Origin of the sequence: Pseudemcibacter sp., from assembly GCF_965661635.1 — a bacterium.
Classification (GTDB): Bacteria; Pseudomonadota; Alphaproteobacteria; order Sphingomonadales; family Emcibacteraceae; genus Pseudemcibacter.
The window spans coordinates 1-57,671 of record NZ_CBFIEP010000030.1 but is presented as its reverse complement, the minus strand read 5'-3'; the positions used below and the strand labels follow the sequence as shown (position 1 = coordinate 57,671).

Annotated in this window: 58 protein-coding genes (1 of these 58 running past the window's edge); 27 read left to right on the top strand and 31 right to left on the bottom strand. The window is 39.9% G+C overall.

Going from position 1 to position 57,671, the window contains the following annotated elements:
• Window positions 1–1,269, top strand: partial view of a F0F1 ATP synthase subunit beta gene (atpD, locus tag ACTF6W_RS02210; protein ID WP_438992903.1) — the 3' portion only. 156 nt of this gene lie to the left of the window's left edge; only the last 1,269 of its 1,425 coding nucleotides appear in the window; its start codon lies beyond the left edge, outside the window; it ends in the stop codon at window positions 1,267–1,269.
• Between the two features lie 21 nt (window positions 1,270–1,290).
• Complete coding sequence (locus tag ACTF6W_RS02205; RefSeq protein WP_438992902.1) at window positions 1,291–1,701, top strand: F0F1 ATP synthase subunit epsilon; 411 nt, start codon at window positions 1,291–1,293, stop codon at window positions 1,699–1,701.
• A 75-nt stretch (window positions 1,702–1,776) separates the two neighbouring features.
• On the opposite strand, the gene ACTF6W_RS02200 is transcribed toward ACTF6W_RS02205, so the two are convergent.
• From ACTF6W_RS02200 to ACTF6W_RS02125, 16 genes are all read right to left on the bottom strand, one after another.
• Window positions 1,777–2,643, bottom strand: coding sequence for a hypothetical protein (locus ACTF6W_RS02200; protein ID WP_438992901.1), 867 nt, complete (start codon window positions 2,641–2,643; stop codon window positions 1,777–1,779).
• 1 nt (window position 2,644) lies between these two features.
• On the bottom strand, window positions 2,645–3,472 hold the full coding sequence (locus ACTF6W_RS02195) for a hypothetical protein (protein ID WP_438992900.1): 828 nt from the start codon (window positions 3,470–3,472) through the stop codon (window positions 2,645–2,647).
• A gap of 3 nt (window positions 3,473–3,475) precedes the next feature.
• Window positions 3,476–3,946 (bottom strand): RNA pyrophosphohydrolase, encoded by a 471-nt coding sequence (locus ACTF6W_RS02190; RefSeq protein ID WP_438992899.1) that lies wholly within the window; start codon window positions 3,944–3,946, stop codon window positions 3,476–3,478.
• Window positions 3,946–5,064, bottom strand: coding sequence for a divergent polysaccharide deacetylase family protein (locus tag ACTF6W_RS02185; protein ID WP_438992898.1), 1,119 nt, complete (start codon window positions 5,062–5,064; stop codon window positions 3,946–3,948). Before ACTF6W_RS02185 ends, ACTF6W_RS02190 begins: the two co-directional genes overlap by 1 nt.
• Window positions 5,065–5,109: 45 nt before the next feature.
• Window positions 5,110–6,477 (bottom strand): S41 family peptidase, encoded by a 1,368-nt coding sequence (locus ACTF6W_RS02180; RefSeq protein WP_438992897.1) that lies wholly within the window; start codon window positions 6,475–6,477, stop codon window positions 5,110–5,112.
• Window positions 6,478–6,496: 19 nt separating this feature from the next.
• The gene (locus tag ACTF6W_RS02175; protein ID WP_438992896.1) at window positions 6,497–7,780 is read right to left on the bottom strand and encodes a murein hydrolase activator EnvC family protein; all 1,284 of its coding nucleotides are present in this window, start codon (window positions 7,778–7,780) and stop codon (window positions 6,497–6,499) included.
• Window positions 7,781–7,801: 21 nt separating this feature from the next.
• A complete protein-coding gene (gene gpmI, locus ACTF6W_RS02170; protein WP_438992895.1) occupies window positions 7,802–9,355 on the bottom strand; it encodes a 2,3-bisphosphoglycerate-independent phosphoglycerate mutase in 1,554 nt (517 codons plus the stop codon).
• A gap of 70 nt (window positions 9,356–9,425) precedes the next feature.
• Window positions 9,426–9,884 (bottom strand): 23S rRNA (pseudouridine(1915)-N(3))-methyltransferase RlmH, encoded by a 459-nt coding sequence (gene rlmH / locus ACTF6W_RS02165; protein ID WP_438992894.1) that lies wholly within the window; start codon window positions 9,882–9,884, stop codon window positions 9,426–9,428.
• A complete protein-coding gene (gene rsfS / locus ACTF6W_RS02160) occupies window positions 9,881–10,318 on the bottom strand; it encodes a ribosome silencing factor (RefSeq protein ID WP_438992893.1) in 438 nt (145 codons plus the stop codon). The genes rlmH and rsfS overlap by 4 nt, the downstream gene beginning before the upstream one ends.
• Before the next feature lie 2 nt (window positions 10,319–10,320).
• Entirely contained in the window at window positions 10,321–10,938 is a 618-nt protein-coding gene (locus ACTF6W_RS02155) for a nicotinate-nucleotide adenylyltransferase (protein WP_438992892.1), read from the bottom strand.
• Window positions 10,919–12,187: a glutamate-5-semialdehyde dehydrogenase gene (locus ACTF6W_RS02150; protein ID WP_438992891.1), complete on the bottom strand. Its 1,269-nt coding sequence runs from the start codon at window positions 12,185–12,187 to the stop codon at window positions 10,919–10,921. The genes ACTF6W_RS02155 and ACTF6W_RS02150 overlap by 20 nt, the downstream gene beginning before the upstream one ends.
• 4 nt (window positions 12,188–12,191) lie before the next feature.
• On the bottom strand, window positions 12,192–13,322 hold the full coding sequence (gene proB, locus ACTF6W_RS02145; protein WP_438992890.1) for a glutamate 5-kinase: 1,131 nt from the start codon (window positions 13,320–13,322) through the stop codon (window positions 12,192–12,194).
• A 2-nt stretch (window positions 13,323–13,324) separates the two neighbouring features.
• Window positions 13,325–14,395 carry a GTPase ObgE gene (obgE, locus tag ACTF6W_RS02140; protein ID WP_438992889.1) on the bottom strand — a complete coding sequence of 357 codons (1,071 nt, stop codon included), beginning with the start codon at window positions 14,393–14,395 and terminating at the stop codon, window positions 13,325–13,327.
• 133 nt (window positions 14,396–14,528) lie between these two features.
• Window positions 14,529–14,777, bottom strand: a complete 249-nt coding sequence (gene rpmA, locus ACTF6W_RS02135; protein ID WP_438992888.1) for a 50S ribosomal protein L27 — start codon at window positions 14,775–14,777, stop codon at window positions 14,529–14,531.
• A gap of 2 nt (window positions 14,778–14,779) precedes the next feature.
• Complete coding sequence (gene rplU, locus ACTF6W_RS02130; protein ID WP_438992887.1) at window positions 14,780–15,292, bottom strand: 50S ribosomal protein L21; 513 nt, start codon at window positions 15,290–15,292, stop codon at window positions 14,780–14,782.
• A 297-nt stretch (window positions 15,293–15,589) separates the two neighbouring features.
• Window positions 15,590–17,704, bottom strand: a complete 2,115-nt coding sequence (locus tag ACTF6W_RS02125; protein WP_438992886.1) for a TonB-dependent receptor — start codon at window positions 17,702–17,704, stop codon at window positions 15,590–15,592.
• Between the two features lie 607 nt (window positions 17,705–18,311).
• On the opposite strand from ACTF6W_RS02125, the gene ACTF6W_RS02120 reads away from it, so the two are divergent.
• Entirely contained in the window at window positions 18,312–18,767 is a 456-nt protein-coding gene (locus tag ACTF6W_RS02120) for a Fur family transcriptional regulator (protein WP_438992885.1), read from the top strand.
• On the opposite strand, the gene ACTF6W_RS02115 is transcribed toward ACTF6W_RS02120, so the two are convergent.
• Window positions 18,764–19,348, bottom strand: coding sequence for a TlpA family protein disulfide reductase (locus ACTF6W_RS02115; RefSeq protein WP_438992884.1), 585 nt, complete (start codon window positions 19,346–19,348; stop codon window positions 18,764–18,766). The genes ACTF6W_RS02120 and ACTF6W_RS02115 overlap by 4 nt on opposite strands.
• A 33-nt stretch (window positions 19,349–19,381) precedes the next feature.
• Between ACTF6W_RS02115 and argH the strand changes: the two genes are divergently transcribed.
• The 3 genes from argH to ACTF6W_RS02100 all read left to right on the top strand — a co-directional run bounded on the left by argH (window position 19,382) and on the right by ACTF6W_RS02100 (window position 24,214).
• Window positions 19,382–20,785 (top strand): argininosuccinate lyase, encoded by a 1,404-nt coding sequence (argH, locus tag ACTF6W_RS02110; protein ID WP_438992883.1) that lies wholly within the window; start codon window positions 19,382–19,384, stop codon window positions 20,783–20,785.
• Between the two features lie 135 nt (window positions 20,786–20,920).
• A complete protein-coding gene (lysA, locus tag ACTF6W_RS02105) occupies window positions 20,921–22,183 on the top strand; it encodes a diaminopimelate decarboxylase (RefSeq protein WP_438992882.1) in 1,263 nt (420 codons plus the stop codon).
• 291 nt (window positions 22,184–22,474) lie between these two features.
• On the top strand, window positions 22,475–24,214 hold the full coding sequence (locus ACTF6W_RS02100) for a DUF4175 family protein (protein ID WP_438992881.1): 1,740 nt from the start codon (window positions 22,475–22,477) through the stop codon (window positions 24,212–24,214).
• Here ACTF6W_RS02100 and ACTF6W_RS02095 read toward each other — a convergent pair whose 3' ends face one another.
• Entirely contained in the window at window positions 24,215–24,589 is a 375-nt protein-coding gene (locus ACTF6W_RS02095) for a response regulator (RefSeq protein ID WP_438992880.1), read from the bottom strand.
• 71 nt (window positions 24,590–24,660) lie between these two features.
• Window positions 24,661–25,452 carry an MJ0042-type zinc finger domain-containing protein gene (locus tag ACTF6W_RS02090; RefSeq protein ID WP_438992879.1) on the bottom strand — a complete coding sequence of 264 codons (792 nt, stop codon included), beginning with the start codon at window positions 25,450–25,452 and terminating at the stop codon, window positions 24,661–24,663.
• A 257-nt stretch (window positions 25,453–25,709) separates the two neighbouring features.
• On the opposite strand from ACTF6W_RS02090, the gene ftsE reads away from it, so the two are divergent.
• From ftsE to ACTF6W_RS02060, 6 genes are all read left to right on the top strand, one after another.
• The gene (gene ftsE, locus ACTF6W_RS02085) at window positions 25,710–26,447 is read left to right on the top strand and encodes a cell division ATP-binding protein FtsE (RefSeq protein ID WP_438992878.1); all 738 of its coding nucleotides are present in this window, start codon (window positions 25,710–25,712) and stop codon (window positions 26,445–26,447) included.
• Window positions 26,444–27,325 carry a cell division protein FtsX gene (locus tag ACTF6W_RS02080; RefSeq protein ID WP_438992877.1) on the top strand — a complete coding sequence of 294 codons (882 nt, stop codon included), beginning with the start codon at window positions 26,444–26,446 and terminating at the stop codon, window positions 27,323–27,325. Before ftsE ends, ACTF6W_RS02080 begins: the two co-directional genes overlap by 4 nt.
• A gap of 6 nt (window positions 27,326–27,331) precedes the next feature.
• Entirely contained in the window at window positions 27,332–27,904 is a 573-nt protein-coding gene (locus ACTF6W_RS02075; RefSeq protein WP_438992876.1) for a YdcF family protein, read from the top strand.
• Window positions 27,905–28,083: 179 nt separating this feature from the next.
• A complete protein-coding gene (locus tag ACTF6W_RS02070) occupies window positions 28,084–28,635 on the top strand; it encodes a lysophospholipid acyltransferase family protein (RefSeq protein WP_438992875.1) in 552 nt (183 codons plus the stop codon).
• A gap of 51 nt (window positions 28,636–28,686) precedes the next feature.
• Window positions 28,687–29,361 (top strand): hypothetical protein, encoded by a 675-nt coding sequence (locus tag ACTF6W_RS02065; protein ID WP_438992874.1) that lies wholly within the window; start codon window positions 28,687–28,689, stop codon window positions 29,359–29,361.
• A 69-nt stretch (window positions 29,362–29,430) separates the two neighbouring features.
• The gene (locus tag ACTF6W_RS02060) at window positions 29,431–30,474 is read left to right on the top strand and encodes a DUF2125 domain-containing protein (RefSeq protein ID WP_438992873.1); all 1,044 of its coding nucleotides are present in this window, start codon (window positions 29,431–29,433) and stop codon (window positions 30,472–30,474) included.
• A gap of 16 nt (window positions 30,475–30,490) precedes the next feature.
• Here the strand turns inward: ACTF6W_RS02060 and ACTF6W_RS02055 are convergent, their stop codons facing one another.
• On the bottom strand, window positions 30,491–31,405 hold the full coding sequence (locus ACTF6W_RS02055; protein ID WP_438992872.1) for a prephenate/arogenate dehydrogenase family protein: 915 nt from the start codon (window positions 31,403–31,405) through the stop codon (window positions 30,491–30,493).
• A complete protein-coding gene (hisC, locus tag ACTF6W_RS02050) occupies window positions 31,406–32,494 on the bottom strand; it encodes a histidinol-phosphate transaminase (protein ID WP_438992871.1) in 1,089 nt (362 codons plus the stop codon). It abuts the gene before it with no gap.
• A 192-nt stretch (window positions 32,495–32,686) separates the two neighbouring features.
• On the opposite strand from hisC, the gene metX reads away from it, so the two are divergent.
• Together metX and metW are read left to right on the top strand one after the other, a co-directional pair.
• Complete coding sequence (gene metX / locus ACTF6W_RS02045) at window positions 32,687–33,853, top strand: homoserine O-acetyltransferase MetX (protein ID WP_438992870.1); 1,167 nt, start codon at window positions 32,687–32,689, stop codon at window positions 33,851–33,853.
• Complete coding sequence (gene metW, locus ACTF6W_RS02040) at window positions 33,846–34,475, top strand: methionine biosynthesis protein MetW (RefSeq protein WP_438992869.1); 630 nt, start codon at window positions 33,846–33,848, stop codon at window positions 34,473–34,475. The genes metX and metW overlap by 8 nt, the downstream gene beginning before the upstream one ends.
• 2 nt (window positions 34,476–34,477) lie before the next feature.
• On the opposite strand, the gene ACTF6W_RS02035 is transcribed toward metW, so the two are convergent.
• Window positions 34,478–35,239, bottom strand: coding sequence for a class I SAM-dependent methyltransferase (locus tag ACTF6W_RS02035; RefSeq protein ID WP_438992868.1), 762 nt, complete (start codon window positions 35,237–35,239; stop codon window positions 34,478–34,480).
• A gap of 292 nt (window positions 35,240–35,531) precedes the next feature.
• On the opposite strand from ACTF6W_RS02035, the gene ACTF6W_RS02030 reads away from it, so the two are divergent.
• On the top strand, window positions 35,532–37,604 hold the full coding sequence (locus ACTF6W_RS02030; protein ID WP_438992867.1) for a M13 family metallopeptidase: 2,073 nt from the start codon (window positions 35,532–35,534) through the stop codon (window positions 37,602–37,604).
• Window positions 37,605–37,608: 4 nt separating this feature from the next.
• Here the strand turns inward: ACTF6W_RS02030 and ACTF6W_RS02025 are convergent, their stop codons facing one another.
• The 4 genes from ACTF6W_RS02025 to ACTF6W_RS02010 are packed head-to-tail and all read right to left on the bottom strand — an operon-like array spanning window position 37,609 to window position 40,677.
• Window positions 37,609–38,115 carry a YHS domain-containing (seleno)protein gene (locus tag ACTF6W_RS02025; protein WP_438992866.1) on the bottom strand — a complete coding sequence of 169 codons (507 nt, stop codon included), beginning with the start codon at window positions 38,113–38,115 and terminating at the stop codon, window positions 37,609–37,611.
• 8 nt (window positions 38,116–38,123) lie between these two features.
• The gene (locus ACTF6W_RS02020; protein WP_438992865.1) at window positions 38,124–38,996 is read right to left on the bottom strand and encodes a 3-hydroxybutyryl-CoA dehydrogenase; all 873 of its coding nucleotides are present in this window, start codon (window positions 38,994–38,996) and stop codon (window positions 38,124–38,126) included.
• Entirely contained in the window at window positions 38,996–39,928 is a 933-nt protein-coding gene (locus ACTF6W_RS02015; RefSeq protein WP_438992864.1) for an electron transfer flavoprotein subunit alpha/FixB family protein, read from the bottom strand. The genes ACTF6W_RS02020 and ACTF6W_RS02015 overlap by 1 nt, the downstream gene beginning before the upstream one ends.
• Window positions 39,928–40,677 carry an electron transfer flavoprotein subunit beta/FixA family protein gene (locus ACTF6W_RS02010; RefSeq protein ID WP_438992863.1) on the bottom strand — a complete coding sequence of 250 codons (750 nt, stop codon included), beginning with the start codon at window positions 40,675–40,677 and terminating at the stop codon, window positions 39,928–39,930. The genes ACTF6W_RS02015 and ACTF6W_RS02010 overlap by 1 nt, the downstream gene beginning before the upstream one ends.
• Before the next feature lie 168 nt (window positions 40,678–40,845).
• Between ACTF6W_RS02010 and ACTF6W_RS02005 the strand changes: the two genes are divergently transcribed.
• Both ACTF6W_RS02005 and ACTF6W_RS02000 read left to right on the top strand, forming a co-directional pair.
• Window positions 40,846–41,676: a fumarylacetoacetate hydrolase family protein gene (locus ACTF6W_RS02005; protein WP_438992862.1), complete on the top strand. Its 831-nt coding sequence runs from the start codon at window positions 40,846–40,848 to the stop codon at window positions 41,674–41,676.
• A gap of 20 nt (window positions 41,677–41,696) precedes the next feature.
• A complete protein-coding gene (locus tag ACTF6W_RS02000) occupies window positions 41,697–42,527 on the top strand; it encodes a fumarylacetoacetate hydrolase family protein (protein ID WP_438992861.1) in 831 nt (276 codons plus the stop codon).
• 361 nt (window positions 42,528–42,888) lie between these two features.
• On the opposite strand, the gene ACTF6W_RS01995 is transcribed toward ACTF6W_RS02000, so the two are convergent.
• The 5 genes from ACTF6W_RS01995 to ACTF6W_RS01975 form a co-directional block, all read right to left on the bottom strand.
• Window positions 42,889–43,260, bottom strand: a complete 372-nt coding sequence (locus ACTF6W_RS01995; RefSeq protein ID WP_438992860.1) for a hypothetical protein — start codon at window positions 43,258–43,260, stop codon at window positions 42,889–42,891.
• A gap of 313 nt (window positions 43,261–43,573) precedes the next feature.
• Complete coding sequence (feoB, locus tag ACTF6W_RS01990; RefSeq protein WP_438992859.1) at window positions 43,574–45,418, bottom strand: ferrous iron transport protein B; 1,845 nt, start codon at window positions 45,416–45,418, stop codon at window positions 43,574–43,576.
• Window positions 45,415–45,675: a FeoA family protein gene (locus ACTF6W_RS01985; RefSeq protein WP_438992858.1), complete on the bottom strand. Its 261-nt coding sequence runs from the start codon at window positions 45,673–45,675 to the stop codon at window positions 45,415–45,417. Before ACTF6W_RS01985 ends, feoB begins: the two co-directional genes overlap by 4 nt.
• Window positions 45,676–45,806: 131 nt before the next feature.
• On the bottom strand, window positions 45,807–47,312 hold the full coding sequence (gene amaB, locus ACTF6W_RS01980) for an L-piperidine-6-carboxylate dehydrogenase (protein ID WP_438992931.1): 1,506 nt from the start codon (window positions 47,310–47,312) through the stop codon (window positions 45,807–45,809).
• Between the two features lie 262 nt (window positions 47,313–47,574).
• Window positions 47,575–48,012 carry an Lrp/AsnC family transcriptional regulator gene (locus ACTF6W_RS01975; protein WP_438992857.1) on the bottom strand — a complete coding sequence of 146 codons (438 nt, stop codon included), beginning with the start codon at window positions 48,010–48,012 and terminating at the stop codon, window positions 47,575–47,577.
• Window positions 48,013–48,194: 182 nt separating this feature from the next.
• On the opposite strand from ACTF6W_RS01975, the gene ACTF6W_RS01970 reads away from it, so the two are divergent.
• The 10 genes from ACTF6W_RS01970 to ACTF6W_RS01925 all read left to right on the top strand — a co-directional run.
• Window positions 48,195–49,343 (top strand): P1 family peptidase, encoded by a 1,149-nt coding sequence (locus tag ACTF6W_RS01970; protein WP_438992856.1) that lies wholly within the window; start codon window positions 48,195–48,197, stop codon window positions 49,341–49,343.
• 40 nt (window positions 49,344–49,383) lie between these two features.
• Window positions 49,384–52,251: a helicase-related protein gene (locus ACTF6W_RS01965; protein ID WP_438992855.1), complete on the top strand. Its 2,868-nt coding sequence runs from the start codon at window positions 49,384–49,386 to the stop codon at window positions 52,249–52,251.
• Between the two features lie 16 nt (window positions 52,252–52,267).
• Window positions 52,268–52,657, top strand: a complete 390-nt coding sequence (locus ACTF6W_RS01960; RefSeq protein ID WP_438992854.1) for an RNA-binding S4 domain-containing protein — start codon at window positions 52,268–52,270, stop codon at window positions 52,655–52,657.
• Window positions 52,658–52,731: 74 nt separating this feature from the next.
• A complete protein-coding gene (locus tag ACTF6W_RS01955; protein ID WP_438992853.1) occupies window positions 52,732–53,241 on the top strand; it encodes a retropepsin-like aspartic protease family protein in 510 nt (169 codons plus the stop codon).
• A gap of 78 nt (window positions 53,242–53,319) precedes the next feature.
• Complete coding sequence (locus tag ACTF6W_RS01950; RefSeq protein ID WP_438992852.1) at window positions 53,320–53,934, top strand: TetR/AcrR family transcriptional regulator; 615 nt, start codon at window positions 53,320–53,322, stop codon at window positions 53,932–53,934.
• A 12-nt stretch (window positions 53,935–53,946) separates the two neighbouring features.
• Window positions 53,947–54,411, top strand: coding sequence for a TerB family tellurite resistance protein (locus ACTF6W_RS01945; protein WP_438992851.1), 465 nt, complete (start codon window positions 53,947–53,949; stop codon window positions 54,409–54,411).
• An 89-nt stretch (window positions 54,412–54,500) separates the two neighbouring features.
• Window positions 54,501–54,839: a ferredoxin FdxA gene (gene fdxA / locus ACTF6W_RS01940; RefSeq protein ID WP_438992850.1), complete on the top strand. Its 339-nt coding sequence runs from the start codon at window positions 54,501–54,503 to the stop codon at window positions 54,837–54,839.
• Window positions 54,840–55,210: 371 nt separating this feature from the next.
• Window positions 55,211–55,714, top strand: a complete 504-nt coding sequence (locus tag ACTF6W_RS01935; protein WP_438992849.1) for a CarD family transcriptional regulator — start codon at window positions 55,211–55,213, stop codon at window positions 55,712–55,714.
• Window positions 55,715–55,829: 115 nt separating this feature from the next.
• Window positions 55,830–56,657, top strand: coding sequence for a hypothetical protein (locus ACTF6W_RS01930; RefSeq protein WP_438992848.1), 828 nt, complete (start codon window positions 55,830–55,832; stop codon window positions 56,655–56,657).
• A 186-nt stretch (window positions 56,658–56,843) separates the two neighbouring features.
• Window positions 56,844–57,671, top strand: an 828-nt coding sequence (locus ACTF6W_RS01925; RefSeq protein WP_438992847.1) for a TolC family protein, incomplete at its 3' end; no start/stop codon positions are given.

Genomic DNA, 57,671 nt, shown 5'->3' with positions numbered 1-57,671 from the left:
ACAGTTCGTACAATTGCGATGGACAGCACGGACGGTCTTGTTCGTGGTATGCCAGTTGCTGATACGGGTGCTCAAATCTCTGTTCCTGTTGGACCAAAAACATTAGGCCGTATTATGAACGTTGTCGGTGAGCCGATTGATGAGCGTGGCCCAATTGGAAATAAAGACGTTGCCCCAATTCATGCTGATGCGCCTGAGTTCTCAGAGCAATCAACTGAATCAGAAATTCTTGTTACCGGTATTAAGGTTGTTGACCTTCTTGCTCCATATGCGAAGGGTGGTAAAATTGGCCTCTTCGGTGGTGCGGGTGTTGGTAAAACAGTGCTTATTATGGAATTGATTAACAACATCGCGATTGGTGCTGGTGGTTATTCTGTTTTCGCCGGAGTTGGTGAGCGTACTCGTGAGGGTAACGATCTTTACCATGAAATGATTGAAAGTAAAGTTATCGATCTTGAGGGTGACGACAGTAAAGTGGCGCTTGTTTATGGTCAAATGAATGAGCCTCCTGGGGCGCGTGCTCGTGTTGCTCTTACGGGTCTAACGGTTGCTGAATATTTCCGTGACGTAGAAAACCAAGACGTTCTATTCTTTGTGGATAATATTTTCCGCTTTACACAAGCTGGTGCTGAGGTGTCCGCGCTTCTTGGTCGTATTCCTTCTGCCGTGGGTTATCAACCAACTCTTGCAACAGACATGGGTACACTTCAAGAACGTATTACATCAACAAGCAAGGGTTCAATTACATCTGTGCAAGCCATTTACGTGCCTGCTGATGACTTGACTGACCCTGCGCCTGCTGCTTCATTTGCCCATTTGGACGCGACAACCGTTCTTAATCGTGCAATCTCTGAAAAAGGTATTTACCCTGCGGTGGATCCACTTGATTCAACATCACGTATTCTTACGGCTGAAGTTGTTGGTGAAGAGCATTATAATGTTGCCCGTGAAGTTCAAGAAATTCTGCAAAAATATAAATCACTTCAAGACATCATTGCTATTCTTGGTATGGATGAACTATCTGAAGATGATAAACTTGTGGTATCTCGCGCACGTAAAGTTGAACGCTTTATGTCACAACCATTCCATGTTGCTGAAGTATTTACTAACATGCCTGGTAAGTTTGTTGAGCTTGAAGAAACAATTCGTAGCTTTAAAGCAATCATCAGCGGTGATCACGACGATCTTCCAGAAGCAGCTTTCCTTATGGTTGGCGGTATTGATGAAGTTATTGAAAAAGCGAAGAAAATGGCAGCCGCTGCTGCTTAATAAATAAAGGATTTAACGGTTATGGCCGATAAACTTCATTTTGAACTGGTATCACCAGCGAAGCTTTTAAAATCTGCGGATGTGGATATGGTTGTTGTGCCGGGCACAGAAGGTGACTTTGGTGTTCTTCCTGCCCATGCGCCAGTGGTATCGACATTACGTACTGGTGTTATTGAAGTTCATGATGGCGGCGAGCCGGAAAAGCTTCTTGTGGTTGGTGGTTTTGCTGAAGTGAATTCTGCGGGCCTTACGATCCTTGCTGAACTGGCGACGCCTATCAATGAAGTGGATAAAGCTGGCTATGAAGCTGAGCTTAAAAACTTAACTGAAGATGTTCAAGATGCAAAAGATGATGAAGCAAAGGCCCGTGCTGAAAAGGCGCGTGACAAAGTTGCTTCTATCTTAGAAGTTTTGGAACGCGAAGCCGCTTAAGTTGAATATATTATTTTATGAAAACCCCATTGATGAATATCGGTGGGGTTTTTTTTATGACTTTCTTTATATTCACTATAGGCCTTGAGGGCATTCTTCGCCGCCGCAATGAAGGTAAAATGACGCACACTGCGAACACATGGCAGAAAGAGGAATTGTGATTACTGGGGCAAGAATGAATATATGCAAATAATCAAGTTTAGAAAGTATTTCACCAGAGTAAAATAAGTTTAATCCCAAGCTTTTTTGATATAAATACACAAAGCTATATGTGAATAGGGTTGACGGGAGAACAATTGACAAAAAGCTTAAGAACATGCGCATCGTGTTTTTCTCAGTAAGACGCCAGGATGTTAATAGCCCGATCCGTTTACCGATGGTTCTTGCACAAATAGCCAAACTAAACCTTAAGAATACAAGATAAGTGATAAGTCCCGTAACGGTTATGATAACGGCAAATCGCATGAATTCATTATCGCTCAATCCGATAAAGTTTGAAACACTGTCATTTAAATTCATTTCAGTGATGAGGTATAAAAGCAGTGCGACGCAAGTAATTGTAATCAGTGAAGCGATACCAATTAAAAATAATACTTTTGATATAATGACCATGCTCCGAGTTAGTATCGGCCAAATTTTCTTCTTTAATAAATGTTCTGGCCCAAGTAAATAAAGCCTATGCCATAAGATCACGCAGGGAATAGCCCAAATATATGTTGTGAAAATATAAAGCATGAAAGAGATGTTATAGCCATCTGGTACCAGTTCCGTTGAAGCCCGCGGCATAAAAAACGGATCAAATAAGCCTGATAGCCCGATAAGGGTGAAAGGAAGAAACGCTAAGACAGAGATAAAAGTATGGTTCCATTTGTAGTACCATAAGAAACTATAAGCTTCTTTAAGACTGGTATTAATACAAATAGGGGAACATTCAAAACGCATACTATACTTTCACATCCAATGTTTGTTTTGGAGAATTATGTTCTATGGGAACTAATTCTTTATAAATTTCCACACCAGCAGATAACTGCAATGCATAAGGTAAAATACTGATTGGCAACAAAATAAATGCAATAATTGAATTTATCGTATTCGATTCAACACCAGTATTAGAGACCATATACGCTAAAAGTGCCGAAATCATGGTCATGGGTAAAAAACAGGCAAGCGCAATAATTACAAGATTTTTATTATTATTACGGGTGTAATAATACGCACTTTTCATTGGGATTAGATGATTGCCATTAGCGATACTTGTAAATGTTGGTAATGTACGAAAGACGACTAATGATAAAAACAGTGCCATTAAAACCCAAACGACGGAAGAAATAATTTCAGAACCTAACGTTTTGGCGCCGATGGAAGAATTGATGACGGTTAATATGAGTGCAATAAGCAAACCGATGCTTAAGAGTGCAAGTAATAAGACGATAGAAAGGGCAATTGTATAAAGCAAATATTTGCTAAAAATTTCCAATAAACTTTTGGTGGTCAGTTTAAAAAGGTGTTCTTTACCAAGCATGAAAAGTCTATTTAAAAAAATTCCTAAGATAATCAATATTAAAAGCGTGAATATTAGACGGGGTAACACTTCGATAAACTGTGTTGTTTTAGGATCAATTTTAAGTGGCGATATATATTGATAAATAAATGTCGGAAGTAATATTACGTAGCAAAGCACCAAGTATGATTTGAAGTGATCTAAAATATTTGTATAAGATCTTTTTATGATTTCTAGTGGGTCTAGAATTTTATTTTTTTCTTCAAGCATTGATTATTCCGCGAGATAGGAAAACTTATCAGCAAGCTTCTGATAAAGGTTTTTTTTGAAAGGCACAATCATATCAGGCAACTTATTCATGTCTGTCCATTTCCATTCTGAAAATTCAGGATGTTCTGTTTCAATATTTATATCTTTATCTTGGCCACTGTATCGCATAACGAACCATTTCATGGTTTGACCGCCGTATTTCCCTTTCCATACTTTACCATAAAGTTCTTCAGGTAAATCATAAGAAAGCCATCCTTCATATTCTGCAATTATTGAAGCATTTGTAATGCCGGTTTCTTCCTCAAGTTCTCGTATGGCGGCTTCTTTAGGGTCTTCACCTTCGTCTATGCCTCCTTGCGGCATTTGCCAAGCTTCGACAAGGGTATCAATACGTTTTGCGACAAAGACCTGATTATCACTATTTAATAACATTATGCCGGCACAGGGGCGGTGAGGTAATTTCTGCTTCATCATTATTTTATCGGTTGGCGATTGGCTATGGCTGTTACGGGAACCAAATCAATTCCTTTTTCTTCTAGAGACATTGACCATGTTGCAATCTCATTAATTGTTAGCGGCAATGCACGTGCAATACCTAGCGCTGCGCCAAATGTATTGGCGTTTTTTTCCAGTTCGCCTAACTGCTTTTGAATTTCTTCAGCGGTCATTACATTGTCTATGTAACGATCATTTATCGCTCTAGGCATGCTCGCCCGTCTTGCAAGGCGGGCGGCCATGCTAAAGCGGGTGGATCTAGCATCGACAAACATTAAACCACGATCCTTTAAATCATTAATGATCGGTGTAAGGGCTTCTTCTGATGCTGTAAATTTTGACCCCATATGATTAACCACGCCTACATACCCGCCAACGCGTGAGATGATCCAATCAAGCCGTGATAGGTTCTCACGTTCATTTAAATCGGTAATGAGTGTATGGGGCCCTGGATCACTATCAGGATAATTAAGAGGTTCCGTTGGCAGCATTAGAAATCCTTCGTGACCTTTTTCGCGAGCTTTATTCATCCAGTCCTGTAAGTTTCGCCCATATGGTGAAAATGCCAGGTTAACTTGTCCTGGTAAATTTTCAATCGCCATTGTGCTGCTTTTAGAATTCAAACCGATATCAGTAACGAGAATAGCAATGCGGGGCTTATCTTCTGGACCCTCATAAGGGCGGGCATATTCTTTCCACGCAATTAGCCCATCTGGTCCGAGCGTTGGTTTTAAGCCATTCTGTCCTTCAATCAATAGATTTTGGTTAGGCGCGGCCTTCAAAGGCATTTGAGTAGCCAAAATATCTTTCGTCATTTCGTTGACGGAGGGTTCTTCAGCTGGGATTGCCATATCATTTATAGATTTAGGGGCAGAATTTGGAACATTTACATCTGGAATTGTAATAGTTGTTTGAGGTAAATCTTCATTGATTGTGACGGGTTGATCTTTGTTAGCATCATTTTGAACAGGTTCTTCCGAAAACATCACCCACGCCACAGTTAAGGATAAACCAATTAAGACAAACCCCCAGGCAAGCACCAGAGGGTTCATCACTTTTTGTTTGGTTGAGGTTTTAAGTTCAGGTTCGTCTGCCATGCGTCTTAAAATTCCAATAAATTATTGATTATAAAACAGGATATTTTACTGGTTATTCCTTGCAATAGCCATTCCACGAATAAGATTGAGCGCAAAATTCAATTGATAATCATCTTGTGCCGTTGTTAGTCGAGGCGCCTCTTCCTCTTCGTTTTCCTCTTCTTCATCGTTATCTGCATCGGCATTTTCGTCATCTGTCTCGTTTTCTTCGTTATCATTATCGTCATCTTCTTCGCCCTCATCATCGCCTTCATCAGTGGCATTTGGATTGGCTAAGCTTCCACGAAGGCTTGCTTCGCTACGCCTTGCTCTTATGGCTTCGCTATCGTTTAACCTTAACTGTTCAACAACAACATCTGGCACTATACCTTCATTTTGAATTGAATTTCCTGATGGCGTAAAATAGTAAGCAGTGGTTAAGCTCATAGCACCATTAGTCGAAAGTGGCATTACTGTTTGTACGGATCCTTTCCCAAAGGATTGAGTGCCCACAACGACGGCGCGCTCATGGTCTTGCAGGGCACCCGCAACAATCTCAGACGCTGAAGCAGAACCACCATTAATCAAAACCACAAGGGATTTTTTATCAATGTTGTCACCGGGTTTCGCATTATAACGCTGAATATTTTTATCGTTGCGTGTACGTGTTGAAACAATTTCACCGCGATCCAAAAAAGTACTTGATACGTCAACAGCTTGATCGAGAAGGCCACCTGGATTATTTCTTAAGTCAAGAACGATTCCTTGCAAATTATCACCTAATTCTTCATCGATCTCTTTAAGGGCATCACGTAAACCGGAGGTTGTTTTTTCAGTGAAAGAAGAGATACGAACATATCCTATTTCATCTTCGATGCGGTGTCGAACGGACTGGACTTCAATAATTGCGCGTGTGATCGTTAATTCGATAACGTCACTTTCGCCTTCTCTGACTATGGTAATATCAATATCTGTATCAACTTTACCACGCATTTTATCCACGGCTTCGTTTAATGTAAGCCCGTTAATTTGTTCGCCGTCAATTTTGGTAATATAGTCACCGGCTTTTACACCAGCGTGAAACGCAGGAGTATCATCCATAGGCGCTACGACCAGAATAACACCTTTGTCCATTGTCACTTCAATACCAAGACCACCAAATTCACCACTGGTTTGAACGCGCATATTTTCATAGCGTTTCGTATTTAGATAAGTTGAATGAGGATCAAGTGAAGTCAACATACCATTGATCGCTGCTTCTATTAATTCTTCGTCATCAACATCTTTTACATAATTGGCGCGAATACGTTCAAACACATCAGCAAATAAGTTTAACTGATTATATGTTTCTGTTTTTGCCGCAAATGATGGATTAGACAAAGTTATGCTCATAAAGCCAATGGCATAAAGTGTCGTTTTGAAGAAGTGTCTCATAAAATTACCTTTCTATTACTTACCGGCTATTATTCATGGCAACCATCCATGGCAGCGGATTAACTGGCTTTCCCTTTTGTCTTAATTCTACATATAATTTCTGTTTAGAATTTGACAAGCCTGTCTCATTGGACATTTGTCCTACAGGCTCTCCTTTTAATACCCATTGTCCTACAATACTATTAATATTTTCCATCCCTGCAAGTAACGTATGATATCCGTCACCATGTGATATAATTAATAATTGACCATAGGTCCGAAATTTTCCAGCAAATTCTATGCGACCATCATGGGGAGCAATCACAGTTGCTCCTTGCCTTGTATCAATTGTAATGCCTTTGGCTCTGCTGCCAGTTGCAAGTAATTGATTGAATGATTGGCCTATAGTACCCCTAGCCGGAAGTGGTAAATTACCTTTTGCATTTGCAAATGATGTTCCGTCTCTTGGGATTGGGGCGGTTGCTGTGTTAACGCTATTACGAGATGATGTTGGCCTGTCGCGAAGTAATGTTTCTGCTTTCTTGGCGGCTTCATCACGTAAAGCTATCTCTGTTTCAATTTGATCGATAAGGTCTTGTAAATCCTTGGCATTTTCCGCAAATTGTTTTAATTTTTGACGTTCTTGTGCCGTTGAAAAATCAAGTAAATTTTGACGTTCTATACGTTTTTTTAATAAGACATCGATATCATTATTTGCAATCACTAATACGGTTAATTGCTGCTTTAGTATTGTATTCTGTTCCGTGATTTCATATCGAACTTCATTAAGTTCATCTAAATCATTTTCAATCAAAGACGCGCGGTTCTTCAAATCTGGTAAAATCACTTTCAATAGGGATGTCGTTCTTAATGTGTCAATTGCTTCGCCGGGTTTAAAAGCGACAACATTGGTTTGCTGAAGACTTAGACGCTGCATTGCACCAAGCGTAGATGCCATTTCAAATTTTTTATCATTTAGACGGTCTTCAAGATTTTTTTCGCGAATCAATAAGTCAGCTATATTATTTTCGCCATTGGTGATTTGATCTTCAGTTTTTTGAATGTCTGCTGCAGAGTTAATTAATTGTTGCTGTATTTCTGCGATTTCTTCACGAACTTCGATGGCCTGTTTTTCTAGTGTCTCTGCTTTTTCTGCTGTTTCTTCAATTTGTTTGCGAAGTTCATTAAGGCGTTCAGAATTTTCTTGTTCATTCTCTCTAATTTGAGCGTGAGAAAAAGAAATAGACAGTAATATCCCAAGACAGCATACGGTGAAATACCGTGAACTATTTTTGATCGCCTTGAGTATATTAAAAATGATCATTTTATGATGCTATTCCCAGAATTATGTAATTAAGTTACGACCAGTCATCGTATCGGGTTTATCAATATTCATTAAAGCGAGAATGGTTGGAGCTACATCACATAAGGCTCCATCCTGTAATGAAATTTGATCGTTGTTTGCTGCTTCTTCATTTAAAAGAATGAAGGGCACCAAATTGGTTGTATGCGCCGTATGGGGGGCACCCGTGTCTGGGTTTTTCATCAATTCTATATTTCCATGGTCTGCCGTGATCAGTATACTACCACCTACCTTATTTAAAGCCTCTTTTAAACGGCCAAGTGATGTGTCTATCGTTTCGACGGCTATAAGCGCTGCTTCAAGGACACCGGTATGCCCGACCATGTCCGGATTGGCGAAATTCACAACAATCAAGTCAAACTTATTAGATAATATTGCTTTAACAAGTTTATCCGTTACGTCGGGGGCGGACATTTCCGGCTTCAAATTATACGTAGGTACATCTGGTGACGGGATCAAAATACGTTCTTCGCCCTTATAAAGGTCTTCGTTCCCACCATTAAAGAAAAAGGTTACATGCGCGAACTTTTCCGTTTCGGCAATACGTAATTGTTTAAGATTATGGTCAGATACAATTTCACCTAATGTTTCTTTGAGTGGATCGGTTGGGAATAAACAATCCATATACTGTATTAATTCATCAGAGTATTTTGTTAATCCTAATGCCGATGATAATTGAACATTTCGGCTTTTTTCAAAACCTGAAAAATTTGGGTCAACAAATGTTGCCATAATTTCACGCGCCCGATCTGCGCGAAAATTGGCCATTAATAATGCATCACCATTATTCATACCAGCATATGATCCGATTATTGTTGGTTCGATAAACTCATCAGTTAATTCCGCATTATAAGCGTTGTCGATAGCGGTTAAGGCATTTTCTGATCTTAAACCCTTAGAATCACTAATAGCGACATGTGCTTTAATCACTCTATCCCATCGATTGTCCCTATCCATAGCATAATATCGACCACTAATGGTTGCGAGTGACACATTTTCAAGCTTGGCAATATCGGCTTCAAATTTTTTAACAAATTCTTTTGCGCTTTTTGGCGGTACGTCGCGGCCATCGGTAAAGCCATGTATAAGAACTGGAATACCTGCTTTTGCATATTCTTTAGCAACCCCAACCATATGGTCTTGATGACTATGAACGCCACCCGGGGATAATAATCCCATGATATGGCAGCTTCCGCCTGTTTCTTTTAATTTCGTTATTGATTCTTGAACGCATTCAATATTTTTAATGTCATCATTTGCGATGGCATCATCGATGCGCGGTAATTCTTGTTTTACAACTCGACCACCACCAATATTCATATGACCGACTTCTGAATTGCCCATTTGACCTTCCGGAAGGCCTACTGACATGCCGGAAGTTTTAAGAAATGCGGAAGGATATTTGTCGCAGATCGCATCATAATTTGGCGTGTTTGCCATTAAGATAGCATTATTGTCGCTTTCTTCTCGGGCACCCCATCCATCCAAGATACATAAGACGACGGGCTTGGTCTTTTTTAATGTTCGATTTGTCATGGTTTCACTATACAATCATTTAATTTTAAAGGAAAATATAAAGATGCAATCTTAAGGCACTCTTAATGAATTAATCTTTGTGATAGGGATGTCCCTGTAATATTGTCGATGCTCGATAAAGTTGCTCCCCGAGCATGGCGCGAACCATCATATGGGGCCAAGTCATATGGCCTAAAGAAATTTTGAGCTGCGCACGCTCTTTTACTATTAGATCATAACCATCGGCACCACCAATAAGAAAAACAAGGTTAGAAATGCCCTGATCTTGATAATTTCTGATTTTTTCAGCAAAAGCAGTACTTCGCATTTCTTTGCCTCGTTCATCAAGAGCAATGACTATTGCACCATTTGGAATGGCGTTTAATATCAAATCACCCTCCCGTGCCATGCGCTCGACCCCTTTTATAGGGCGACGCTCTTCCACTTCAGTTATTTTAACGGACCACGGACAACGCTTGAGGTAAGTGTTTAAAATTTCACCTTCCGGGCTTTTTTTCATTCGCCCTACGGCAATAATTTCGATATTCATTCTTCTGCTAAATCACCCTGATCTTGGGCGTCTATACTTTGCTGTTTCATTTTTTCAGGCGTAAAGTCAGCGGCCCACATTTTTTCTAAATTATAAAAACTGCGAACTTCAGGGCGGAAGATATGGATGATGATATCGCCCGCATCTAATAATACCCAATCAGCTTTTTCCATGCCTTCTAATTTGCAGCCATTTTCGGTTGCATGTTTTAGTTTTCGATATAGATGATCCGCTATTGCAGAAACCTGTCTTGTGGAGCGACCAGAAGCGATCACCATCGAATCGGCGATGCTTGTTTTTCCTGCTAAATCTATTTGAACTATGTCTTCAGCTTTGTCGTCTTCTAGTGAATCGATAACCAATTTTAGAAGATCCGCCTTTGAGAGTGGCGTATTAAGGCTTTTTTCACCTTTTAACTCAGTTGTGTTTGACACTTTTAAGTCTGTAACCTCTTGTTATTACTTAATTTATTTCTTATATTTGTTGATGACTCGGGGTTGCTAGTTGCTTCATAAAAACTCCAAGCCGGTGGTTCTAATTTATATAAATTGCGAATATCAGCTTGATCAATTCGGTATTTCTCTAGGGCCTTTGCCGCAACACTTTTAATATTGGCATTAGAATAACTCGGACGGTTAAAAATCGCAATGGGAACTGTGTTTGCTATTTTTTCCCAATCTTTCCATTTGTTGAACTGCTCAAGATTGTCGGCACCCATCAGCCACAAGAATGAGAATTTTGGGTATTCATTTTTTATACAGTTCAGCGTATCAATCGTATAGCGCGTATTAAATTTTTCTTCAAAATCACTGACTAAGATGCGGTCATCATTTACGATATCCAAGGCTGACTGAAATCTTTGGTTATAGGTAATTTTATCTTCGTCGCTTTTTAATGGATTTCCTGGTGAAATCAACCACCAAATCTCATCCAGATCAATTTTATCGAGCGCGGCTAAGCTAATTTCCAGATGCCCGTCATGGGCGGGATTAAATGATCCGCCCAGTAAACCGATTTTTTTTTGAACTGATTTATTATGGTCTGGTTTGTCCATTCCCTCTAACCTGATATTTATAACTTGTAAGTTCTTGTAATCCGACAGGGCCACGTGCATGCATTTTGCCTGTCGAGATACCGATCTCAGCGCCCATTCCAAATTCACCACCATCAGCATATTGTGTTGATGCGTTATGGATGACAATAGCACTATCGACTTCATTCAAGAATTTTTCTGCAGTAGACGCATTTTCAGTAATAATAGAATCTGTATGTTGTGAGCCATATTTTGCGATGTGGTTTATTGCACCTTGGACGCCGTCGACGATTTTAACAGATATGATTGCATCTAAGTATTCTGTTAACCAATCTTCCTCTGATGCCTCAACGGTTTTTTCAAAATTTTCCATAACTGTCTTATCACCGCGAATTTCACAACCATTTTGCTGTAGCTCGCTAAGAACGGGCAATAAATGGCTGTCGATAACTTTCTGATCAATCAATAAAGTTTCTGCTGATCCGCAAATTCCTGTACGGCGCATTTTAGCGTTTAATGTAATAGCGACTGATTTTTCTAGGTCAGCTTCACCATCAATGTAAATATGGCATATACCGTCAAGATGTGCCATGACAGGAACGCGGCTATCATTCTGCACACGCTCGATTAACCCTTTTCCGCCTCTTGGAACTATAATGTCCACGTATTCGGCTAGCCCTAATAACTCCCCAACGGCTGAACGGTCTTGTGTCGGTATCAGTTGAATTGCCGTTTCCGGTAAATTCGCAGATTTCAACCCTTCTTTTAAACACGAATGGATCGCGCGACTTGAATGCGCACTTTCACTGCCACACCTAAGGATAGAGGCATTACCGGATTTTAAACATAACACACCTGCATCAGCGGCGACATTAGGACGTGATTCAAAAATAACACCAATAACACCAAGCGGGACTCGGACACGAGATATTTTTAAGCCATTAGGGCGTTCAACTGTTTCAAGCACATCCCCAATTGGATCTTTTAGGGCCACAATATCTTCAATGCTTTTTGCAATTGCCTCGATGCGATCGTCATCAAGTAATAGTCGGTCAAGCATCGCACCGGTTAAGCCGCGTCCTTTCGCAATTTCCATGTCTTTGTTATTTGCGATTAAAATTTCGTCTTTTGCGATACGAACGGCTGCAGCCGCTCCTAATAAGGCATTATTTTTTTGCTCAGAACTCGCCAATGAGAGAATACTACTCGCCTTTTGCGCGTCTTTACCGATTTCTTGCATTAATTCTTTAATATCTTTTTCATTATTCATTTTATTAACTCATTACCATATCACTTCGATGGATTAATTCTTCACGCCCACCGTATCCTAAAATATTTTCAATTTCACTGCTTTTTGACCCTAAGATTTTTTCAGCATCCTCTGATGTATATGCCATTAGACCCCGTGCAATTTCCTGTCCTGATTGGTTCAAAATTTTTACAGTATCACCTCTTACGAATTCACCTTCTACTTTAACAACCCCTGCGGGAAGGAGGCTTTTTCCATTGCGTAAAGCCTTTTCAGCGCCATCATCAATGATTAAGTTTCCAACAGGTGATAAGGCACCTGCTATCCATTTTTTCTTTGCGACCATCGGCGTCGTTGATGCGTTAAACCAAGTCCCTTTTTTGGTCGAAAGATATTCTGTGATAGGGTTCATTAAAGTACCGTTTGAGATAACCATATGACATCCACCTGTCATAGCAATTTGAGCTGCCGCAATTTTAGTAATCATACCGCCACTACCAAATCCTGTGGAAATAGGCTCACCGGCCATATCTTCTATTTCAGGGGTAATTTTTTCAACGACAGGGATAAATTTCGCATCTTTATTTGCTCTGGGGTCTTTGCTGAATAGTCCATCGATATCTGATAATAAAAATAATAGATCTGCAGAACACATGCTTGAAACTCGTGCGGCTAATCTATCATTGTCGCCGAAACGAACTTCATCAGTTGCGACCGTATCATTCTCATTAATTACGGGAACAACGCCTAATTTTAATAGCCTATTGATTGTACCGCGCGCATTTAAATACTGATCTCGGTTTTCCGTATTGCTATATGTTAAAAGCACTTGAGCGACGGCAATATCATGTTTTGCGAGCTTTTCCCTGAATGTTGATGCCAGTTCAATCTGACCAATTGCGGCAGCTGCTTGATTTTCGACAAGCTTTTTCGCCATGTTTAATCCGAGTATTTTGCGTCCTAAAGCAATAGAGCCGGAAGAGACTAATATGACGTCTTTCCCTTCTTTTTTTAATTTGGCCACATCTTCGGCAACGGAGGAAAGCCAATCGGAACGAATTTTTCCACTTTTCTCATCCACGAGTAGTGCCGATCCGATTTTTATTACGACACGATTAATTTCTTCCATGATATTTTTTGAAGCGGTTTCATTCATGATTATACCGGTGACCATTTTTCTTCAGAGACCTTTTCTACTGAAGAAAGGGCATCCTTATCTTTTTGAGCCTTTTCAAGTTGACGAACATCTTCAACATTAGAAAGAAGTGCTCTAAGTAATTGATCAACGCCCTGTCCTGAAACGCCGGAAATTGGCATGATAGGTGACTTTGTTACTTGCTTTAATTCATGAGAAAGCATCTCAACTAATTCTTCATCAAGAGCATCAATCTTATTAAGGGCTATAATTTCTTTTTTATCGGCAAGTCCTTCGCCATATTGCTCTAATTCTTTTCGTATTGTTGTATAGGCTTCTGCAATATCCTCACCCGTTGCGTCAATGACATGTAGTATTGTAGCGCAGCGTTCAACATGACCTAAGAAACGATCACCAAGACCATGACCTTCATGTGCTCCTTTAATAAGACCAGGAATGTCAGCGACAACAAATTCTTTTTTATCGACATAAACGACACCAAGTTGTGGCTTCAAAGTCGTGAAAGGATAATCAGCTATTTTTGGTTTTGCACGGCTTGCTGCGGATAGAAAAGTTGATTTTCCTGCATTTGGAAGACCAACTAAACCAGTGTCAGCCATCAATTTTAACTGCATCCAAACCCACATTTCTTCTGCGGGTCCGCCTTCTGTAATTTGGCGAGGAGCTTGATTGACGGACGTCTTAAAGCTTGCATTTCCGCGCCCAGGGTGACCACCTTCAAGCATTAGAACAGTTTGGCCGACTTCAGTAAGATCAGCCAGCATAATATCATTATTTTCATCGAATATTTGTGTGCCAACAGGAACGGATAATATGATATCGTCGCCTTTTGCTCCGGTGCGATTACCACCCATTCCGTGCATCCCTCTTGATGCCTTGAAATGCTGCTTATATCGATAATCAATTAGGGTATTTAAGCCTTCAACGGCTTCGATCATCACGTGACCGCCTGCACCACCATTTCCGCCATCAGGGCCGCCAAATTCGACACATTTTTCGCGACGAAAACTCATACAGCCAACACCGCCTGCGCCCGATTTAATATATATTTTACATTGGTCTAGAAACTTCATAATGCTTCCACGGTTAATAATAATTCAGAACTATACCTTAGTTCTATAGAAATTAGACGTAAAAAAAGGAGAGTGAATGATCAATCTCCTTTTTCAAATCTAATATGACTTTTTAAAATCTAATTTTAGGCTTTTATTCTACAGTAACGAAGTTACGCTTTAGTTTGCCTTTGTAAAATTTGATCTTTCCTTCAGTCAAAGCGAAAAGAGTGTGATCTTTACCCATGCCTACATTGTCTCCCGGGTAGAACTTTGTACCACGTTGGCGAACAATGATGTTTCCAGGGATCACGGCTTCACCACCGAACTTTTTAACACCAAGGCGGCGACCTGCTGAATCGCGACCGTTCCTTGAACTACCACCAGCTTTCTTATGTGCCATTATTATTTCTCCTTAGTTTTAGTTGCGGTTTTCTTAGCTGCAGGTTTTTTAGCAGCGGCTTTTTTTGGGGCTGCTTTCTTAGCGGCCGGCTTTTTAGCAGCAGCTTTTTTCGCTGGAGCTTTTTTTGCAGGCGCTTTTTTCTCTTCAGCCTTTGTATCTTCTTTTTTAGCAGCTGCCTTCTTAGGAGCAGCTTTCTTAGCAGCGCCTTTACCGATTTCGGTAACACGAAGAACTGTTTGTTCTTGTCTGTGGCCTGCTTTACGGCGATAATTGTGACGACGTTTTTTCTTGAAAACGATAATTTTAGCTGCACGAGCTTGTTCAAGAATTTCAGCTGTTACAACTGTACCTGAGATGGTAGGTGTTCCAACCTTAACGCCTTTGTCGTCGCCGAACATTAATACGTTTTCCAGAGAAACTGTATCGCCGGCTTCGCCGTCTAATTTCTCAACTTTAATTACATCGCCAACTGCAACTTTATATTGTTTGGCGCCTGTTTTGATGACTGCAAACATAATTTGTTTCCTGTTTTTTCTTCTGGTCATAGCCGGTAATGAACTTTGTTCATATTTTCTGACCGGTTTATGACGAATGTCATCTTTAAAAAATGCGAGACTCAAACTCGCTTTTCAAAGTGGGCGAAATATAGCGTTCAGACCGCTTCTGTCAAGGGTTTTCTCTCTTTTTTTCGTAATGCATAATCATGAAATATCAAAAGACATTAATCACGGATTAGAAATCAAATAAAAAATGGCTCATAAGATTAAGACGAATAAAAATCTTAAGAGCCAGAAAAAAGCTAAGTTATTATATTAAAAGCCGTAATTTACGGATAATCTGAAGTTTCTTCCAGGAAGTGGCACCAGATCTTTTAAGAATGATGCATGTTGACGTCTTTCGGCATTTGTTAAATTTAGCGCTTGGAAGCGAACATTCAAATCTCTCTCTGTACCAAATGGACGCCATGTAACGGAAGCGTCGACAGTCGTAAAACCATCAGTCGGTAAAACACCAGGTGCTGTTGTGGTTCTGCCTGCAACATACCGAACATTTGTACCGACATCAAAATTATTACTTTGGTATTCAATTCCAGCACTTCCGCTGGCGGCTGGAATTCTTGGAATTACACCACCATTATTAGCAAAACGTGCATGAATAACATCGCCACTCGCAGACAAAATCACTGCATAGCTTTCATTGTCGATTAAAGTGTACGCCATTTCAGCTTCTGCACCATAAAAAGTTGCATCTTGTGCACGGAACTGCAGTAAATTTAAGCCGTCCACTTCTGTACCACTTTCATCTTGAAAGATAAAATCCTTATACCATGTGTGATAAACGTTCACACTACCACTAAAGCGACCTAAATTACGTTTAAGCGTTAATTCAGCACTTATCGCTTTTTCAGTGTCTAAGTTAATGTCACCGACTTCAAATGCATTTGTTGCAAGATGGGGTCCGTTAGAAAATAATTCTTCCGGTGTTGGTGCGCGTTCAGAACGGCTCAAGCTTATACCAATAAGGTCATTTTCAGTAGGGTGAATAGCAGCACCTCCTGAGAAACTTAAACTATTATATGACCTTTTAATATTTAGGGCTTTATTTTCCGTGGTTTGACGATCAAATCGGCCACCAAATTCAAAAGTTATTGGTTCAATTTCAATTTCTTCTAGGGCAAATACACCCCATTGAAATGTATCATTCGGCGCAACGAATGCTTCTTCACCGATTGCGGAGAAATCACGGTCACGTATTTGAACGCCGACAGTTCCATGTAATTTTCCAACTTGTTGTTGAACAAACTCTAGTCGTCCTTCCCAACCTTTATTGGTAAAAGTTGTGCCGACTTCGTCGCCTTCGAGTTCAATATGTTTATAGTCCGCATAACCGAATCTCAATCGAGCTTCTTCGAAAACAAGGAAATCTTGTTGGATATCACCTTTTAAATCAAAACGTTTTTGATCAAGATTGATGCGCACGATTTCTTCTTCTTCATCATGCTCTTCACCTTCTTCCTCTTCTTCTTCCTCACCATGTTCATGGCCATGGGCTGGAACACCGTAATCGCTGTCATTAATGTTGAAAGACATACCAAAGTTGAAGTTTTCACCAATCCAGCCAGCGCCGAAAGTGCCGCCCTTATTATCGACATCAGAATTTTCTACACTTCCGAATTGCTCTTCTTCTTCGTGCTCTTCGCCTTCCTCTTCTTCATGTTCTGCTTCTTCGAGTGCGCGTTGTCTGGCGCTTTCAGCGTATCCCGGGATGCTAAAATCATCAGTACGTCGGAAATACCCATCGACATGAACGACAAAATTATCCGTAACTGCGAAATCTACTGCACCGCCACCAGAGCGATCATTACTAACAGAATCAACCGAAAGACGAGCTCTACCGGAAACGCCATTTTCAGGGACGTAAAACGGGATGCGATTGTCAATAATGTTAACTACACCACCAACGGCATTGTTTCCGTATAATAACGTGCTTGCCCCGCGCAGAATTTCAATGCGTTCTGCTGTTAAAGGATCACCCGCAACGGCATGGTCTGGGCTTGTGCTTGAAGCATCAATGCTACCAATACCATTAATTAGTACGCGGATACGGTCACCACCAAGTCCACGAATTATCGGGCGACTTGCCCCTTGGCCAAAAGCAGTAGAAGAGACGCCGGGAAGATTAGAAAGAGTTTCACCTATAGTGGCTTCAAGACTTTCCTGTAATTTATCATCAGAAAGAATGTTGCTACCTTGAAGAATATCAAAACGGCTTTTCTTGTGAGGAGAAGTCGTAGCAAAAACCACATCAACATCATGGCCATGATCATGCAAGGGTTGTTCATTTGTTTCTTGCGCAAAAGTAGACGTACCCGCCGTCATACCAATAGTTAAAGCTATTATACTGCTTCTTAAATATAATTTATTCATTTTTTATGTCCTATTGAAATTTGCCTCAAACTAGTGCGTTATATTGTAACATTCAAGTATTATTTTTTGAAGAAATTTCAAGGAATGTTAATGGGCCAAATCGGCATATTTGTTGACAAGACTGGGATGCTTGCGTAACAATATTACATTGTGAACTTATTCAATGCGGAAAAGTTTATGCAGAAACCATATAAATATCTAATGGTATTTCTTTCTATTGTGCTTGTATGGGCACAAAGTACTGTGGCTATGCATAACCATTATCAGCGTAACTACAACCCAAACCATCTGCTGAATTTTTACCATAGTCAATTACCTCAACATGATCATCAACATCAACATTCCGATGACTGCGTTGTTTGTAAAGTTGCGGAGGTTGGTAAAGACAAAATAAATGATGCTAAAATTTATAATGCGACACACATTAGCAAGATTAATACTGTATTTGTGTGTGTTAAACAAAATTTACTGCAGATAACCTGGGTAAAACCATCCTCACGCGCACCGCCCTTATTCTAATTTTCTGAAATAATTTTATATTAATCATGAAAAGATAACAGCCATTTTTAGAGCCGTTTTCCTTTTCTCAGGATATTAGGAATAAGCTATGAGCAGGACAGCCTTAGTAAATAAAAATCACATTACTGGTCTTAAACAAGACCAAAGAAAAATCGTAAACACATATCGTCTGACATCTAATCAAAAGATGGTTTATGAAACCTTATTAAACCTTGGACGGTCAGCCGGTGCATATGAACTTCTCGACCTATTAAGAAAGAAAGGTGTTAATGCCGCGGCAACTGTTTACCGTGCGTTAAATGAACTTTCTAGCAAAGGTTTGGTCAAACGCATTGTAAGCACAAGAACTTTTATTGCCCACGAACACCCGAAATCAGCGAATCAAGAATCACTAATGCTTATTTGTAAGCATTGTGGGGAAGTTTCATCAATTGATGATGAGAATTTGATAAAATTGTTTGATAAGAGCATTTCTCAAAGTGGTTATCGAGTTGATAGCTATCATTTGGAACTAATTGTCTCTTGTGATAGATGCAATAATTAAGTTTGTTTTCCTTTTGAGATTACGAAATTGATTAATGCTTTTGCATCACCTGAATTCCATTCAGCCGGGCCAATAAGGCGACCCACTTCAAACCCATCGGCATCTATTAGTATGCTGGTGGGTAATGCTTTTGTCTTTAAAGTTCTGGCAACATTTCTATTGTCATCGATATGAGTAGTTAAATTAGAAATATTGTTGTCTTTAATAAATTTTAGCGAGCTTTCAATGCCATCTTGATTTTCAGATACAAGAACAACTTCGAAATTTTCTCCGCCTAAATCATTTTGAAGATTATTGAGATCAGGCATTTCTCTTATGCACGGAGCACACCACGTCGCCCAGAAATTAACAAGAATGACTTTACCTTTATAATCTGAGAAAGAAACCTCATTACCACTTTCATCTTGAAATTTTGTGGTTGTCGCGGGTACAGCACGGTCATGAAATACAAATCTTTTCATCGCACCTGCCGTAAGGCCTTGCGGTACGTTCGTATTTGGCGTATTCCCTAAATCATAGAAAGAAAAAACACCGCCCATAAGGACGATGAAAGAGAGAATATATATTGTTTTATTTTTCATTTGATCCTCAAGATTAAAATAAAGATTTGTAAAATGACTGAAAATACTCAAAAACCAAAAGCCAATACATTATGGGGTGGCCGTTTTGAAGGCGGCGTCTCCGATATCATGGAAAAAATCAACGCCTCCATTGATTTTGATAAAATCTTATACAGGCAAGATATCCAAGGATCAATCGAACATTGTAAAATGTTGGTCGAAACAGGTATTATTACGAACGAAGACGGCCAATCCATTCAAGATGGGCTTACGCAGATTGAGCAAGAAATTACTGAAGGGAATTTTGAATTTTCTGCAGAACTTGAAGATATTCATATGAATGTTGAGGCGCGGTTGACTGAAATAATTGGTGCAACAGCGGGAAGACTTCACACGGCAAGATCACGAAATGATCAGGTTGCAACAGATTTTAAGCTTTATGTTCGTGACGCATGCGATCAAGCGGATGAAGCACTAAAAGCTTTACAAATAGCGCTTATTAATATCGCTGAAGAAAACGCTGATGTTATCCTGCCGGGCTTTACACATTTACAAAGTGCTCAGCCGGTTACCTTCGGTCACCATATGATGGCGTATTTTGAGATGTTTACCCGTGATAGAGGTCGTTTTCAAGATGCAAGAAAACGCTTAAATGAATGCCCGCTTGGTGCGGCTGCTTTGGCAGGGACATCATTTCCGATTGACCGTCATCAAACTGCAAAAGCACTTGGGTTTGATGGACCAACGGCAAATTCAATGGATTCGGTTTCAGACAGAGATCACGCCCTGGAATTTATGTCGGCGGCGGCTATTAGTGCAGTGCATGTTTCGCGCTTAGCTGAAGAGATGGTGACGTGGTCTTGTGCGCAATTTAATTTTATTCAAATGTCAGATAGCTTCACGACCGGCTCATCGATAATGCCGCAAAAAAGAAACCCGGACGCTGCAGAATTATGCCGTGGTAAATCTGGCCGAATAATTGGATCGCTAAATAGTTTATTGATAACAATGAAGGGCCTTGCACTAACTTTTTCTAAGGATATGCAAGAAGATAAAGAAGCAACCTTTGATGCAGTGGAAACATATTCGCTGATTATTGCGGCAATGACAGGCATGGTTGAGGATATGAAAGTGAATCCTGAGCAAATGCGTAAAGCTACGGATTTAGGATTTATTACTGCAACAGATCTTGCCGATTGGGTTGTTCGAGTATTAGGGCTTCCCTTCAGACAAGCGCACCATATTACTGGGTCCTTGGTCGCGATGGCTGAAAAGAAAGGTTGTGATCTTGATGGATTAACACTTGAAGAAATGCAAACTATAGAGCCATTAATCACAGATGACGTTTTTAATGTATTAAGTGTTGATAAATCAGTTGCAAGCAGAGTAAGTTTTGGTGGTACGGCACCGTCTGAAGTTTTAAAACAGGTTGAAAGTGCTAAGAAAAGAATAGGATAATTATGAAAGATTATTTCACCATTATTTTAATGATAGCCTTGTCATCAGCATTATTTTCCTGTGGCAAACGCGGTGATTTATTACCGCCAGAAGGCTATGAAGCACCAAAAGAATAGCATTAGTCGAGTATAGAAGATGAATTTTTATGAATACCGTAATGGTGAAATGGTCGTTGAGAATGTAAAAATTTCAACGATCGCAGAAGAAGTAGGGACGCCTTTTTATTTATATTCCAGTGCCTCACTTGCTTATCAATATAATCAATTTATAGATGCATTTGGTGATATAGACCTGTTAATTTGTTATGCCGTCAAGGCAAATACAAATCAGGCGGTTATTAAAACATTTGCTGAGCTTGGTGCTGGTGCTGATGTCGTCTCAGAAGGTGAAATGCGCCGAGCGCTTAAAGCTGGTGTACCTGCTTCTAAAATTGTTTATTCTGGTGTAGCGAAAACAGTTGATGAAATGAAATTTGCTTTAGAACAGGGCATTTACCAATTTAATGTCGAAAGTGAACCTGAGCTTTTTCGATTAAGTGCTGTCGCTGATGAAATGAAAAAAACGGCTGATATCACTTTCCGGGTTAATCCCGACGTTGATGCAAAAACACATGCAAAAATTTCCACAGGGAAATCAGAAAATAAATTTGGTGTTCCTTGGAAAAACATACGTAGTCTTTGTGCAGATGGGGCTAAACGTCCTGGTATTAATGTGGTTGGATTAGATTTGCATATAGGCTCACAAATAACGGAACTTGACCCGTTTGAAGAAGCGTTTATCCGTATTAGTGAACTTGTAGAAACATTACGTGAAGATGGACATGATATTACGCGACTTGATTTAGGCGGTGGCCTTGGTATTCCTTATGAGGGTGACGATTTTCCCCCGCTTCCAAAAGAATATGCAGAAATGGTCAAGCGCGTTACAAATCATTTAGGGTGTCGTATTATCATTGAACCGGGCCGTTTTTTGGTTGGAAATTCAGGCGTGCTCGTTTCGAAGGTGGTCTATGTGAAAAAAGGCGAAGAGAGAAAGTTTCTCATCATTGATGCCGCCATGAACGATTTAGTGCGCCCCAGTATGTATGATGCATACCATGGTATTGATCCCATTAAAGAAACAAACGAGCCCAGCACATTATATGATGTGGTCGGGCCAGTTTGTGAAACAGGGGACACATTTGCGACCAATAGATTGGTTAGCCCAATGGAAAAAGGTGATTTATTAGCGATTCGCTCAGTGGGAGCTTATGGGGCCGTTATGGCGAGCACTTATAATACAAGAAAGCTAGTCCCGGAAGTTATTGTAAATAATGAACAATTCGCTGTTGTGAGGCCTAGACCAAGCTATGATGAAATTATTGGACTTGATCAACTTCCCCCTTGGCTGTCAGAATAGGTTCTTATAAGATATAAAGGGTGTGCTCTGTTAGAAGATCGTAACGCAAAATCTGCTGAAACATTTAAGTCATTCTCACTGAAGAGAATGGTTGATGTTGTTATACCACCAATAACATTACTACTTTTATATTACACACTGTCGCTATTTGATATTTGGGAAAGTTTTTCTCCCGTATTACAAGCTGTATTTTATGTTTCTCTAATTGTTGTTTGCGCGTTACTGCTAATTTTTACTTTTTTTGGAAAAATAAAATTTAATCACAGCTATACAAGAAGAAGGTTTTTTGTTGTGCTAGGCGCCGTGCTTGTTGGTGCCTTAGTAAGTGGCGATGAATTTGGCCGTTTGACAACATTAACTCTTAAGCCGCGTGCGTTATTTGATTATGAAAAACCCGAAATTACGGCAACGTTAACGCCGCCACTTTACCTTGATCAAGATACGACGCAAAAACAACTTGTTTTGTCTGATGAAGGATATGAGGATATTAATCCAATCTATGAAGGTAGCGTCATTGATTTAAAGGTTACGGGTACAAAGTGGGCCCCTAAAGTTCTTTTATCTGATGGTTCAAAAGTTGCATTTGAACAAGTAGGCGATAATGAATTCATCGCATCGACCCAGATTAATACACAAACATCATGGGCATTAATGCAGGGATCATACAAAATTGGGGAATGGCCAATTATCGTTATCGATGATAGAGAACCCGAGATAGATCATTTTACCATAGAAGAATATGAAAATGACAAGGGGTATTTGGCCTTTAAGGTTGATGTGGATGATGACCGGAAATTAATGAATGCTTCTATTGCTATTCAAGATCAAAACGGTAATCAAGAAGAAATCAAGCCATTAGCGATTAGAAATGTCAGATCGATTAATAGTATTTATTATGCGGATTTTTCAGGTTCATTGTTATCAGGTGAAACCGCCGATATTGTATTATCTATAGAGGATGAAGCCGGACAAAAAACCACGTCTATTTTAAAAGATATTTTAATACCTGAAAAAGTCTATGAACATCCGGTGGCTGGTAATCTAATTGATCTTAGATTAGAACTGATGGAACCGTCATATGACAAGAAAAGAATATTACGTCATTTGAAGGCTCTCGGTCTACTTGGTGAAAAAGAAGGCTTGCCGGCTGTATATTATATGGCGTTAAGATCTGCTTATTGGCGTTTGGCAAACCCGACTGAGGAAAATGATGTTGTAACGGCGAGAGATTTACTTTGGGATACTGCCCAGACCCTTGAAAATAATGGAATTGGTGTCATTGAAAGCGATCTTCTAGCGGCTCTTGATGAGTTAAGACTGGCCATAAGACAAAAGCAAGAAGTGCTTGAAATTAGAGAAAAGTTAAGAACGGCTGATCAATTATTTAAAGATTATTCCTTTATAGCCTCGCAAGATATATCAAACAGATATGATCTTGAAATTGATATAAAAGCATTACGTAGATTATACAGTTATATTCTTGCCTTTAGCGATCAAAAGAAATTTTATAATTCGTCCCTTATTGTTGATTTTATGGAAAAAGGATTGGTTCAGAATGATGACCTCATTTTTAGCCGCGATGGGCTTGGAAATTATTTCGCGCTAACCGAAAGCCGTCAAATTATTGATAATCTTATCAAAATTCAAAAAACACTTCTTGCAAGTTCCTATAATGAACAAATGACAAGTAAAATCACTAGTAAACGCTCCAATTTGAATGAAGATAAGAAAGAAGATAATAAAAAAAATCAGATCGCTCTTCAGGAAAAAGTTGGGGCCGCCGTTAAAATGCTTGGTGACAAAATATCTTTCTCGGGTTCCACATCCGGGTTTTTAATAAATAATGCATCTGATCTCATAGAAGAAATTTTATCGAGTATGAAAAAAAGCGATACAGCAGAAGTTACACAGTCACAATCTGAATTAATTGCTGTGATGAGTAATCTTAAGAGAGTTCTTAATAAGCCAGTATCTCGTTCGCCTGAACTTCAAAATATTTTAAAAGAAATTAATTCTAAGCCGGTTTCATAATTAATGAATGCTATTTTTGACACTTAGCACTTCTTCTACGGCATGACAAATTTCGTCGAGTGAGAATGGTTTGCTAATAACATCATGGATCAAATTTCCAATGTCATTTGCGCGTTGTTTCTCGTGTACAAAGCCAGTCATCATTAGAATGGGAAGTTCGGGATGCTCCGCTGTGACTTTTAAAGCCAGTGATATGCCATCCATCACAGGCATGATTATATCAGTGAGAAGGAGATCATATTCACCCTTTTCAAGCTCGACGACAGCCTCTCCGCCATCGGCCACTCCAAGGGTTTCATGACCGCGCAGCTTTAGGGCTCGACAAATAAATGTTCGAACTGCTACTTCATCTTCTGCAATTAAAATGCGTGCCATATATCTTCCAATTTTTATAAATCATGATATGTCTACACGTAGAATCTTTATATTTTCTTTATATAAGCAAATTAATTTGTTGCAAATGTGACGCTAATGTCTCGAGCGTCATTAGGCGAGTTGGGTAGGGAGGTTTCAAAAGCAACCTTTTCACCTGTATTAACGAACGTTTGATTTGCCTGGAAACTCCATTCTCTTAGTACCGTATTGCGTTCATCGAGTAATCTTATTCTTAAATCTGGAATATCTTGTTGGCTGTCTGAAATATTTTCTACATGTCCTGCTATAACAAGATTAGCTACGCCATTTATATTTTCTCGTCTTGGCGCTAAACCACCAATTACCAGTCGTTCTTCTATGGGGTCAACATAAGGAGCCTCTGGTTTAACTTCTATTTCTGCACCATCAAGTCCAATTGCAGCATATAATTTTTTAGAAGCAGGCCAACTTGATGAAATACTCTCTTGAAAGATCAGGAATAGGCTTATGATCGCTGTCAAGAAAATGACAAGCGATATCCACCCCATTTTTCCTGAGCCGTATTTTTGATTTTGTAAGGCGGGAAGGTTTGATCCTTTCGGGATTGGACGCTTTCTTTTTCGAGGCTGACTGATTGGAAAGTCAAAGTCTTCTTCTATTTCAGTATTGTCTGAATTGTTATTGTTAATATTTTTTTCTGGGTTTTGGATATTATCAGATTTTACATTTTCATCATCTGATGGAATGATTTCTACGTCTTCTTTAGGTTTTTTTTCAAACCATGTATTTTTGCATTTCGCACAACGAACCGTTCGACCATTGGGAAGTAACACGGTCGAATTTACTACATATCTTGATTTACATTCTGGACATGTAAGGATCATTGGATTTTTTACTTCCCCTTCTTAATTTTATAACATTGAAAAATCACGTTATAGTATGGGTTTATATGATTTTCAATAGGATTACGAAATATTAAATTTATTAACGACTGCATATTATGATAGTTTCATTAACAAATTATTGTCGAAGGTCTGTGTAATCATAAAATTATTGGTGCTATTTCATCGTCTTATTATTTTATTGCCATAAAATGAACCAATTGGAATTGCATTCTTAAACTGACTATGATCTAAACGAAATGATAAGATCATTAAAGGGGCTTTCCTTGCTTGAATTCAAAAATGTCAGTATGGGATATAATAAAGGACATGATGTTTTAAAAGACGTGTCTTTTAAATTAGAGCCTGGCTCGATGCATTTTCTGACCGGTCCTAGCGGTGCTGGTAAGACATCATTATTGAAATTACTATATTTAGCACATCGTCCAGGGCGTGGCGAAATTATAATGTTCGGACGAGATGTTGCAAAATCACCGCGCGAAGAATTGCCGAAATTAAGGCGTAGAATTGGAGTTGTATTTCAAGACTTTAGGTTGTTAGATCATATGTCCGCTGTAGAGAATGTGGCACTTCCTTTGCGCATTGCTGGCGGTAGTGGCGCGCAAATAAATGAACATGTTGAAGAGCTTTTAAGCTGGGTGGGTCTAAAGCAACGTATGCAGGCTTTTCCTTCAGAATTATCTGGAGGCGAAAAACAGCGGGTAGCAATTGCAAGGGCTGTGATTAGAAGGCCCGATATACTTCTTGCCGATGAACCTACAGGAAACGTGGACCCTGAAATGGCGGAACGGTTAATGTATCTCTTTGTTGAGCTGAATAAACTTGGTACGACGATTGTAATAGCGACCCATGATAATGGTCTAGTGAGTAAAATTGGTGCACCACGGTTACATTTGGAAACTGGGAAACTTCTCTATTTGGAGGGTACGAGACCCCCATCTGAGTTTCTTAATCAGGATGGGGAGTTTAAAATATGAGCCCTTCATTTGATTTTTTACCTTCTGTAAAAAATAGAGAAGCGACAAAATTATTACCATGGGCTATGGCCATTATGGTTTATTTGAGTGCTTTGTTCGCCGCAGGTAGCCTACTTCTTCATTCAGGATTTGATGAATGGGCTAGTTCTTTGCAGGGTAGAGTAACAGTTCAAATTACGGGTGAAGAAAAGTCCGCAATTATGTCAGAGGCGCTTGAAATACAAGATGAATTAAGAGGGACACCAGGTATTAAATCGGTGAGAATATTATCTGATGAAGAAATCTCCGCTCTTCTTGAACCTTGGTTAGGGTCTGGAAATATTACGGATAATTTGCCTGTACCAGTCATGATTGATCTTGAAACCAGTGATGACGCTTATGTTAATTTGGACGCCCTCGAAAGTCAGATGCGTCAATATAGTGAGAACGTTTATTTGGATGATCATGCACGTTGGCTTAGTCATTTTTATAATTTAGCAAATACTATAGAATATACGGCCTTCTCAATTTTGATTATGATTTTAGCGGCGTCGATTTGCATTGTTATTTTTGGTACTAAATCGAGTATGGCCGAGCATAAAAAAACGATCGAAATAATGCACCTAATGGGGGCACAAGACCATATGATTGCGAAGGCATATCAAAATAGATTTATGATCTATGGTATTAAAGGGGGCCTAGGGGGGCTCGTTTTAACTTTGCTGACTATTTATATTCTTTTTATACTTATTCAGAATATTTCTGAAGGCTTAGTGGAAATTCCTTCATTTCCCTTTTTAACGCTTTCTAGTCTCCTACTTTTTCCTTTCTTCTTCGCTTTTTTAACGATGTTAACAGCACGAGTAACGGTGCTGCGTGAACTAGGAAGGATGGTTTGATAATTCATGCGAGCGTTTTTTTATCTATTTCTTACTTTGGTTCTGATGTGGTTAGGTGGATATTTGTGGTTTATCAATCAACTTTCAAATAAACAAATGAATATTTCAGATAAGACGGACGCTATAGTCGTCTTGACGGGTGGCCAAAATAGATTAAGTGTCGCTGGTATACTTTTAGAAGAAAGATTGGCGGAGAAATTATATGTTTCAGGGGTTGATACTAAAGTAACCCGAGATCAGCTTATAAATTTATTGGGAACGGGTCCTGAATTGTCATCCTGCTGTGTTGAAAGTGGAAAAGAGGCTGCTGATACGGTCGGTAATGCGATAGAGACGATGACGTGGGTTGGTGAAAACGATATAAAGACAATTCGTGTTGTTACCTCACTAGAGCATATGCCTCGGGCAATGGTTGAATTTAAACGTTTTATGCCGGAAATTTTATTTATCGAGCATCCAGTTGGATCATGGAGACCAGAAAACATTAATTATTTCAACTTGTCACAGGAATATAGCAAATATATCATTAGCCTACTCAGATCACGAATTTCTAGTCAAATTTATAATAATGAAGCATAAAGATTATTTGAAGGGAAAAGCCATATATGCTGCGCTCTTTTTTATTTAAAGCGGTATTTTATTTGTGGACGACATTGTTTTGTCTTCTTTATATTCCTTTTTTTTGGCTTTCTCGTGATGCGTTAATTACCTGTCAGCGGCGGTGGTCTTATGGCGTGCTTTTTTTCTTAAAGATAATAATGGATATTCGATTAGAAATTCGGGGCATCGAAAATGTACCCTATGGCGGTGCTTTTATCGCTATGAAACATCAATCTTCTTTTGATACGTTTGTGATGCATACCATTGTATCTCATCCAGCATTTATCATGAAAAAGGAATTGTTAAAAATTCCACTTTATGGCCAATTTTGTAAAAACACAGGTATGATTCCTGTTGATCGAGATGGTGGGTTAAAAGCACTTAAAGATATGATGCAAAAATCAGGTGCCGCTATCGAAGATGGTAGACAACTCATTATTTTTCCTGAAGGGTCGCGTACTTTACCTGGCGCGAGTGTTAAATATCAATCCGGAATATTCGGTATCTATAAGTTCGCGAAGAAACCGGTTATTCCTGTCGCATTAAATTCGGGTGTTTTTTGGCCGAAAAAAGGTCATCTTGTGGCTGGGGGTAATATAGTTTTTGATTTCTTAGAGCCAATTGACGCGGGTCTTAGCAGAGACGATTTTATGGCAACCTTGGAAAATAAAATAGAAGAAGCCAGCAATAGTTTAATTAAAGTTAACTAAATTGTTATAATCCTATTCTATCTTTCATTTTGTAATAAAGAGGAGAATATCATGAAGATTATTAGTTCTATATTAGTTTTATTATCAATGTGTTTTATTCATAATAATGCTAATGCGGCACCAGGTGATGTGGCTATTGGTTTAAAAGCGGGTACCTTAGGCTTAGGATTAGAGGCCACGTTTGAGGTTGCTGATCGTGTAAACGTGCGTGTGGGCGGAAACTATTTCAAGGTTGGTTCTGAAGTGGACGTTGAAGGTAATGATTATGATCTCGATGTAAAATTAAATAGTTTTACGGCTTTGGGTGATTGGTTTGTGACGGACAGCTCATTTCGTGTGACGGCTGGACTCGTCTTAAATAATAACGGTCTAAGTGGTTCTGCTTTACCTAGTAATTCATATCAGATTGATGATCAAATCTATACGAGCCCTGAAGTTGGCGATTTAAATGCAGAAATTGATTTTAAGTCTATAGCACCTTATTTAGGCATTGGCTGGGGAAACCCGCTTGCGGATGATAGTGATTGGTCATTCTTTATGGATCTTGGGATCATTTTTGCTGGCAAGCCACGACTTGATGTAACATCAACAGGAGGCACGCTTTCAAACGATCCGATATTGCTTGAAAATATCGCGCAAGTTGAACAGGATTTTAGAGATACGGATGAAATTAACTATCTCAAATTTTATCCCGTTATTTCAGTGGGTTTAAATTATCGTTTTTGAAGTTAGCAAAAATAAGGTATTAAGAGAGGCAGAGTTTTCTGCCTCTTTTTTTATTTATAGGATTTTTAGATGCGTTTTAAATTAATTGTAATTTCGGTGATTACCTTAATAGCTGCCTATAGCTTATTTTGGTTTAAATTGGCTGATGACGCAAAGGAAATGACCCTAGCTTGGGTGGAAAATAGTGAAGAGCGTCTTAACGGGGTAAAGTTATTTGTCGGTGATGTTACAGTTTCAGGGTTTCCCTATAAAATAGTTATTGAAGCGACAACATTTAATGCGGCAATTCCAGAAGGTTTCATGACTGTGGAACCTATTTTGATTACAATCCCTCAAATTTCAGCCGTATATCAACCATGGAAGCCAAATCACGCGGTGATTGTCACCGATTATATGGATGCCGTTATTGGTGAACTAAGTATGCCGTCTGTGAGCATAAATTTTGAAAAAGTGATGTCATCGGTAATTTTGGATGAGGGAACAAATGAGCTCAATAACCTTTCAATAATTGCGGATTTGACAAGTTGGCAGCATGGGTTGCCAGGTGAGGGAAATGAAGTGTCTTTTATAGAGCAGCCCGAATTTCATTTAAGGCGCAATACAGGTGGGAATACTTCTCAATCAGCATATGACTTGCCTGTCAGCCGCGCACTCTATTTTAAATCTAGAACGTCCTTGATTAATGAGTTTAGGAATACCGTTTTAGGTGAAAATGCGGATCAAATTAAAATTGAAACACTTTTACATGCAAATAGTCAGCCCGATTATTCTATCGCAGGTCTTTCAGAATGGCGTGATGACGGCGGAACACTGAGTATCAGTAATTTTGAATATGGATCAGTGGATCAAAAAGTTAAATTAACAGGCGATCTAACATTGGATGAAAATTTAAAACCATTGGGTGCCTTTGATGCGTCCGTTACAAATATTGCCTCTTTATTTTTACGGCTTTCTGAAAATGATAATATTCCGGAAATGGCGCGTTCCTTACTAAAAAATCAAGCGAGCGCATCATCATTACCCGAAGAAGTGCCGCTTGCCATAAGCATGCAGAATGGCCAAATGTATGTTGGCCCCATAATGGTTATGGAATTACCGCCAGTAATTGAATGAGTTTATATCTTAAGTCTTAATCATCTTGGTGACGACCGAAATCGGCGACATCTTCGTCTTGCCCGGCATCGATAATTTGTTTTCTAATTCGGCGCGTTTTTTCAAACATATCATATAATGCATCGCCGTCTTCCCAGCGTATCGCACGCTGTAATGCGGTAAGGTCTTCGCTGAAACGACCAAGCATTTCTAAGACGGCATCTTTATTGTTAAGAAATACATCTCGCCACATTGTCGGGTTAGAGGCAGCAATACGGGTAAAGTCGCGAAAACCACCCGCAGAAAATTTTATCACCTCAGATTTTGTCACAGTCTCGAGGTCTCTTGCGGTGCCAACGATATTATAAGCAATTAAATGCGGAATATGGCTTGTTATTGCAAGAACTTGATCATGATGATCAGGATCCATCATTTCGACATTGCTTCCTAGTGCTTCCCAGAACTGTTTCAAATTCTCTATTGCTTCTTTATCTGCACCTTCAGGGGGGGTAATTATGGCCCATCGGTCATGAAATAATTTTGAAAATCCAGACTTTGGGCCTGATTGTTCGGTTCCGGCAACAGGATGCGCGGGAATGAGATGGACATGATCCGGTATGTGTGCAGAAAGCATTTTAAGAACAGAAGATTTCACACTACCGACGTCGGTGATCGTTGAGCCTTCTTTTAAAGAAGGGGCAATTTTTTTACTAATTTCAGAATAAGTTCCAACTGGGGTTGCTAAAATGACCAAGTCTGAATTTTCGACAGAATTTTCAATTGTTTTAGCCAAATCATTAACGAGTTCTAATGATTGAATAGTTGAATGATATTCTTTGTTGTTATCAAAGCCGATTAATTTATCTGTAAGGCCGCGTTCCTTAATGCCGCGTGCCATAGAAGAGCCGATTAGGCCCAGGCCAATAATGGTAATTTGATTATATAGGGCCATTTAATTTTCCATGAATTCTTTAAGTAACTTAATGACTTCTTTGTTTTCGGCTTTGGTTCCGACTGTTAATCGCAGAAAATTTTCTAAGCCTTGGCTGCTATAATAACGTAAAATATATCCATGGCGTAATAAAAATTCATTGGCCGCGCTTGCGGTTTTATCGCGGTCTTGAAATTCAAATAATATAAAATTTGTTTGGCTTGGGATTACATTTAGCCCAAGAGTATTTAGTTCAGACATCAGCCAATTACGCCATTTTTTATTGTGACCAAAGGCAAGTTTTTCAAATTCTATATCATTAAGCGCTTCTTTGCCGGCAATTTGTGCGCTGCTCGGCACATTAAAAGGATCACGAATTTTATCTAAAGTTTCTGAAATTTCTTTACAAGCGTATCCCCAACCTAATCTTAGGGCAGCTAAACCATAAAGCTTTGAGAAGGTACGCGTCATTATAACATTATCTGATTTTTCAACCAGTTTTATGCCCGCATCATAATCTTCTTCTTCGATAAATTCTGCATAGGCTGCATCTAAGACCAGAAGAATGGAGTCAGGAATATTTTGCCACAATCTCTCAATTTCACTATTTGGTAAGTATGTACCTGTTGGATTATTGGGGTTTGCAATAAAGATGATTTTTGTCTTTTCGCATACGGCATTCAGAATATTATCAACATTGGCAGTATAATCGACATCTTTTACTTCAATTGGAACTCCGCCTACAGAGGTGACAGCAATAGGATACATAGAAAAACTATGTGCAACAAAGAGGGCTTCGTCGCCAGGTTTAAGATAAGCACGACATACAAGCTTTAATATCTCGTCTGACCCGACGCCACAAACGATCCTATCTTTATCAATATTATGTTTATGAGCGAGTGCCTGACGCAATTCTTGGTAAGAGGGGTCAGGATATCGATGCAATTCTTCTGCAACGTTTTTATAAGCTGCGATTGCTCTAGGGCTTGGTCCAAGCGCACTTTCATTAGCAGAAAGCTTTACAGGCGGTTTTTCGCTTTTCGCTTTAGATTTTCCGGTGACATAGACGTCAAGTTTTTCAATCCAACTATGTGTTTTAGGCCCATTCATGGCGACTCTCTTATAATTATAACTGTTTTTGATCTACACGGATATCGTGGATTGCACCACTAAAAAATGACGTATAGTGCTGAATTGATAAAGTTTTTACTCTTTTTAATAGTGATCAGTCAAAGATTTGTTGACTTAAGAGTAAGCTTTAGTAGAAGTCTTAAGACGATAAAATTTATTAAAAGCTATAAAATGAACGAAACAGATGAACATAATATAGAAGAAGACGGCTTTGCAGAGGTTGTAAAACTCGGCGAAGATGATCCTCTTCAACTTTCATCTGGAGAGACTTTATCACCCTTTAATGTAGCTTATAAATCTTGGGGTACATTGAATACAGATAAATCAAATGCAATACTTGTTTGTCATGCTTTAACGGGCGACCAATATGCGCGTGGTAAAAACCCATTAACGGGTAAAGAAGGGTGGTGGCCAAAAGTGATTGGTCCTGGCCTGCCAATAGACACAGATAAGTTTTTTGTTATTTGTGCCAATGTGCTCGGTTCATGCAGTGGGACAACCGGACCAAAAGAAATTAATCCGGATACTGGCAAAGTATACGGCCTTGATTTTCCCGTGATTACAATTGCAGATATGGTATCTGCACAGGTTAAATTAATAGATTACCTAGGGATTGAAAAATTATTTTCTGTCATCGGCGGTTCGATGGGAGGAATGCAGGTGATGCATTGGGCAGTTGGTTATCGTGACCGTTTAAGAACGGCAATGCCAATTGCATCTACTTGGCGACATTCTGCACAAAATATTGCGTTTCATGAAGTCGGGCGTCAGGCCATTATGGCGGATCCAGATTGGCAAGGTGGTAAATACGCAGAAAGTGATGCTCGTCCGCACGCAGGGCTTTCTGTGGCGAGGATGGCAGCCCATATCACATATATGTCTGAGAAAAGCTTAACATCAAAGTTTGGTCGAAATTTACAAGACCGTGATAAACTGACTTTTGGTTTTGATGCTGATTTTCAGATCGAAAGTTATTTAAGATATCAAGGCATTTCTTTTGTCGATAGGTTTGACGCCAATAGTTATCTCTATATCACAAGAGCGATGGATTATTACGATATTACCAGCAATTATAATGGTAATTTAACGGAAGCTTTTGACGGTACTGATGTTAAATTTTGCATTATGTCATTTACATCTGATTGGTTATATACGACCCGCGAAAGTCGAGAAATGGTGCGTGCTTTAAATGCCGTTGGTGCCCAAGTCAGTTTTATGGAAATTGATATGGATAAAGGTCATGACAGCTTTCTTTTAGATTGTCCTGAAATGTTTAATATTATTTCCGGTTTCTTAAGTGCGGAAGCTGAAGTTGCGGGGATTAAGACCAATGAATGATTTTAAGAAAAATCACCGCGCCTCAGATATTCGCGTCGACCTTTTATTGATTGAGAATATGATTTCAGAAGGAGCCAAAGTTCTTGATGTTGGATCAGGTGACGGAATGCTTCTTGATTACTTGCGCCGTAAAAAACAGGTTATAGGTCGAGGTATTGAACTTAGTCCCGAAGGTGTTAATCAGAGCATTGCAAAAGGACTATCTGTTATTCAAGGAAATGCAGAAGAAGAAATAAGTCATTTTCCTGATGATAGCTTTGATTATGTAATTTTAAGCCAAACCCTACAGGCAATGGACCGTCCTGATATTATATTAAATGAACTCTTGAGAGTAGGGAAACGCGCCGTCGTATCATTTCCAAATTTTGGCTATTGGCGCGTTCGTCTTCATTTGATGCTTAAAGGCAAAATGCCTGTCACTAAATCATTAGATTATCCATGGTATAGCACCCCAAATATTCATTTTTGCACCATACGTGATTTTGTTGATTTATGTGAAGAACTTGATATTAAGATTGAAAAAGGAATGGCCGTTAACAGCTCAGGCAGCAAAATGGGTGTGGATTCGCTATTCTTTTCAAACTTTCTGGGTACTCAAGGCTTGTATGTCATTACGAAGTAGATTTATTTTTCAGTATATTGAGAACCAACTATCACTGGTTTATTGACACGCATGCGATGTCCTTCGGTGGGATTGGCAGCGTAAATTTGCTTTTCCGTTTCAATAATTAGTACGCCGGCGAATTGGCTCCACCATCTTTGTCCTGTTTTTTCTAAAGAGGATAAAGCCGTTAACATTGTTCTACTTTTAAATGGAGGTAGAAATAATGCGGATGCTTGTCTAGTTGGACTAAGCATATTTTTAGAAAGCATTTGCCTTAGTTGCGAATAGGAAAATGGTTTTCCATGCCCGAAAGGGTTCGCTTCTGATCGACACCAGGGGCCAAGCCGACTGGGAACAATTATTATTACACGTCCTCCTGGTGCTAACGTTCGCCAAACTTCTCTCAGCATTTCTTTACTATAATCAGTATGCTCAAGTGAATGAGCGAGAATAATCCTATCCATACTTGCGTCTTTTGTAGGCAAGTCAGTTTCCCGCGCAAGGGTTGCGACATTTCCTAAATACCGACCGTAACGATTTTTGTCGTGATCTTTATATCGCGGCCAACGGATAACACCTTGTTGAGAGGGCATGATTTCTATGACATGATCCGCTTCTTGACGGTAAGTTTCAAGATATGGGTTGGCAAAGCCAAGTCCCATGACATCCATCCCTTTAACCGATGGCCAAAGAGAACGAATTTGTCTACGGATTAAGCGTGTCGCTATTTTTCCCAGTGGTGTGCCATAAAAGCTACTGAGTTCCGTCACATCTTGGAACATATCTAGTTATCCTTATTTCTAAGGACAGATTATATCGAATAATCAGCTAAAGCCAATAAAGGAAAAACTATCGGCCCCCAAATAAATTTGGTGGGCCGATAAAGAGAGGGAGAAGTTATTAAAGTCTCTTTCAACACAATCTAATTAAGAGACGATATAACATAACAAACATGTTATAATATCTCAAGATTTTTATAAATAATAATTCTATCGATTAATTCTTGAGAATATTGAAAAAATCATACAGACTTAGAACCAGCAAAAAAGCCAAAATAAAATCAAAGGGCAATAAATGAATTTTACGAAAATAGTGACAATGGCTGCAGTTGCAGCATTAATGATTGGGTGTGATAATGCGCCAAATTCACCGGAACAAGGTAGCGTAGATCAAGAATTACAAATGATAGGCTCGGATGAAATTTCCGGTATAACATTTGAAAATATGGATAAAACTGTCCATCCTGGGGATGATTTCTTTGAATATGTAAATGGAACCTGGTTGAAAAATACCGATATTCCTGCTGATAAAAGCCGTTTCGGCTCATTCAATGTGCTTCGCGATAATGCGGAAGCGGATGTCAGAACGATTATCGAAGAGGCATCATCTTCCGGCGCATCAGTTGGCAGTAGCGAACAAAAAGTTGGTGATCTTTATAAATCCTATATGGATATGGAGACGAGAAATGCCCTAGGTATTTCCTCCTTAGCCCCTAGAATGGCTCAGATAGATGCTATCAGCGATCTTAAAAGTATGAGCGAATATATTGCAGAGGCTGGGAAATACGGCCTAAGTACACCTATTCCATTATTTGTCAGTAATGATGCGAAAATTCCAACACAATATGCCTTACAAACTTGGCAAGGTGGGCTCGGCCTACCGGACAGAGAATATTATTTTAATGATGATGAGAAGTCGGTTGAAACACGCGCAAAATATGTTGAGCATATCGCAAAAATGTTTGCATTATCTGAATTAGATGGCGCAGAAGAAGCGGCCAATCAAATTATGGCATTAGAAACCAAAATTGCGGAGCAACATTGGAAAAAAGAAGAAAATAGAGATGCCAATAAAAGATATAATAAATATACTATTGCTGAATTAAAAACGCTGCTTTCCAATTTAGACATAGACAATTTACTTGCGATTACCGGTGCATCAAATGTTTCAGATATTATTGTCAACCAACCAAGTTTCATGGAAGGGTTGAATGGTTTATTGGCTGAAACAGATATTGAAACATGGAAAACATATTTTAAGTGGTCGTTGATAAATGATATGGCTGGCCGACTTAATGAAGCAATGGATAAACAAAATTTTGAATTTTATTCAAAAACATTAAGTGGTGTTGAAGAACAGCGCCCAATGTGGCGGCGAGCCGTGTCAACGGTCAGTGGTAACCTTGGTGAAGTCGTTGGAGAAGTTTATGTTTCCAAACATTTCAAGCCGGATGCGAAAGCACGTATGGTTGATTTGGTCGGAAATTTAATTAAAGCCTATGAAGCGAGTATTAAAGAACTTGATTGGATGGGTGAAGAAACGAAACAAAAAGCATTAGCGAAGCTTGCTAAATTTACACCTAAAATAGGATATCCTGATAAGTGGAAAGATTATTCGAAGTTGGAAATTAAAGCCGATGATCTTGTTGGGAATATCGAGCGTTCGGCACAAACAGTTCATGAACGTGAACTTGCGAAACTTGGAGCGCCTATCGATAGAACAGAATGGTTTATGACACCGCAAACGGTCAATGCTTACTATAACCCAACAATGAATGAAATCGTATTTCCTGCGGCCATTTTACAGCCGCCATTCTTTAACATGCCGGCTGATGATGCCGTCAACTATGGCGGGATCGGTGGGGTAATCGGCCATGAAATTGGCCATGGTTTTGATGATAGCGGAAGCCGTTATAATGGTGACGGCGCCCTTGAAAATTGGTGGACAGACGAAGATAAAGAAAAGTTCGCTGCTCTGACTTTAAAACTTGTGGCGCAATATAACCGTTACGAGCCAGTGGTGGGCACATTTGTAAATGGTACGTTCACATTAGGTGAGAATATTGGTGATCTAAGCGGATTAAGCATCGCTTATATGGCTTATAAAATGTCACTTGGCGGCAAAGAGGCGCCTGTTATCGATGGTTTAACTGGTGACCAGCGTTTCTTTATTGGTTGGGCGCAAGCGTTCCAATCAAAAATTCGAGATGAAGCGTTAATTACACAAATTCAAACCGATCCGCATTCGCCAGACCGTTATAGAGTGAACGGGATTGTCTATAACGTTGATGCTTTTTATGAGGCGTTTAATGTTGATGAAAGCCACGCGCTTTACATTAAACCGGAGGATAGAGTGAAGATTTGGTAAGAAGTTATTGAGTTTCTTGCAGTTTGAGAAGCTTCTCTCTTAAAAATGCCCAATTACTATCAGCGAGGACCATGTTTGTGCCACGGTCCTCGTTCCAGAACTCTCTAAATGGGTCGGAATAATGCAGATATAAACGTCCTGCAATCACAGTATATATTTTAGGATCAGATGGATTAGTATATCCTTTTGAAATACCAACAGGATCGTATCCGCCATATTGGGGCGCATAGTTTGTGGGTTTCGCGACAAATAAATCTCTGTTTCTGATGCTTGTAAAATACCAAGTTGAGCCAGCCCAATCAGCTTGATAATCGGAAGTTCCACGCGCCGCTACTTTATCTGTAAAATAAGACACCGTATCATAACCGTTAAGTGCAATATCCTTGCTTGTATTAAAAATAATGCTATCGGCTTGATAATCTTGCTTGGCATAATAAAAGGATAAAGCACCAAAAAGGGAAGCAACAATTGCAGATACAATTAAAAGATTGCGCGAAAGATTATTCGTCATTATTTACTCTATCTGGTTGGAACGGGCGTTTCACCCGAATAATCATAAAAGCCACGCCCGGTTTTGCGACCAAGCCATCCGGCTTCGACATATTTCACAAGAAGAGGGCACGGGCGATATTTACTGTCCGCCAAGCCATCATATAAAACCTGCATAATGGCGAGGCAGGTATCAAGGCCGATAAAATCTGCAAGTTGCAATGGCCCCATGGGATGATTGGCCCCAAGTCTCAATGACATATCGATGGCTTCAACTTCGCCGACACCTTCATATAGTGTATAAACCGCTTCATTGATCATTGGCATCAAGATACGATTGACAATGAAACCCGGAAAATCTTCTGAACTGGCGCTTTCTTTTCCTAATTTTTCGACGATGTGCGCTACCGTTTTAAAAGTTTCATCACTCGTCGCAATGCCACGTATTAATTCGACAAGTGACATAAGAGGCACAGGGTTCATAAAATGAACGCCGATAAATTTTTCTGGTCTATCGGTAACTGAAGCAAGCCTCGTAACTGAAATCGAGGACGTATTGGTGGCCATAATTGCATCAGGCTTCATAATACTGCTTAATTCGGTAAATATTGCTTTTTTAATCTCTTCATTTTCTGTGGCGGCTTCGATTGCAAGATCAACGTCTTTTAACTCTTTAAGATCATTAGAAGTTCGAATAGCTGCTAATGCATTTGTGCCGTCTTGCGCGGTGATGATTTCTTTTGAAATTTGTCGGTTTAAATTTTTTTCAATGGTGGTGATGGCTTTTTTTAATGCATCTTCGTTGATGTCACAAATAATGACCTCATACCCAGATAAGGCAAAGACATGGGCAATGCCATTGCCCATTTGCCCGGCGCCAATAACACCAACAGTTTTCACCATTATGAAAGTTCCTTGTCTAATTCTGGAAGTGCTTCAAATAAATCTGCGACCAGGCCGTAATCTGCCACTTGAAAGATTGGTGCTTCCTCGTCCTTATTAATGGCAACGATGACTTTACTGTCTTTCATTCCTGCAAGATGTTGAATAGCACCTGAAATACCAACGGCGATATAAAGTTCAGGGGCAACAATTTTACCGGTTTGCCCTACCTGATAATCATTAGGAACATACCCGGCGTCCACGGCAGCCCGTGATGCACCAATGGCGGCACCCATTTTATCAGCGATACTTTCAATCAGTGAGAAATTTTCACCGCTGCCCATACCGCGACCACCAGAAATGATAATTTTAGCAGAGGTAAGCTCAGGACGTTCTGATTTACTGAGCTCAGCCCCTACAAAGCTTGATAGACCGGGGTTTTCAGTTGCCGTAATATTTTCAATAGCTGCGGAACCGGATGTTGTATCCGCAGCGGCAAATGCGGTTGTACGCACAGTGATCAGTTTTTTCGCGTCCGTTGATTGAACGGTAGCGATGGCGTTGCCAGCATATATAGGGCGCTTAAAAGTATCATTGCTTTCCACCGAAATAATATCAGAGATTTGTGCCATATCGAGCAGTGCTGCCACACGCGGCATAAAGTTTTTACCGGTTGTGGTCGCTGCCACAAGGATTTGATCATATCCGGATGATAGGTCAACGATCAGCAGCGCAATGACTTCTGCGAGCGGGTGTTGATAATCATTGCTATCAGCACATAAAACTTTTGAGACGCCATCAATTTTTGCCGCTGCATCCGCGACGCTAGCACAACCGCTGCCGGCAATTAATACATGAATATCAGCGCCAAATTCTTTCGCGGCTGTAACTGCGTTTAAAGTGCTTTCTTTTAATTCAGCATTATCATGATCTGCTATTACAAGTGTGCTCATTATAGTACTCCCGCTTCATCGCGTAGTTTAGAAACAAGTTCCGATACGCTCTCTACCATGACCCCGGCGCTTCTGCCTTCTGGTTCTTCGACCTTTAACATTGTTAAGCGTGGTGAAATATCGACGCCATAATCATTAGGCGTTTTCTCGTCCAAAGGTTTGCGTTTCGCTTTCATAATATTTGGAAGCGATGCATAGCGTGGTTCATTAAGACGTAAATCAGTGGTGATGACAGCCGGTAAATTAAGTTTTACGGTTTCAAGACCACCGTCAATTTCACGTGTTACATTGACACTGCTGCCGTCTATTTTAACGTCGCTGGCGAATGTGCCCTGCCCCCACGAAAGAAGTGCCGCGAGCATTTGACCGGTTTGATTGCTATCGTCATCAATGGCTTGTTTACCCATCAGGATAATTTCAGGATTTTCTTCCGCCACGACTGCTTTTAATATTTTCGCAACAGCAAGTGGTTCAACCTCTTGATAAGTTTTGACGAGTATGGCGCGATCAGCCCCCATTGCAAGGGCTGTTCTTAATGTTTCTTGGGCTTTATCTGGTCCAATAGAAATGGCAACGATTTCATCTGCGCTTCCTGCTTCTTTTATACGAATTGCTTCTTCAACAGCGATTTCATCGAATGGATTCATAGACATTTTAACGTTAGCGAGTTCAACACCACTATTGTCAGATTTGACGCGTACTTTAACATTATAATCAATGACGCGTTTAACGGGGACGAGTATTTTCATTTTCGGTTCTTCTCCGGATTTTGATCCTGATTTATTTCCTACACTATAATACCAATTGTAACTTATTCAACGAGATTCAAGGCCAATTTTGCCTAATAAGTCACTTTGACATTCTATTGATTAAAGATTACCATCGACGCTAATAAAAAATTAAAAACGGGACTTATTATGAAATTATATTTTAAACGTTTTTCGGCTTTAATGTTGATGACTTATGTCATATCAGCTGTTTCTTTTGCGGAAACATATGTTCGGTATGAACAAAACGGCAAAACGTCATGGGGTGAGCTTAAGGGCGAGACAATCCACCAGTTATCAAACGCCCCCTATTTGGAGGGAATGGCAACAGGATTAAAGGTCAATCAAGCCGATGTGAAAATGATGGCGCCCGTTGACCCGAGAGATGTTTACATGACGGGTTTTAATTATGAGGATCATATTCCCGAAGGACAAAAGACAACTCCATATCCCGGATTATTCATGGTTCCGGCCGGCACTTTAATTGGCCCGGATGCGGAAATTATCCATCCTGCGGATAGTGACTTCATTGGTTATGAAGCAGAAACCGTGATCGTTATTGGGAAGCGCGCTGATAATGTTAGCGTCGAAGACGCGGCTGATTATATATTCGGTGTAACAGCAGGGAATGATGTATCTGCACGTGACTGGATCCCCGCAGATATTCAATGGTTTCGCGGTAAGGGCGCGAAAGGGTTTAATTCCGTAGGACCAGTGCTGCAAACGGGACTCGATTATAAAAACCTTACATTAACCGCGCGCCTTAACGGTGAAGTGAGACAAAACGGTAATACGTCCAAAATGATTCATGATTTTGAAAAAATGGTCAGTTATATTTCAAAATATTTTGTGCTTAACCCCGGTGATTTGATCTGGTCTGGAACCATCGGTACATCCGAACAATTAAAAGTCGGTGATGTTTATGAGGTCGAAATCGATGGCGTTGGCGTTTTAAGAAATACAATTATCCAAGGTAAATAAAGTTTAAGGAAAATAATAAAATGAATATCAAGACAACAGTTGCGGGTGTAATCGCCGCGCTTCTTATCAATAACGCGGCTTTCGCCGAACGTTATGTACGTTATGAAGAACATGGTACCGTATCATGGGGGGAGCTGGTTGATGGTGTGGTACATCAATTATCATCGGCCCCATATCATGGCGGTAAACGCACGGGTCATACCTTGAATGAAACAGACGCAAAATTAAAAGCGCCGGTTGATCCCAACCAATCATTTATGACCGCCTTTAATTACCGCGATCATAAATTGCCGGGATATGAACAAGACCCCACCAAAAGACCGGGTCTATTTACGGTTCCCGTCAGTTCTATTATTGGGCCAGAAGACGACCTTGTAAGACCGGCGGAAGCCAAAAATTTTCATTATGAAGCAGAAATGGTTATCGTGGTCGGCAAACGCGCAGAAAATGTCTCGCTTGAAGATTCAAGTGATTATATCTTTGGCATCACCATCGGTAATGATGGTTCGGAACGCGATTGGCAAGCAAGCGATATTCAATGGCTTCGTGCAAAGGGATCAAAAAACTTTAATGCTGTCGGCCCGCATTTGGTCACGGGGCTTGATTATACGGACCTTGATATCGAAGGACGTCATAACGGCGTTAAATCACAAGGGGCGAACTCATCAGGGATGATTTTCGATTTTAATTATATGGTTCATTATATATCAAAATATTTTGTACTTGAGCCCGGTGATGTAATCTGGTCTGGCACCATGGGTGATACCGGTTCCATGAAACCGGGTGATACTTACGCGATTACCGTTGAAGGTGTAGGCAAGCTTGAGAATAAATTGGTTCAAGAGAAATAAAATTTTCATCTTTATGATGTGAGAGAATTTTCAAACAATACGAGTGTCTGCTTTCGACACAAAGCGGACAGTCAAAATTATTGCGAAAATATCATATTTATCAGTGGTATTTTAACGTATTGGCTTGCGCCTTAGGGGCGAATTTAGTTGGTAAGGAGAACCGGTGAACTTAATATAAATTTAGGGGAAGGATACTCGGGGTTTTTTATCATTACCTCTTCAAAGCGCTTACATATGCCGCAATCGTTTTTATCCTCAGTTTTCCTAACACGCAATGTCACTATCATTCCTTTTTCATCTTCATTTTGTAATTCTATATCGATCATTGTCGTAATTGGCTCTTCATCGGTGAATATTATTCTTATATGAGGAACTGGTTCATGGTTATGTATTTGATTCTCCTATCGTTTATTGAATATATTCCAGAAGATCCATTTTCTTCCTTTAATTTAACCACGGCTGTATTATTGATTTGCAAACCTTCCTGATGTGCAAATTGCGTAATACCTAGAACGGCCCAATAATAAGGGCCAAAATATCGACCAGTACTTTCTTTAAAAGAGGCCGAAATCACAATTTCTTTTATCTCGCCTTTGCTATCAAAAAAGAAAATGAAATAGCTTATCATCAACATAATACATGATGTAAAAATTAGGTTTTTAATTCTATAAAATCGCTTCATTTCTCGTGCTTTTTTAGTGACAAGTACAGCTGGTTCAGTTGAAAGCCCCATCTTAGTTATAAGTTTCTCATCTTATATCAGTACACTATATTCGACACACATTTCAATCGAATTGGCTAAACTGTATTCTCAACGCCTACTTTGTATTGATAACTATAATAAGCTGAATGGCTTACGACCCCATAATTTCTGCCATAAGTGCTAAATTTGATAACATGTATCTTATCACTCCTTTAGCTTGAAAGAGTTTAGCTTAGTAATGGCCGTTGGTTAAAACGGGTTTACATGACTGGCCGCTTTGGGTCGAAAGCAGTCATTCGATAGTTAGATTTTCAAGGCTCCTGAGATTCAGGAGCCTTTTTGATCACATCAAAGCTTTAGCGGCTAAATTGACAATCATTGCTATTAAATAAGCCAAGCCAAATAGGTATCCCGTCATAAAGGCGGTCCAGCCCCAGCTGTTGGTTTCCCGCCGTGCGGTGGCGAGGGTTGCGAGGCATTGCGGGGCGTAGATAAACCATGCGAGGAACGCGAGCGCGGTTGATAACGGCCATGCACTTTGCAGAACGGTGGCAAGGCTTTCGGCCACTTGATCTTCGTCCCCTTGCAGGGCGTAAACGGTCCCAAGTGCGCTAACGGCGACTTCGCGGGCGGCCATACCGGGAACAAGGGCAATTGAAATTTCCCAGTTAAAACCAAGTGGTTCAAAAACCAGCTGCAATGTGCGACCGATAAGACCCGCGGCGCTATAATATATGTCTGCCTCAGTTGCGTCCTCAGGCGGGTTGGGATAAAGCGTGAGTGCCCAAAGGGCAATAGCGGCATAAAGAATGATTGTACCCGCGCGACGTAAAAAGGCGCGGACACGCTGCCATAATTCAAGGAATACATGCTTTAGACGCGGCAGTTGATATTTTGGCAGTTCCATCAAGAATGGTTGAAGTGTCCCTTTAGTGATGGTTTTTTTCATGACGGCGGCGACGATAATTGCGCTGACGATACCAGCGAGATAAAGTGTGAAAAACACGACACCTTGAAGGCCGAAATACCCCAACACCGGATCATTGGGAATAAAGGCCGCAATCATAAGGGTATAAACCGGAAGACGCGCGGAGCATGTCATAAGCGGTGCAATCATAATGGTTGTGATACGGTCGCTGTGGTTTGCAATGGTGCGTGTTGCCATAATGCCCGGAATTGCACAAGCAAAACTGGAAAGAAGGGGAATAAAAGCACGACCATTAAGGCCGACTTTTGCCATTAATTTATCCATGATAAAGGCGGCGCGGGCCATATATCCGCTCGCTTCAAGAAGCAGGATAAAGGAAAAGAGGATGATGATCTGCGGTAAAAACACGAGCACGCTTCCGACACCGGCAATAAGGCCGTCTTGTATGAAGCTTCTGAATATGCCTTCTGGGATATAAGTGGCGACGGCTTCACCAATTATAGCGAAGGTGCATTCAACCATGTCCATAGGGGCTTCTGCCCAGCTAAAAACGGCTTGGAACATAAAGAATAACATCACGAAGAATAAAATTGGACCCAAGACAGGATGCAGTGCAATGCCATCAAGCACGCGGGTCATTTTGTGATGACCGCCTTCTTTAACGGTGACAAGCTTAGTAATACGCCCCGCTTCTTTTTGCAAGGCACGGGTTGATGTGTCCGACATGGCGCCAGTTGGTTTTGAATAGGCACTCGCATCGCGATCAAGAAATTCAACCAGTCTGGAAATGCCACTTGTTCTAACGGCTACAGTTGTAAAAACGGGAAGGCCAAGTTCTTCTTCAAGTCGATTGGTATCAATTTCAATGCCGTCACGTGTTGCTAAATCATGCATGTTTAGCGCGACAATCATGGGAAGGCCTAGTGATTTTAATTCAAGAACAAGCCGTAAATGAACGCGAATGTTTGACGCATTAATGACACAGACCAGAACGTCAGGCTGTGTTTCAAATTCATGTTCGCCCGTAATCACTTCACGGCTTACTGTTTCATCAAGGCTTCTGTCATTTAAACTATAAATACCGGGTAAATCGATGAGCTTAACCGTATGTCCACTTTCGGTGGTAATAAGACCAGAACGACGCTCTACGGTGACACCCGGGTAATTGGCAACTTTTTGATGGCTTCCGGACAAGGTATTAAAAAGGGAGCTTTTTCCAGCATTTGGCGCACCGATCAGGGCAACATTTAATTCGCTCATTCTTTTTCTCCCAAAATAATCGCGTCCGCTTCCATGCGACGAAGGGCTACTGTCATCGTTCCCACTTTAACTGCGAGAGGATCGCGCCCAATGGGGCCAACATGAAGAAGTTCTGCCGATATGCCTTCTTCAAAACCAATTTCCAGTAGTCTGTCTTCCAGATCTGCAGCAAATTCCTGATCATGCACCCGAGTGGTATCAAAGCCGGCAATAATGCCTGTTTCACCAATTTCCAATTCACTTAAATATTTTGTCATATGAGCTTACTTATTAATTATCATTCTTAATAGCATTTAGTCATAGACGATTCTGCCTGATAGGGAAACAAAAAATAAGCCCGTAAGACTTAATATCTTACGGGCTTTAAAGCTTAATATAGGGAATGAACTTATTCAGCGTCGAATTTAATGCCTTGTGCAAGCGGTAGTTCAGTTGAATAGTTGGTTGTACTTGTCATGCGGCGCATGTAACCACGCCAAGCGTCAGAACCACTTTCGCGGCCGCCACCTGTTTCTTTTTCACCACCGAAAGCGCCGCCGATTTCTGCGCCACTGGTGCCGATGTTAACGTTGGCGATACCGCAGTCACTACCGAATTCAGAAGTAAAGGTTTCGGCTTCAAGCATATTCTTTGTAAAGATTGCAGAAGATAACCCTTGTGGTACGTCGTTTTGACGGTGGATTGCATCTTCAAGATCAGTATATTTGAAGGCATAAAGAATAGGGGCAAAAGTTTCTGTTTTTACATTTGCGTCCGTGCCGTCCATTTCAACAAGGGCAGGGTTCACATAGTAGCCACCAGGATATTCATCGGCCATGGCGCGACCACCACCAGTGATTACACCACCGTTTTCTTTAGCAACTTTAAGAGCATTTTCCATGTTGTTAAAGCTGTCTTCGTCAATCAATGGGCCCATAAGTGTTGCTTCATCAAGTGGGTTTCCGATTGAAACACCTGCAAAGGCTTTCTTGATGCGCGGTACAATCTCATCATACACATCTTCGTGAATGAATAGACGACGTGTTGTCGTACAACGTTGACCACATGTACCAACGGAACCAAACACGATACCTTGGTAAGCAAGGTCAAGGTCAGCATCTTTTGATACGATGATGGCATTGTTTCCACCAAGTTCAAGAATTGATTTACCGAAACGAGCGGCTACATTTTGTCCAACGATTTTACCCATTGCACTGCTTCCTGTTGCGGAAATAAGCGGCACGCGCTCATCAGATACAAGAATTTCACCAATGTCACGTTCACCAGTAAGAATAATTGAAAGGTTTTCCGGCGCATCATCACCAAATTCAGCACAAGCCATTTCAAATAGTTTTTGACAAGCAAGGGCGGTTACTGGTGTTTTTTCTGATGGTTTCCAAATAACAGAGTTACCACACACAAGCGCAAGACATGTATTCCATGACCATACGGCCACTGGGAAGTTGAAAGCACTGATGATACCAACAGGGCCAAGTGGTTGCCATATTTCACGCATTTTATGAAGAGGACGTTCAGACACAATCGTTAGACCGTGAAGCATGCGGCTTTGACCAACAGCAAAATCACAAATGTCGATCATTTCTTGAACTTCACCTAGGCCTTCTTGATAAATTTTACCACATTCAAGTGTTACTAGGGCACCAAGTGCTTCTTTCTTTTCACGAAGAATGTTACCGAGAATGCGAACCAACTCTCCGCGACGAGGTGCTGGAACATTACGCCATGCTTTAAAAGCTTCTACTGATTGAGCAATCTTTGCTTTTGCTTCAGCGGGTGTATCCATTGTTACATTGGCTATTTCTGAACCATCAATTGGTGTTTGGACGGCAAGATTACCGCCTTCAATATCAGATGCCGTTAAACCAAGAGCGGCATAAATTTCTTCTTTATTCATCATATCAAACTTCCTTATATGTTTGTTCTTAAAAAGACGATCAGCTTTTATCAGATTCTCTGTTACTGGTTAAATAAAATAGATTTTAATATTTTTAATAATTATGACGAATGTCTATTATCTCTATTAAATCTATATGAAAAAGTATGTTTTTAATTTCTCTATTAAAATTTTTATCATTACATGAACGAAATATATAAAGTAATGAACAAAAGTCAATTATAAATGAACAATATTAAACTATATATGTCGTTTATTAGTGTTAATTGGGTATTCTATTGAACTTTGATGATAAGATAATGTGACTCTCAGTGTTTAAAACGCCATCAAGCATTGCAATCTTTGTTAATACCGAATCCATCTGCTGATTGTTATCTGTTCGCACAAGTATCATAAAGTCAATTGAGCCAGCTACAGTTGCAAGGCAATCAACCTCAGGCATATTATATAAAGATTCTTCAATAAGCGAAGATTTCTTGGGGTCACGGGTTATTGTGACATAACAGCGCGCATCATTTTCTAGCGTCTCAGGCTTAAGTTTTACCGTATAGCCATCGATTACTTTTTCTTCTAAGCGTGTTAACATCATGTGGATGGTGGATCTGGCTAGGCCTAACTTCCTTCCTAGCTCTGCGGCACTCATTCTGCTATTGATTTTTAGTAAATCGAGCAGTTTTTTTTCGCTTTCTTGCAATTTCATTATTTTCACCAATTTTGATAATATATGAACAATATATAGCAATAAAATACATTTGTACAATTATAAATAAACATTAGTCAGTAATAAAATTAATTTTGTATAAATTTGATGTACGAGTATTATCCATTTTACAAAATTTAGGATTGGATTATAGTCTCTATAATTAATTAAGGAGAATTAATATGTTAAGATCCGTTATTCCGTCGATTTTGTTTATAGGCGCATTGATATTACCAGCAGATGCAGAACAAGTACGCTCACGTGATATCGGACTTAAGCCTGGGATTTTAAATACGGGTGACTTAAATGCTATTACAGATGTCGAAGGCGTCTTGGTCGGTCATGTGACATTGGATTTAGGTGACAGCGTTAGAACCGGTGCTACCGCCATTCTTCCCCATGGGGGCAATATTTATCAGAATAAAGTTCCAGCAGCAGCAGTGATTGGTAATGGCTTTGGTAAAATGATGGGATATACCCAAATTCATGAACTTGGTGAAATTGAGACACCTATTCTATTAACGAATACATTGAATGTTTCACGTGCGGCAGATGCGATCCTTGATTGGACCCTGGCACAAGAGGGTAATGAAGCGGTTCGGTCTGTCAATAATGTGGTTGGGGAAACAAATGATGCGGGTCTTAATGACATACGCGGCCGCCATTTAACGGCAGATATTATTATTAAAGCAATAGAAGGTGCTAAATCAGGATCAGTAGAAGAAGGTGATGTCGGAGCAGGAAAAGGAACCAGCGCGTTTGGCTGGAAAGGTGGTATTGGAACTTCATCTAGAGTATTACCTGATGAACTCGGGGGATATACCGTAGGGGTTTTGGTACAAAGTAATTATGGTGGCATTCTGATGATGGACGGCGTGCCAGTTGGTGAGGAATTAAACCAATTTTATTTACAGGATTATGTTGATAGTGATGTGGCCGATGGATCTATCATGATGATTGTTGCTACTGATGCGCCTCTATCAGATAGAAACCTTGAACGTCTTGGTAATCGTGCAATGACAGGATTGGCGAGAACGGGTTCATCCATGACCAACGGAAGTGGTGACTATGTGATTAGTTTTTCAACGGCCGAAAGTGTTAGACGCACTTCGGATCGCCGTAATGAAAATGCACAGATTGAAGAAATACCAAATAATCGCGTTTCGCCGCTCTTTCAAGCAGCGGCAGAAGCTACCGAAGAAGCTATATATAATTCATTATTAATGGCACGTTCTGTTACATCAAAAAATGTTATCACTGGGGAAACAAAAACTGTACATGAGCTTCCGGTTGATAAGGTTCGTGCGATCTTAAAGAAATACGGTCGATAATAGGCTTGGGTTTTAGAGGGGAATGTGTTAATTCGCGCACATGAAAAATATTTCAAATCAAGCTGCGGAAACAAAGAGCCACGTTAAGGCCGTTTTAGGTCCGACCAATACAGGTAAAACCCATTTGGCCGTTGCACGGATGCTGGGTCATGCGTCAGGCATGATTGGCTTACCACTGCGTTTGCTTGCGCGCGAAATTTATGACCGCGTGGTTGATAAACAGGGCAATACTCATGTGGCTCTTATCACAGGTGAAGAGAAAATCGTTCCCAAAAATGCACGTTATTTTATTTGTACCGTGGAAAGCATGCCGGTTGAGCGGACGGTGGATTTCCTAGCAATTGATGAAGTTCAGCTCGCAGCGGATTTTGATCGTGGACATGTGTTTACGGATCGTTTGCTGCGTTCACGCGGCCGCCAAGAAACAATGTTGCTTGGGTCGGAAACAATAAGACCACTTATTAAACATCTTATTCCTGACGTAGAATTTATAACACGCCCTCGTTTTTCAGAGCTTATATATGTTGAACCAAAAAAGTTAAGCCGCTTGCCCAGACGCAGTGCTTTGATAACTTTCAGCACTAATAATGTTTATGCATATGCGGAAATGCTTCGCAGAGCTAAAGGGGGTGTCGCTGTAGTGATGGGGGCTCTAAGCCCTCGAACACGAAATGCCCAAGTTGAGCTATATCAGAATGGTGATGTAGATCATGTGGTTGCGACCGACGCTATCGGCATGGGACTTAATATGGATATTGATCACGTAAGTTTCGCGGATACTTCAAAATTTGATGGTCGAACCATGCGTGACTTAATGCCTTCTGAACTTGCTCAAATTGCGGGACGAGCCGGACGTTACATGAATAATGGGACCTTTGGATGTCTCACTGAAGGAGCAGACTATCAATCGGGGTTAAGTCCTGAAATGGTTTATGCAGTTGAAAATCATCAATTTGCGCCATTGACGGTTTTGCAGTGGCGAAATGCATATATTGATTTTTCAAGAGCGGAAAGTGTGATTCGCTCACTTGCAGTGGTTCCGAAGCGATCTGGTCTAACCCGTACCATGGACAAACTCGATCTTGATACATTTAGAAAATTATCTGAAACGACTGATATTAAAGATATGCTTGGCGGTCCAGCGGCCGTTAAAATGCTTTGGGAAGTCTGTCAAATACCAGACTTTAGACAGGTTTCAGACGATGAACACGCAAAATTATGCGCAAGTATTTATCGGCAGATTTCTGCGGATAATGGGCGCATAAAGGAAGACTGGTTCGCAGAGCAGATTAAACCATTTAAAAGAATTCAAGGCGATATAGATGCCTTATCAGCACGCATTGCATATGTGCGTACTTTAACTTATATTTCAAACCGTAGCGGATGGTGCGAAAACCAAAAATATTGGCAATCGCAAACAAGAGATGTTGAAGACAGACTATCAGATGCGCTACATGAACGATTGACGAAGCGTTTTGTCAGTAGACGGACGTCAGTATTAATGCGGGAATTACGCCAAAAAGGAAAATTAATGGCCAATATTGAAACGGATGGCGGTGTTTATGTTGAAGACCACTTCATCGGCACTATTGAGGGCTTCCAATTCAAAGAAGATGAAGGAGCATTCGGAGAAGATAGTAAGATACTTCGAAATGCTGCGGATAAAACATTGAAAGAAGAAATCAAAAACCGAGCTGAAGAATTTAATCAAGCCGAAGATGGTGAGATAAGCCTTATTTTTGGTGACCCGCTGACCAGAAGCACGATTAATTGGCGTGGCATTCCTGTTGGTCGCATTATGAAGGGGACGTCAATATTAACACCTAAAGCTCTAGTCCAACCAACACCTGTATTGCAAGGGGATGCTTTAAATTTGGTTCAGGCAAAATTAGAACGCTGGTTAGAAGCGCATATTGCTGATGTTCTTGCACCATTATTTGCTTTACAAGAAGCGGCAAATGGTGCCAAAGATGAAGAAGGCAATGACCGTATTAGCGGAATGGCACGCGGGATTGCTTTTCAAATGGTTGAGAAATTGGGAACCATCCCTCGCCGCCTTATCGCAAAAGATTTTAAAGAAGTGGATAGTGCGGGACGATTTCAAATTAAAAAATTGGGTGTATGGCTTGGGGCGACAAGCCTTTATATTCCGGCGCTTTTAAAACCGGCGCCTGCGCAATTAAGATTACTTTTATGGGCATTATTTAATGATCAAGAAAGATTACCAGAAATACCACCTGCGGGACTCTGTACGATAAAAGTTGATCAAAAAGCATCCCGTGTTTTTTATGAAGTAACGGGCTACCGGGTAGTTGGGGAGAATGCGGTTCGTTTAGATATGCTAGAGCGACTTGCCAATGCCGCGCGCGAAGTTTCAATGAAAGGTCCGTTTCCTATGGACCCTGATCTTATGAGCCTCGTGGGAACAAGTGGCACTGATTTTATCGAAATTATGAAATATCTTGGATATGTTACGAAAGAATATGATGTTGCGGAAGCCGCTGAAATTTTGGCTAAACGCAAAGACGATAAGCAAGAAAAAACAAATGAAGATGTGAACAGTAAAGCAAAAGATAAAGAAGAAGATAAATCTTCTGAAAAAACTGAAGAAGTCTCTAACGAAGAGAAGTCTTCAGAAAAATTAGAAGATGCTCAAGCAAAAGTTGATGAAGTCAAACCAGCTGAAAAAGTAGTTATTTTTTCACATAAGCCGGAAAATACGCGCCGCAGACCTCAAGGCAAGCCAAACCAAGGTAAAAAGAAACCATTTAAAGGGAAAAAGAAACACGCCCAAAAAGGTCCTATGGTTCATAAGGCGAATGCTCCCGCTAAAAAAGCTTCAATTGATCCTGATAGTCCTTTTGCGGCTCTTGCTGGTCTAAAAGATCAAATGAAAGGTAAAAAATAAATGGGCAAATTGCCATATGTCTGAGAAAATACGAACGCAACGCATTGATGTGTGGCTTTGGCATGCCCGATTTTACAAAACCCGCTCGCTTGCATCTAAGATGGTTCGCGGTGGGAAAGTCCGACTTAACGGTAACTTATGTAAAAAATCCAGTTCGGTCGTGTTGCCAGGTGATATCCTCACATATATAAGAGTTGATGATATTTATATCGCTAAAGTTTTAGATATCGGGACGAGACGAGGCCCTGCCCCAGAAGCGCAACTATTATATGAAGACCTAACGCCACCTAAAGTGATCCATAAAGACCAGCCGCGTGAAATGTCAATTATAAGAGAAAAAGGATTAGGGCGTCCTACTAAAGCTGATAGACGCGCCATTGATCGATTGATGGACCGTGATTTATAAGAAAAATTTTCTTTAATTATTAACTTCTTTTTAGAATTCAGCCGTTACTTTGTTCTTATCTTTAAGGAGCAAAAATGGGTTTTTTTACTAAAGCAGTATTTTTTATAGGGTTACTTTACGTCCTATATACGTCTTATGGGGTAGATTTTTTAACGAATTCTGCCAACCGCTCAAGAATGCCTAATACTGAAGAAAAGAATGTTACCAATGTTGCTCATTCGCTTGAAATACCGATGCAGCGTGATGGTCATTATTGGCTTGATATGCAGGTGAGCAATTATGATGTTCAGTTTATTGTTGATACTGGTGCAACGCTCGTAACGCTCAGTTATTCTGATGCACAGAAAATGAATTTGTATCTTAATGAAAGTGATTTTAGCATCCCTGTTAATACCGCTGGCGGTGTTACAAAAATGGCCGAAATCAATATTGATAGAATTTCATATGGTGTCATTGACGTTTATAATGTTCAGGCACTTGTTGCTCAAGAAGGCATGCTTTCTGTATCCTTATTAGGAATGAATTTTTTGAATAGGTTGGATCGATTTCAATTCGATGATGGTAAGTTGATTATCGAGCAATGATACAATATCACATTATTATATTGACACTGTAAACATTATTTTTACAATGAACGACGATTGGCAACATGAATAGTAAATATGAAATCAAAAAAATCGACATATCATCATGGTAATTTGCGCGAAGTACTTATTTCTTCTGCGTTAGAGATCCTCAAAGAAGGAACTTTACAAGACTTAAGCCTAAGGGCTCTAGCACGCAAAGCGGGCGTATCACAAACAGCACCTTATCGACATTTTGAAGATAAAGAAGCACTTATTGTTGTTTTAATTCAAGAAGGCTCTGCGAAATTACAAGAAAATATGGCTTTGGCTTCGCAAAAAGTGGACGACCCTGTTGAGCAGCTCGTAAATTTGGGTGTGGCTTATTATGATTTTTCTCAAGAGCATCCTGCGCATTTTCGTTTGATGTTTGGCGGTAGTTTAGAGAACACTGAAAAACATGAACATATTTTCGAAAATGAGAAAAAAGGATATGACGTTCTGGAAAACGTGATAACTGCATGTATGAAATTGCCGAATGCCCCAGACTTGCCGCCAAACCTAATTCGTTTGACGTGTTGGTCACTCGTGCATGGTTTAGCGAGTTTAATTTTAAATGATGTCATGAATGACGATGTGCCAAAAGGTGATAATAAAAGAGACGTTGTCAGAAACGTCATATCCTTTTATACAAGATCTATGTTCATAAAATAAAAGGGTATATAAGTGTCTATTATTAAAAAGATTGGCAATTTCTTTGCTGCAGAGACTACGGAACAATCTAAAACACAACCAATTGACGCGGAAAAACTAGCAGCGGCGGCGCTGATGGTTGAAGTCGCTATGCAAGATGGCGATTATGATCAAGATGAGCGTAACGTCATTGAAGGTATTTTGATTAATAAGTTGAAGCTTTCTTCTGAAGATGCGTTGGAATTATTGGCGATTGCCGAAGATAAACAAAGTCAGTCTATTCAAATTCTATCCTTTACGAAAGAGATCAAGAATCATTTTGATGATCAAGGTCGTGCACATATTATGGAAATGCTTTGGGGTGTAGTCTTTGCTGATGGCGAAGAAGATGCATATGAAAGTAATTTAATGCGCCGAATTGCTGGGTTACTATATATCTCGGATAAAGAGAGTGGCGAAATTCGCAAAAAAGTAATGCAGGAAAATAATCTATTATAAAAATTATAATTACGTTTGACGTCCCTTAGAAAAGTGCTATATGCATTTTGTATATAGATTTTTCGACTGATGTTTTTTAGGAGAGCACAATGACATATGTCGTAACGGAAGCGTGTATTAACTGTAAATATACTGACTGTGTGGAAGTATGCCCTGTAGATTGTTTTTACGAAGGTGAAAACATGCTTATCATTAACCCTAGTGAATGTATTGATTGCGGTGTTTGTGAACCGGAATGCCCTGCAGAAGCAATTTTACCCGATACCGAAGACGGTATGGAAAGATGGGCAGAGCTTGCTGAAAAATATGCTGACGATTGGCCTAATATTACTGAACAAAGAGAACCTATGGAAGGTGCAGATGATGTGGCAACCGAAGGGGACAAGTTCAAAAAATATTTCAGTGAAAATCCGGGCGAAGGCTCTTAATAAATTTCATTAAATTTTAAGAACACTTTTTATCGTATGAAACATGATTATGTTACATGTGAGATAAGGGGTGTTTTTTTTGTTAAAATTATGTTAGAATGTATCCATAGAACGCGGCAGTTTGACAGGGATATTTACATTAATTTACTGATTCTAAACCTGTTCTAAAATATAGATATGATTCTTACGAAAGGTCAATTTAAGATTTTTTTGTAAGATATTTGCATTGTTTTGTTTCACATAATTATGCAACAGGTCAGTTTGTGTTATTTAAAATCGCCGTGGGTTATGTTTTTAAATTAAAGAAGAATGCCCTAAGAATTTGTCATTCAATATTATGAGATGATTTGGGCAATAACGGAGAGTTTTTAATGGCAAAATTGGAATTTTCAATTGATCAGAATATAGTTTACCCTAAACATGGCGTCGGAAATATTACGGATATTCAAGTGCAGGAAATATCCGGCATGTCTATCGAGCTATATGTTATTCGTTTTGAAAGAGAAAGAATGACACTTAGAGTTCCAACGGATAAGGCTGTTGGTGTAGGTATGCGCGCTATTTCTGATAAAGGTACGATGGATAAGGCGTTTGAAACCCTTAAAGGTAAGGCGAAAATTAAACGGACTATGTGGAGCAGACGTGCCCAAGAATATGAAACAAAAATTAATTCAGGCAGTGTTATCTTTTTAGCAGAGGTTGTTCGCGATCTATACCGTAGCGGCGACCAATCTGAACAATCATATTCTGAGAGACAAATTTTTGAAGCAGCGATTAGCCGTCTTGCAAGAGAAGTGGCGGCAGTTGAAGAAATCTGTGAAAAAGAAGCAATGATAAAATTAGAGACTGTTCTTTCGCCAGAAATTGCGGCTTAGTATTTATTAAGATTTTTTTATAAAAGCCCGCATTTAGCGGGCTTTTTTTGTTTCCATTATCTCTTAAAGTTGCTACCTTCCCATAACATCAATTTCATGATCGGTACTAAATTTAATGAGCGCGACCAACGTCACAGACTTGGATAACAATCGGTATGGCATACTGAGGAATGCGAAACGTATTTGGTCGGTGGGCGCAATCCATGGAGATTTGTATTCGCTTCAAACTATTCATAAGGGATTAGTTTCAAAATTTCGTCGTGGTGATAAAATAGTATATCTCGGAAATTATTTTGGGAACTCCACTCAAAATAAAGAAACTTTTGATGAACTGTTGATGACACGCCGTAAAATTATGTCATTAACAGAAGTTTTTATGCCTGATGATTTTGTTTATCTACGAGGCGCACGTGAAGAAATGTTTTTTAAACTTTTGCAACTTCAGTATGCTCCTAACCCTGTAGAAGTAATGGATTGGCTACTGGAACATGGTATTGATAATTCATTAAAGGCATATGGTGAAAATGAAATTACGGCGCGTTCGATTGTAAGACAGGGTACTGTAGCACTTACAAAATGGACAAATGGTATCCGTCGGAAAATTCAAATGTGTCCTGGCCATGTAGAGTTAACAAGTTGTTTGAAAAGGGCATGTATGACAGAAGATGGTCAACTTCTTTTTGTTCATGCAAGTATTGATCCGAGTAGGCCACTTACCATGCAGAAAGATCAATTCTGGTGGGATAATGGCCAGTTTAATTCTTTAACAAAAAGATTTTCTGAGTTTTCTAAAGTAATTAGAGGATATGATCATGCCAATTTAGGGGTTAATCTTGAAAATGAATTTACTGCGACAATAGATGGGGGCTGTGGGCGCGGTGGTAAATTGCATGCAATTTGCTTTGGTCTTGATGGTGAAAAAGAAGATGAACTTACGAGTTAAATTTATTTTTAAAATAATAATTGCGTTAAAATCATATTAATTTGAGACTAAAGACTATTTTGGGGGTGGTTCACTCATGAAAAATTGGTTATTTTCTTCTTAGGAAGATATTTCTATAATAATAAAATCTGAAAACGAGATCATAAAAACAAACGTTAATCAGATTAATGAAATAAAGAATATTAAATGAATAGGTCTAAACTTTGGGTTACATCAGCCATGGCGTTGATACTGTCTTCCTGTGCATCACTTCCTGACCTTAGTGGCGAAGTGACAAATTCACTTGATGTAAATGAAAAGTGGCAAATGGCAAATTCAGAACCATTTTCTATCGAAAATGGCTGGCTCGAAACACTTTCTAATAAAGATCTAAGTCAGTATGTAGATGAAGTACTTCAGAGTAATCCGAATTACAATGAATTGGCTTTAAGAATGGAGGCGGCCGGATATAATGCGGATGCTGCATTCGGTCGACTTCTTCCGCGAGTGGGTGCTTCGGGTAACGTGACACAATCAAAAAATCAATTTGGAAACTTTAATCAGCAAGTCCGAATGGGCCAGCAACCGGGCGCTGTCCAGCAACCTATATCTAATACAGCTACAAATTATACCATTGGTCTTGATGCCAGTTGGGAAGCGGATGTTTGGGGAAGATTAACAGCAAACGCAGCAGCAGCGCGCGCAAATTATGAAGTGGCTGAATACGATTATTATGGAGCCCGACTGTCACTCGCATCACAAGTGGCGCAAGGCTGGTTTGATGTTATAGAGGCCAAGCAGCAATGGGATCTTTCGATTTTTACAGTTGAAAACTATGAAAGAGCGACGCAAATAATTCGAAATCGGTTTAAACGCGGACTTTCGAGCGGTTTGGACCTTAGATTGTCAATAACAAACCTTAAGGCATCAAAAGCTACCGAACAACAGCGTATGACGGCCTATAATCAAGCGCTACGAAACTTAGAACTCTTTGCCGGTAAATACCGCTCTGCAGATATGATTGTCTCTGGAACT

Excerpts from the sequence above, each read along its gene's own strand:
- ACTF6W_RS02205 (WP_438992902.1), top strand. The coding sequence starts at position 1,291 with ATGGCCGATAAACTTCATTTTGAACTGGTATCACCAGCGAAGCTTTTA.
- ACTF6W_RS02200 (WP_438992901.1), bottom strand. The coding sequence starts at position 2,643 with ATGCGTTTTGAATGTTCCCCTATTTGTATTAATACCAGTCTTAAAGAA.
- ACTF6W_RS02195 (WP_438992900.1), bottom strand. The coding sequence starts at position 3,472 with ATGCTTGAAGAAAAAAATAAAATTCTAGACCCACTAGAAATCATAAAA.
- ACTF6W_RS02190 (WP_438992899.1), bottom strand. The coding sequence starts at position 3,946 with ATGATGAAGCAGAAATTACCTCACCGCCCCTGTGCCGGCATAATGTTA.
- ACTF6W_RS02185 (WP_438992898.1), bottom strand. The coding sequence starts at position 5,064 with ATGGCAGACGAACCTGAACTTAAAACCTCAACCAAACAAAAAGTGATG.
- ACTF6W_RS02180 (WP_438992897.1), bottom strand. The coding sequence starts at position 6,477 with ATGAGACACTTCTTCAAAACGACACTTTATGCCATTGGCTTTATGAGC.
- ACTF6W_RS02175 (WP_438992896.1), bottom strand. The coding sequence starts at position 7,780 with ATGATCATTTTTAATATACTCAAGGCGATCAAAAATAGTTCACGGTAT.
- gpmI (WP_438992895.1), bottom strand. The coding sequence starts at position 9,355 with ATGACAAATCGAACATTAAAAAAGACCAAGCCCGTCGTCTTATGTATC.
- rlmH (WP_438992894.1), bottom strand. The coding sequence starts at position 9,884 with ATGAATATCGAAATTATTGCCGTAGGGCGAATGAAAAAAAGCCCGGAA.
- ACTF6W_RS02155 (WP_438992892.1), bottom strand. The coding sequence starts at position 10,938 with ATGGACAAACCAGACCATAATAAATCAGTTCAAAAAAAAATCGGTTTA.
- ACTF6W_RS02150 (WP_438992891.1), bottom strand. The coding sequence starts at position 12,187 with ATGAATAATGAAAAAGATATTAAAGAATTAATGCAAGAAATCGGTAAA.
- proB (WP_438992890.1), bottom strand. The coding sequence starts at position 13,322 with ATGAATGAAACCGCTTCAAAAAATATCATGGAAGAAATTAATCGTGTC.
- obgE (WP_438992889.1), bottom strand. The coding sequence starts at position 14,395 with ATGAAGTTTCTAGACCAATGTAAAATATATATTAAATCGGGCGCAGGC.
- rpmA (WP_438992888.1), bottom strand. The coding sequence starts at position 14,777 with ATGGCACATAAGAAAGCTGGTGGTAGTTCAAGGAACGGTCGCGATTCA.
- rplU (WP_438992887.1), bottom strand. The coding sequence starts at position 15,292 with ATGTTTGCAGTCATCAAAACAGGCGCCAAACAATATAAAGTTGCAGTT.
- ACTF6W_RS02125 (WP_438992886.1), bottom strand. The coding sequence starts at position 17,704 with ATGAATAAATTATATTTAAGAAGCAGTATAATAGCTTTAACTATTGGT.
- ACTF6W_RS02120 (WP_438992885.1), top strand. The coding sequence starts at position 18,312 with ATGAGCAGGACAGCCTTAGTAAATAAAAATCACATTACTGGTCTTAAA.
- ACTF6W_RS02115 (WP_438992884.1), bottom strand. The coding sequence starts at position 19,348 with ATGAAAAATAAAACAATATATATTCTCTCTTTCATCGTCCTTATGGGC.
- argH (WP_438992883.1), top strand. The coding sequence starts at position 19,382 with ATGACTGAAAATACTCAAAAACCAAAAGCCAATACATTATGGGGTGGC.
- lysA (WP_438992882.1), top strand. The coding sequence starts at position 20,921 with ATGAATTTTTATGAATACCGTAATGGTGAAATGGTCGTTGAGAATGTA.
- ACTF6W_RS02095 (WP_438992880.1), bottom strand. The coding sequence starts at position 24,589 with ATGGCACGCATTTTAATTGCAGAAGATGAAGTAGCAGTTCGAACATTT.
- ACTF6W_RS02090 (WP_438992879.1), bottom strand. The coding sequence starts at position 25,452 with ATGATCCTTACATGTCCAGAATGTAAATCAAGATATGTAGTAAATTCG.
- ftsE (WP_438992878.1), top strand. The coding sequence starts at position 25,710 with ATGATAAGATCATTAAAGGGGCTTTCCTTGCTTGAATTCAAAAATGTC.
- ACTF6W_RS02080 (WP_438992877.1), top strand. The coding sequence starts at position 26,444 with ATGAGCCCTTCATTTGATTTTTTACCTTCTGTAAAAAATAGAGAAGCG.
- ACTF6W_RS02075 (WP_438992876.1), top strand. The coding sequence starts at position 27,332 with ATGCGAGCGTTTTTTTATCTATTTCTTACTTTGGTTCTGATGTGGTTA.
- ACTF6W_RS02070 (WP_438992875.1), top strand. The coding sequence starts at position 28,084 with ATGGATATTCGATTAGAAATTCGGGGCATCGAAAATGTACCCTATGGC.
- ACTF6W_RS02065 (WP_438992874.1), top strand. The coding sequence starts at position 28,687 with ATGAAGATTATTAGTTCTATATTAGTTTTATTATCAATGTGTTTTATT.
- ACTF6W_RS02060 (WP_438992873.1), top strand. The coding sequence starts at position 29,431 with ATGCGTTTTAAATTAATTGTAATTTCGGTGATTACCTTAATAGCTGCC.
- ACTF6W_RS02055 (WP_438992872.1), bottom strand. The coding sequence starts at position 31,405 with ATGGCCCTATATAATCAAATTACCATTATTGGCCTGGGCCTAATCGGC.
- hisC (WP_438992871.1), bottom strand. The coding sequence starts at position 32,494 with ATGAATGGGCCTAAAACACATAGTTGGATTGAAAAACTTGACGTCTAT.
- metX (WP_438992870.1), top strand. The coding sequence starts at position 32,687 with ATGAACGAAACAGATGAACATAATATAGAAGAAGACGGCTTTGCAGAG.
- metW (WP_438992869.1), top strand. The coding sequence starts at position 33,846 with ATGAATGATTTTAAGAAAAATCACCGCGCCTCAGATATTCGCGTCGAC.
- ACTF6W_RS02035 (WP_438992868.1), bottom strand. The coding sequence starts at position 35,239 with ATGTTCCAAGATGTGACGGAACTCAGTAGCTTTTATGGCACACCACTG.
- ACTF6W_RS02030 (WP_438992867.1), top strand. The coding sequence starts at position 35,532 with ATGAATTTTACGAAAATAGTGACAATGGCTGCAGTTGCAGCATTAATG.
- ACTF6W_RS02025 (WP_438992866.1), bottom strand. The coding sequence starts at position 38,115 with ATGACGAATAATCTTTCGCGCAATCTTTTAATTGTATCTGCAATTGTT.
- ACTF6W_RS02020 (WP_438992865.1), bottom strand. The coding sequence starts at position 38,996 with ATGGTGAAAACTGTTGGTGTTATTGGCGCCGGGCAAATGGGCAATGGC.
- ACTF6W_RS02015 (WP_438992864.1), bottom strand. The coding sequence starts at position 39,928 with ATGAGCACACTTGTAATAGCAGATCATGATAATGCTGAATTAAAAGAA.
- ACTF6W_RS02010 (WP_438992863.1), bottom strand. The coding sequence starts at position 40,677 with ATGAAAATACTCGTCCCCGTTAAACGCGTCATTGATTATAATGTTAAA.
- ACTF6W_RS02005 (WP_438992862.1), top strand. The coding sequence starts at position 40,846 with ATGAAATTATATTTTAAACGTTTTTCGGCTTTAATGTTGATGACTTAT.
- ACTF6W_RS02000 (WP_438992861.1), top strand. The coding sequence starts at position 41,697 with ATGAATATCAAGACAACAGTTGCGGGTGTAATCGCCGCGCTTCTTATC.
- ACTF6W_RS01995 (WP_438992860.1), bottom strand. The coding sequence starts at position 43,260 with ATGGGGCTTTCAACTGAACCAGCTGTACTTGTCACTAAAAAAGCACGA.
- feoB (WP_438992859.1), bottom strand. The coding sequence starts at position 45,418 with ATGAGCGAATTAAATGTTGCCCTGATCGGTGCGCCAAATGCTGGAAAA.
- ACTF6W_RS01985 (WP_438992858.1), bottom strand. The coding sequence starts at position 45,675 with ATGACAAAATATTTAAGTGAATTGGAAATTGGTGAAACAGGCATTATT.
- amaB (WP_438992931.1), bottom strand. The coding sequence starts at position 47,312 with ATGAATAAAGAAGAAATTTATGCCGCTCTTGGTTTAACGGCATCTGAT.
- ACTF6W_RS01975 (WP_438992857.1), bottom strand. The coding sequence starts at position 48,012 with ATGAAATTGCAAGAAAGCGAAAAAAAACTGCTCGATTTACTAAAAATC.
- ACTF6W_RS01970 (WP_438992856.1), top strand. The coding sequence starts at position 48,195 with ATGTTAAGATCCGTTATTCCGTCGATTTTGTTTATAGGCGCATTGATA.
- ACTF6W_RS01965 (WP_438992855.1), top strand. The coding sequence starts at position 49,384 with ATGAAAAATATTTCAAATCAAGCTGCGGAAACAAAGAGCCACGTTAAG.
- ACTF6W_RS01960 (WP_438992854.1), top strand. The coding sequence starts at position 52,268 with ATGTCTGAGAAAATACGAACGCAACGCATTGATGTGTGGCTTTGGCAT.
- ACTF6W_RS01955 (WP_438992853.1), top strand. The coding sequence starts at position 52,732 with ATGGGTTTTTTTACTAAAGCAGTATTTTTTATAGGGTTACTTTACGTC.
- ACTF6W_RS01950 (WP_438992852.1), top strand. The coding sequence starts at position 53,320 with ATGAAATCAAAAAAATCGACATATCATCATGGTAATTTGCGCGAAGTA.
- fdxA (WP_438992850.1), top strand. The coding sequence starts at position 54,501 with ATGACATATGTCGTAACGGAAGCGTGTATTAACTGTAAATATACTGAC.
- ACTF6W_RS01935 (WP_438992849.1), top strand. The coding sequence starts at position 55,211 with ATGGCAAAATTGGAATTTTCAATTGATCAGAATATAGTTTACCCTAAA.
- ACTF6W_RS01930 (WP_438992848.1), top strand. The coding sequence starts at position 55,830 with ATGAGCGCGACCAACGTCACAGACTTGGATAACAATCGGTATGGCATA.